Origin of the sequence: Paenibacillus sp. FSL K6-1330 (assembly GCF_037976825.1) — a bacterium.
Classification (GTDB): domain Bacteria; phylum Bacillota; class Bacilli; order Paenibacillales; family Paenibacillaceae; genus Paenibacillus_AQ.
Genome location: NZ_CP150269.1, coordinates 4,073,674 through 4,131,344 on the forward strand (window position 1 = coordinate 4,073,674; position 57,671 = coordinate 4,131,344).

The following is a 57,671-nucleotide window of genomic DNA, read 5'->3' on the forward strand; positions in this document are numbered from 1 at the left end:
GGACGCAATGCTGTGCCCCGCTCCGAGAACAGCCTTTACCAGTTTAATCGGCAAATTGATGTTGACATTATCGTTCTCTTGGGAGGTTACCCGTATTTTCAACGTTTTGTCTAAATAACCGCCGGATGAAGGTGAGAATTTCTTCGAATAGTCGGGTTTCCCCAGCACCTGCACGGCATGTGATGGATGAGCCGTTTGCTTCTCCTTTAGCGCGTCGATCAACTCCGAAGCCTTGTCAGAATCAATTTTGCCTTCCTGCATCATGGACAGCACTTTACTGATTTCTTCTTTCATCGTTTCTTCCTCCTAAAAGTTTTTGTGAACGATGCTTCCTGAATCGGCTTCGTAAAAACTCGCTTCGGAAGCATAGGCTCATTCATCCTTCAACATTTTGACCGCTTCATCCGCGGTGATATCGCCATTCTCCAGCATGGAAATGACTTTCTTCTCATCAACTTCCGGCTTCTTCCGCGTATCATATCCGAGGGCTGTAATGATATCATTGAGCTTGCCCCGTACCGTCGGGTAAGATATGCCCAGCTCTTTCTCCACTTCCTTTATATTGCCTCTGTTTACTAGAAAGGTGATCACAAAATGGAGTTGTTCGGGCGAGAGTAGAGCCAGCTTTGATAATTCAAACGTGTTCTCAATCGTCGTCCGGCAATGTCCGCATTCCAGCTTAACGGCGTGCAGTTGGTGGTCACATACAGGACACTGTGTGATGATGGGATATTTCATGCTCTACTCCTTTCTTTTTTTGAATTATAAATCAATATATTCAATTTGTAAATGCATATAAAATTAATTTAATTAATTTTGTGATTAATTTTATTCATCACAAGAGCTGGAATCCCAAAAAATTTAAAATTCTTTATTAAAAAAGAAAGCCTCAACGAATCCATCGGGATGGAGCCCAGTTTCAACCCGGTTCAACCCTATCAACTCGATGTGACTCTTTTTCAAAACCTCCATCACTTAAGTGGAACTATTCTTTTACAAAAAAGCTGCGAGTTCGCGACTCCTAAAGCTACATGTTCTTATCCTCCGATAAAAAACGGATTGGTCTGCTGAATCATCTTTGATATGCTGATATCAAACATTGGATACGGGAGATGAACATGAGTGTATAAAATACTGATCGTGGACGATGAAGCGGATCTTCGAAAGCTGCTGACCGATTACTTTGAAATCAACGGGTATTTCGTCATGACGGCCAAGGACAGCCGGGAGGCCCTGCGTAAAGTGGAACAAGGACCCGATCTCGTTTTGCTGGATATCAACATGCCTGGGCAGAACGGTCTTGAAGTATGCGAAATCATCAGAGATTTTGTCTCGTGCCCAATCTTATTTTTAACCGCTCGAGTCGAAGATGCCGATAAAGTAGCCGGCTTTCGAGCAGGAGGCGATGACTATATCCTGAAACCCTTTAGTATTCGCGAGCTCGGCGCCAGGGTCGAAGCGCATTTGCGCAGGGAACAGCGAATTCAAACGAAAACCTCGGTGCGGTTTAACAATGATTTGATCCTTAACTATACGTCCCGGGAACTCTATTATCAGGATACACGCATTCCTATGGCTAAAAAAGAGTTCGAGATCATCGAATTGCTGTCCTTGAATCCCGGCACGGTGTTCGAGAAGGAGCGCATTCACGAAAAAATCTGGGGTCTTGACGATGAAGGCGATAGCAGCGTTATCGCGGAGCATATTCGGCGAATTCGCGCCAAATTAAAGGAATACAGCTGTGAAGATCGAATCGAGACGGTTTGGGGTGTAGGATACAAATGGTCGAGATCATGAATAGGCTACTGCTAAAACGACTTACCTTGCTGCAATCGTTTATCCTGTTATGCGTTCTCACGATCTTGGCCGTACTGGCCATCATCACTCTGGAGTTCGCCTGGGCAGAGAACCTGAGGCAACGTTTTGGTGAGACCGATTGGATTCTGCCCTGCCTCGTCGCGGCGGTGCTGCTCACCGTGGCAGCCGGAATTGTCACCATGGCTATTTTATTTTACAGATGGAAACTAAAACGTCCGCTGGAGATATTGAAGCAAGCATCCGAGAATATTTCGGCCAACGATCTAGACTTCAGCATATCCTATGACAGCCGGGACGAGATGGGCGAACTGATCTCCATTTTTGAAAACATGCGCTCACAATTGGAAAAAAATATTAGGACAATCTGGCGATCGGTTGAGGAGCGCAAACAGCTCAATGCGATTTTCGCCCATGATCTGAGGACGCCCCTATCTGTGCTGAAAGGGTATGCGGAGTTTCTCGCCACCTATTACCCCGAAAAGAAATTGTCAGAAGAAAAGGTGCTGGACCTGATCCATACCATGAACCTTCACATCGTTCGTCTGGAAAACTATGCGGAGGCCATGAACTCGATTCAGAAGCTGGAGGACGTCCCGGTGCATCGCCAACCGATGGATATGATCCCGTTGACGGTTTTACTGAACGACAGTGCCCAACAAATTGCTAGGCAGCTCGGCAAAGGCTTCGTCTCTTCCATCGAAAACGCAAATACCATAATAAACGTGGATGCCCATGTCGTCATGCAGGTTTTCGAGAATCTGGTAGCCAATGCGGCGCGATACGCAACCAGTCAGGTGAACGTTTGTTATGTCATCCAGGATGACTCAATCCATGTTACCGTCACAGACGACGGAACCGGTTTCTCGGACGATGCCCTGGACAAGGCTGCGCTTCCTTTTTACCGCGGGGAGGTGTGGGATGCAACCGAACATCGTGGGCTAGGACTTTATGTTTGCAAGGTGCTTTGCGAAATACATGATGGGAGCCTGCAGGTCGAAAATAGACCTCACGGCGGTGGGTGTGTGACGGCACGTTTTGGAATGGAGTTGATAAATAGTTGATAATTATCCGTTAGCATTTCCTTATCACGATTGAAGGAGTGCTATGATGCCGAGAACAAAACAAAGAATGCTTATCGCAATTACCTGCTTGCTTCTGTTATGGACCGTGTTGGCGAAGTCCGTATCCGCGTTGGAAGTCCGAGACCGTACCGAAATTTTGGGGGACATTGACGAATACATGATCCGGAGCATGAAGGCCAATCACATCGGAGGTGCGTCTGTAGCGATATCCCATAACGACGAGGTCTTCTATACAAAAGGCTACGGTACATTTGCTGATGGCCAAAGCATTACGAGCGAGACGCCCTTTCCCATTGCTTCCCTAAGCAAGTCCATTACCGCTTTAGCCGTGCTGCAGCTGGTAGATAAAGGTCGGATTGATCTGGATGAGGCTTACGTTTCCTATTTTCCCGAACTTTCGCCTCGGGATTCCCGAGTCCGTGACATTACGGTCCGACATTTATTGAATCAGACCAGCGGCCTTAATGACAGAACAAATCCCGATATGACAAGGACTCCGCAGTTCCACTCACTGATTGAGGCAAACCCGTTATTAAACGAGGTTGAGCTCGCACATGAACCTGGAACAACCTACAGCTACCATAATCCCAACTACATGCTGTTGGCGAACCTCGTGGAAAGCATAAGCGGAGAGCGTTTTTCGGATTACCTGGATCGTCATATTTTTAAACCTCTGGGTATGAACCATACCTTCAGTGTCAGCACTACGCAGCAAATCAATGGGAATGAAGCTATCCCACCGGGTCATTACTCGATTCTAGGTCGTTCCTTGAGTCGCTCGGAGCCGCTGTGGTTCATTGACGGTCCCGCAGGCATCGTTTCAACCGCGGAAGACATGTCCAAGTGGATGATTGCCCAGTATAGCGGCAACCTTCTTCCCCCGGCGCTGATGAATCAATTTCATTCAGCCGGAGACATTGCTCCGTATGGCATGGGTTGGCTCGCAGATCGAGATGAATCAGGCGGTCGAACGATATCCCACAGTGGCATTTTCTGGACGTACAAGTCGGAAGAAACGGTTTATTTGGACGAGCAGATGGGGATTTCAGTGATGTTTAATTCGGGATTGAACGCTTTTGTGAATTACTCGGCGTTTATCGATGGGATCGCTGATATTATGAGGGGAGAGCAGCCCGAAATCTCTTTTTTTAATGACCGAAACATGGAGACCATCATGATTGTGCTGATCCTCGCGACGCTTATATGGGGAGCGTATGACTATGTTCGTATCCGTCGGAGGAAGAAACGGCTAAGGACCATTCGTTTGATTCTGATCACGGTCGGAAAGCTAATTCCTATCTTAATTCTGTTGTCCCTCTCCCCACTAGTAACGTTTATTGGCGGAGGACGCGTACTGCCTTGGTTCGGCCTCTGGACTACCCTGTCGTCACCCATCATATGGCTTGTTGTATGGTCACTTGTCAATCTTGTGCATTTGGCTTCTTATATAGCATCTATGTTCAAGCACACAAAGAGTGGCCAATTGAAGGCTGACAATCGATAAAGCGACATCCAAGCCGACAACAGGTTCCATCTCCCCACTCCTCGTCTTGGGTTTCGCCGGCCTTTCCACACGCTGGTTCCAAATCCATAGCGTCGCTTGTGATATGGGGTCTACTGCTCTAGTTAGGCTTTGTGTTAAAATGCGCTGTCAAACGTACGCTCCATTGAGTCAGCCTCTGTAGAAACCGCGAAAAAGACAAATGGCCCCTTCGTCTTTAACACATGATGATCGACCAGAAAATATTCATCTGGTCGATAATCCTTGAATTTCATTTTCTGTGCTTCGATTCGTTGCTCAATATTCTCTTTGACGCTTTCTGCCTGACGCTCATCCTTTAGCTTGATGACGGCCAATTCATCAGCTTTTACATTCGATGTAGACGTATAAAAAATAAAATCATCCACGTTGTCTGTATCCATCTTATACAATTTCTGCAGCTTATTCAGATCCTGCTTTTTCATTTCTTTTAGGCTCACTGCCTGTTCGATACTTTTTCCGATTTCGGTAGCCGATAGATGTTCTGAAGTCTTGTCATCCTTGCCTGCGCATCCGGACAAAACGCCAATCACGACGACGAATGCAAGCATAACCGAGTAAAAACTTCTTTTTTCTGTACATTGTTTTTTCATTTTGATCACTCCGTTAAATTTGTTATGGATGGGTCCTCGAAAAACGTATTCGCATTATAAAGCAATAGCATGTCCTGGATCCCCTGTTCGTTCGCAAGCGACGCCAAATCCTCCTCATAATACCGAAGGTCTACCACATGTATTTCGCTATAATGCTTTAATAAGAAAGGAATCAGGCTGTTAGCATACGAATCTTTAACCACCAGCAGCTTTCTACCGCTCGGATTAGCCGTTTTAATATGGATTCGTGCATGATTACCGTTAAGAAACACCGCATATTTATCCTTCCTCTGCAGCTGCTCCATCGCATACAATGAATCCGTGGTCTTCTCTTCATCGACATACGTTACGGTATATTTCTCTTGATCCTTTGGCAAATAAAGCTGCAAGCTATCGGGCTGTATATGTCTGAAACCGCTTTTTGAATAAAGTGAGCCGTAAAATTCATCGGTTACTTGCTGGATGTTAAACTCTGCCTCTTTCTGTGGTGTCAACCCCATTTGTCTGCAAAGTTCCAGGTAAGCTATATAAGCTCCTTTCGTCGTCCAATGATGATCGGTTTTATAATATATAGCTTGATCACGCTCAGCATATAAACTTGGAAAAACATCAATAAAACGAATATTGGGATGCAGGAAGCGCCGGACCTTTTCCAGGTACGCTTCTTCATCGCCGACCATGGCATATTTCGGGAGCTTGTCTTTATACAGAGCCGCTGCCGTTGGCGCCAGCATCACATGTTTGTTCAACCCGGGCGTGGCATGGTCAAACGCATGAATGGCATCAACCTTCCCCTTCCAATCCTCTTCTGCAGGGGGAATAAAATTCTGAATCAGATACCCGTCTTTGCCGATGTAAATTCCGTTGTTCTCCTTTTTCCCCATCATGCGGTCCGTATCGGTTTTTGTCCCGATCCAAAAGTCTCTAAAAACAAATTGGTCGGACACATATTTTTCGAAATCAAGAGTGAAATCACCAGACACCAATGCTTTCAGCGAGAAATGCGGCGGCTGCTCCAGCATCCGATTCTCAGATTCCGATAATGTACGATCCGGCGCCACAAGATTGAGAGCGGTGATCGCTCCTATAAATATCAGCAGTAATAAGGCCAGCAACTTCCGGTTGATTTTGTCATATTTGTTCATAGCTGTCCCCTTTTAAAATCGAAAATATAAAAACGGATTGTAGGTTGCATTGACCAAATAAGCCGTCGACAGAACCATGAATAGAAAATAGATAACCGGTACGGCAATCATGCTGGCAATTCTCCATTTTTCCTTTATGAAGGATAACATCTTTCCCGGAAGCGGAGTCGCACAGAATGCCAATACGACTAGTAATACAACATTCGTAGACAAATCATAGAGCGCCTGCTGATCCGCAAAAACATGCCCGCCGAAACCGAACATCGCGCCAATGAAACGCCAAGCGGAAGAGAGTGTCTCCATTTCGAACAAAACCCAGCCGATGATGACGACCAGAAGCGTATAGACATGGCCGACAAAAGCAGATCTGCGTTCCAACCATTGCAGAAGCAATAGTTTCTCGATGATCACAAAGAATCCGAAATACAAGCCCCACACGATAAAGTTCCAGCTGGAGCCATGCCATAATCCGGTTAAAAACCATACAATCAGTAAATTCCGGAGCTGCTTCTTAAGCCCAGATCGATTACCGCCAAGCGGTATATAAACGTACTCCCGAAACCAGCTCCCAAGCGATATATGCCATCTGCGCCAAAATTCGGTTACACTTTTAGAGATGTAGGGATAACGGAAATTTTCCATGAAATCAAATCCGAACATTTTCCCCAGTCCCCGTGCCATATCAGAATAACCGCTGAAGTCAAAATAGATTTGCAGTGTAAATGCGGTAATGCCAAGCCAGGCGGAGAGTACGCTCAGTTCCTCGATCGGCGTCGCTTTAACACTCGCCCACAATAATCCGATATTGTTGGCCAACAGCACTTTTTTGGCAAGTCCCCTAATGAACAGTTCCGCCCCTTCGCCAAAACGGTCCAGCGACACCTTACGGGAAACAAGCTGTTCCGCAATATCGCCGTATTTGACGATGGGACCCGCTACAAGCTGCGGGAACATGGTCACATATGCCCCAAAAGAGATGAAATTTCTCTGCACCGATACTTTATCCAAGTAAACGTCAACGACATAAGACATCGTTTGAAAGGTATAGAAAGATATGCCCACAGGCAGCGGCAAATCGGCCGCTTGGATATTCATGTGAAACAACTGATTGATGTTGTCCACGACAAAATCCGCATATTTGAAAAATCCGAGAATCCCCAGACTGCCGACCATCGAGCCGATAAAAATCGATCTGGCAATCAGCTTCCGATGTCTATATTTATCGATCAGCAGCCCGTTGATATAATCGAAGACCGTGGAGAAGATCATAATAAAAATGTATAAAGGCTCTCCCCATGCATAAAAGATCAGGCTGACAACAAGGAGGACAGCATTTCGAAATTTCATCGGAGATACGTAATAGATCAGAATGGTGACCGGCAGAAAGAGGAACAGGAATATTAGGCTGCTAAAGACCAATACTCACACCCCCATGTTGATTGATCCATTGCATGCTATTCCACTTGATCTTTTAGCAGATCCAGCATTCTAGTGTAAAACTCTGGTTTGAAATGAATGCCGTCCGAGTCGTACAGATCATTTGAGCCGTTTGAAAATATTGGGGACAAGTCAACATATCCAATGTTCTCTTTCTCCGCCAACTCTTTTAAGCCTTGGTTATAATCATTGATATTTTTGTATCTTGGTTCCAGTTCTTCCGCTTTCGCCGTCACCGGAGTTACTGATAAAAGGGTTACTTTCGCTTGTGGAAGTTTTTCCTTGATCGTACCGATCAGCTTCGCATAGTTATTCATGGAATAGGCTTTGGGGTTATCCGCTGGCCATAAAATGTCATCCGAACCCAAGAGGATAAAGATTCGTTCCGGGTCCCGCTTGATCAACTCATCCATATCTTGAAGTGCAAACTCCGCCGTTTTACCTGCGCCTCCCAGAACATTCTCCTCTTTCAGCACATCATGGAAAGATAAACCCTCCGTAATGGAATCCCCAAAAAATACGCTGTTCTGGAAGAACACTTGATACGCGGTTTCTACTGAGCCTTTTGATTCCGTTGCCTGTTCTTGGCTTTGAGTGGTCGATTGCTGCGGACTCGAGCTTATGGATTCGTTTCCGCATGCTGCCAAAGCAAGTGTAATACTCCCAATTACTAGGGTTGCTACTGTTTTTTTCATGTTCATGTTCCTCTCTTTAATTTAATTTTAGAGCTTCTTTAATTCCGTCTAGAATGGAGCTTGCCATCCGGTATTGGAAATCTTCCGTCAGCATTTCATTCTCTTCTTGCGGATTCGTTAAATAACCCATTTCGATTAGAGCCGCCGGCATGTTCGATTCCTTCAAGACGAAGAAATCCTCTTTTTTTACTCCCCGGTCCCGAAATCCGCTGGTTTGGACCATATGCTTTTGCAAAATTTCCGCCAAAAACAGGGAATCTTCATGGTAATAGTAGGTTTCAGTACCAGAAACGCTAGCGTCTTCGTACGTATTCCCGTGAATGGATATAAACAAATCTGCACCCAGTTGATTGCCGATTTCCGGGCGTTCCCGGTCAATCGAAGATATAAAGCGATCTTCTGATCGAGTGAGAACCACCTCAATTTGCGGCTCCTGTTTCGCCAGTTCTTCTACCTTAAGCGCTACCTGCAGCGTAAAATCCTTCTCAAAATTTCCACTGGCTCCCGTTGCACCGTTATCCTTACCGCCATGTCCTGAATCGATCACGACCTTATAAGGGGTTTCTGGCTGGTGTTCTAGCATTCTTATCTTATCCGAGCGGACATCCATGCCGGTTTTACGGTCGCTTGCTGTCCCTTCCCCGGAAACAAGTTGATATAGCAGAACGATCACCAGCACAGACAAAAGGGTAATTATAATCGAGCTGCCTTTTTTCATACGTTCTCTCCTCCTCCTGAAAAAAGTGTAATCTTCAGAGATAAAGATAAGGTGCAGATAATATCAAACTTTCATAGAGTATTAGGCTTAGGTTGCGGCAAACAAAAGGAAGCTGTTCCTGACAGGTCCATAAGAGACCTTCAAGAACAGCTCCCTGTTCCAAAGGATGCTATTGCTGCGTCTACAAGCGATGATCCTTTTGAAAATTCAAGTGAAAATGCTCGTTATCGTCGTAAACACCAAATTGGTAGCCTTCTTCTTCGTAGAATTCGATGATCTCCGGAAGAACCTGCAGGGTTTGCGGCTTTTCGTGCATCAATACGACTTCCAAATCGACTTTTGTTGCTTGTTTGATATTCTCGACAATTTGATCCGGGTGATCCTTCAGTTGCCAATCATTCGATTCAATGGTCCAATCCCAAATCTTGATTCCTTCTTGGGCAATTTGGTCGCGCAGCATCTTATCGTCCAGTCCAGGCGCTGAACCGTATGGCGGACGCACCAAATTCGGCCGTTCACCTGTAATTTCATGGATCAACGCCAAGTTGTCTTTCATCTCAGATACGAATTGCCTCTCTTCGTACAGTTTGTTGTATTCGTGAGTCATGCTGTGACCGCCAATATAATGTCCCTCGTCTGCTGCACGCTTCACGACACTTTGCAGATCCTTGCGCTGCAGGTTGCTTCCTTGCATAAAAAAAGTCGCCTTTACGCCATATTGCTGCAAAACGTCAAGAAACTCCTCCGTCCATTCGCTCGGACCGTCGTCAAACGTTAAATAAACGATCTTCCCTTCCGGTTTAGGTTGGCTAACATTCCTTGCAATCAGTTGGTTCACAGACTGTTCTCCATGCTGACCCAAAACGGGAGCCTTATCCCATGGCAACCACTTCATCAGACAAAAACAAAGCAAACCAATCGCTGCAAGCGAAATAAGTCGCCGTCTGCGTTTTTTTGTTTTAAGCTTTCTTTTCCTCAGAAATAAACATAAGAAAAACATCGATCGACGTACTTTCTCAGTAGACATAAATTAAAAAAGCGCAGAACCGGGTTCTACGCTTTCTTATTCAAATAAAAATAGAATAGGACTCCATTGGGAGTGTTGGTTACACCATATGGGACACCATGCATTTCCAGAATCTTTTTGGAGATGGAAAGGCCAAGTCCGGTCCCTCCAGTCGACCGTTTTCGGGAAGGCTCGCCGCGATAAAACCGGTCCCAGATCTTCTCAAGCTGTTCGCCTTGAATGTGGGCTCCTTTATTTTCGATGCAAACTTTAACGGTCTCCCCATCTTCTATAATGCTGACGAGAATGGACTCCTGCTCCGGCGTATAGCGAATCGCGTTACTGAGGAAATTGACAACGACTTGCTCAATTCGCCGCTCATTTGCCAGCACTTCGACAGGTTTCAGAGACATATCAAGATGTAATTTCTTTGCCTCTAAGTCCGTAGCCAATTTTGCGCATACCCGCTCGATGACGGCGTCGATATAAAAGGAATCCTTGTTCATTTTATACGTTCCCGATTCATATTTTGCCAATTCTAGCATGTCCACGATCAGCAGATCCATCCTCTTGACTTCGTCTTCCATGGCCTCAAAATAATAATCCCGCTTATGGCTTGCAACCCCGTCCTTCAAAATCGCAAGACAGCTTTGTATGACGCTTAACGGCGTTTTCAACTCATGAGATACGCCGGATATAAATTCTTTTCTCGTATTCTCCAGCTGCTTCTCTTTCTCGATGTCCTGCTCAAGCTGGAGAATATGGGAGTGCAGCCGCTCGGAGAGCTCATTAATGTTGCGCGACAAGTCTCCGATTTCATCCTTTGTTGTGATCGGGATTTTCTCCGAGAAATCGAGGTCTGCCATTTGCCGGGTGGTGCGGTTGATGCGCAGCAGCGGCCTGGCGATCTGGCGGGAATAATAGAACGATGCCAGCATCACGAGGAGAAGCGTCGCGATAATGATGTAAGCATAATAATTTTGGATCATTCCCGCGGCTTCGTTGACCGGCTGAAGCGACGTCATCGCAAACAAGTATGCCGGATTACCGTCACCATCTTGAATGCGGTCCACGAAAATTTTATAGTCCACGCGGTATTCCTCGACATCCATAGTCCGATTCGAATTCACGGCAGGATCATAGTCGCCGTACAGCAGATCCGCTTGGAAAGCTTTGATACGGTCCAGAAACAAGTGATTCGTATAACGAGAAACTTCTGCGCCTTTCGGTATCCGGACTTTCGCAATGGTTCCTTTGACCAGAAATCCGGGATATTTTTCACGATATTGGATCACGTTCGTTCGATTGAGGACCTCGCCCTCTTTGTTCACCATCTGCCGATTTTCCAGCTGGTTTTCCTCTCTCAGATTGTATGCGTGCCTCGCCATCCGCTGGATCACCGGCTTATTGTTCATGATCAAGCCTTCGATCGCAATCGGTTCCCCTTCTTTGATCCAAGGAGTGAGGAACGGATTATTGCTGCTGAAGTCCTCTACGTTGATAAAACTGTATAGAGGTACGTTCAACGTTTTATTGGAGAACATGGCATCATCCGAATGTTCCAGCTTGATTTCCATGATGTAATCTTCGGTATATTTCAGATTCCCCCGGGCGTCCAGCGTCGCGATCCATGTGTTGTTCTTTTGATAGAAGTCTTGCTCGAGCTTGACCATCTCTTGGGCGTTCGCGGCACGATTCAAGTCGCTTTGTTCATAAGCCTGCAGCGCCTTGTTAACGCTCTTCACTTTCTGGTGAACATAATACTGTTTGAAAAATACGGTTTGCCCTATAAAAATCACGGCAAGAATGAACAAGCATAATCCCGTCGTAAATAGGAACAGCTTAAGAACAATGCCTTGTTTCATAACTTGTCCTCGAACTTATAACCTGATCGAACGATCGTGGAAATATGTTTGGCAGGCTCCCCTAACTTGGAACGCAAATTACGGATATGGCTGTTGACGGTCCGATCGTCGCCGACAAAATCATACCCCCAGATTTTTGTAATCAGCTGTTCTCTGGTGATAATAATTCCTTTGTTTTTCATCAGATAAGCCAAAATTTCAAATTCCGTATGCGTCAAACTGCAGTTTACCCCATCCACCGTAACCGTTCGGGATGGAAAGTGGATGGAAATACCGTTGCTGGACAATGCATCGTCTTCCTGGTCCCGGGTCTGTCTGCTCTCCAAAAGCCGCTTCGCCCGGGCCAACAGGATGGCAGGGCTGTACGGTTTGGTTACGTAGTCGTCGGCTCCCAGTTCAAACCCCATCAAGGTATCATCCTCATCCGAACGGGCCGTCAGCATGATAATTGGAACGTTTGATACTTTTCGAATGCGTTTGCATACGGACCATCCGTCCAACTCAGGGAGCATGATATCCAGAATGATCAGATCCAGCTCATGTTCCTGGAATAACGCCAGAGCTTTTTTTCCATCGTCCGCTTCAAGCACTTCATAACCTTCTTCAAGCAAATAATCTTTTATGATTTCTCGTAAAATCTGCTCATCTTCTACAATCATTATTGTTTTAGACATGTGACAACCTCTCAAGTTTTAATGAGCATGACATTAGCCCTTAGACTCACCAGTATGTGCATCATTTGGATATTAGCACTTTTTCACATGCTAGACAAACGTTGTTATCTAAATACAACTCTAATCTATTTTGGGACCAAAATCGCATATCTGGCGGCACTCCTAAACCTGCCACTTCCCTACATTACGAATTCCATCAAGTAATCCAGAAGCAGCGGATAGAAATCCGGCTTGAAGTGAACGCCGTTGTCCGCGTAACGGATTTTGTTGGCGGCAAAGAGGGTTGACAAGTCCACGTAATCGACTTTCATTTCATCGGCCAACTGATCAAGTGCTTGGTTGTAGTCCGTAATGCTCGCATCCCGAGGCTCTTGCTTCACGGCTTCCTCGTCGACTGGCGGGATCGACAGTACGTACACGCGCGCCGTCGGCAATAGTTCCCTTATACGATCAACCAGATGGGTGTATTGCTGTATGAACGTCTTCTTCGCTTCCTCTCTCGGTTCCCCTAGATCGTTCTGCCCCAATGACAGGAACACATACGACGGTTTGCGGCTGGTGATCTCTTCGACGTTGCCCAGCGTAGATTGGACCGTTGCGCCCAATCCCCCCATAACGTTTGCCCCAGGCAGCAGGTCCTCGTTCGTCAGTCCTCCGATAATAGAGTCGCCTAGGAACAAGCTGCTGCCGAACAATTCCTGGACGCCGTTCACAGGCTCTTGCGTCGTACCGAGCTTAGACTGACCCGTGTCGTCAGCCGCACTACAGGCGACGAGGGTCGATAGTATCACTGTTGACAAAAAAATGCTTACCCAGCGTTGTATCATTTTCACACACAATAACTCCTTTCTTGCAAGGCATCCATATCATAGGATAGAGAAATCAATTTCAGGTGCAGAAAGGATCAATTCGTCTTCAATTTATTATTCGATACCATTCTAGGAAGAAAGGTAATACCGAGGGGAAAGACAACGGGTGTAAATTGGAGTGAATAATGCGGGAGGGGTGGGCCATGAATAACAAAATGAATGAATTTATGAATTGGGCTAAAGAAAGCGGCTGGACGATAAACAAAAATCCGGCTAACAATGTATATTTAAGTGGCAGCTTTATAGCTAGATATAAAGAAATTCCTAATGAATATTTAGATTTTTTAGTGTTGTAAAACAATGCATCACACTTAGGGCGTGTATGCAAACTATGAACTCAGGCATAAATTGGGTAATCTTAACCTATGAGAAGACGATACGAGATACGAGACGACCAATGGGAATTCATTAAATACTTACTGCCACAGGAGAGAAAACCGCAAGGCGGACGCCCTGCTATCGATAACCGAAAAATGTTCAACGTCATGCTCTGGGTGCTTCGCTCAGGTGCCCCGTGGTGAGACTTGCCTGAATACTACGGGGCATGGAGCACGGTCTACAGTCGTTTCCGTCGTTGGGGGAAATCCGGCATTTTCGATCGCATGCTTGCCGTGTTGGCGGCTGATCCCGATGACAAATATGTCATACTTGATTCCTCCATTGTGTGTGTTCATCAACACGGCACGGGGGCAAAAGGGGGCAGCAATTCCAAGCGATCGGTCGATCAAGAAAAATCGTCTTGGCGGATCGCGGATATGATACTGATAAAACCGTCATTCCAAGTAAGAAGAAATCGAACCACACGGACAACAGACTGGTGGTTATAAAAACAGGGTTATCTGGTGGAACCCTCCCGGTGGACGATGCGGCAATATTAAGTGTACAGCTAGCAGGATGACAAGCGTCCCGTTCCGATAAATTGGCATCTGATTCAGCCAACTATGATGTCCGAAACAGTGGCATCCTTTCGCGCCTGTTATCTTTCGTTTTCTCCAATACAGGATGGTGAATACGCCAAGCAACAAAATCGCCAAATCAATTCCCCACTACACTACCCCATAGGATAAGATTTCATAGCGAAAATTCGTTACGTTAGTTACCTTGCTACGTAGTGCCAGCAAGAAGATCGCTGAAAACAGGACATCAAGCGCATAACTAAACACGATCATGGCTCTTCACTCGCCTGTTCCTTCTACCTTGTCGCTCTCAACAGAATCAGTTAGTTTTCCGTCTTTCATACGGATTACACGATCTGTTGCTGATGCAACTATCGGGTCATGCGTGACGATAACGATGGTCACTTGCTTGTCTGTATTTATCTTGCGTAGCAAAGTTATTATCGCCTCGGATGTCACAGTATCCAGAGCTCCAGTAGGCTCATCAGCCCAGATGGCGCGAGGATTATGGACAATAGCGCGGGCAATTGCAACCCGCTGGGCTTGTCCTCCGGACAGTTCATGCGGCATGGCCTTCAACTTATCCGTTAGCATGACATCTTCAAGTGCCGCCTTTGCAGCTTTGTGGGCAACTGACCTCTGAGCGCCCTGACTGATAAGCGGCAACGCCACATTATCAATGACATTCAACACAGGAATCAAATTGTATTGCTGATAGACAAAACCCATCGACGTCAATCTGAGCGCGGAGACATCTTTTTCTCTCATTTGGTGTATTGCTTGCTTGTCGAACCAAATTTCGCCACTGTCAGCTGGCTCGATACCTGACAGCGTATAAAGCAGCGTAGACTTACCACAACCGGATGGCCCCATAATGCTCACCATCTCGCCCCTATGAATGCGTAAATCCACCCCTGATAATGCGACTGTTTGTGGAGTCGCTACCATGCCGTAGCTCTTACGAACATCTTTGGCTACAATCATGATCGAGAAACCTCCTCTACCACGGGCATAAGACCTAATTGGGCAATCGTTCCCTTCGTCGTCGTCACCTCTCCCACATGCCCCATGTAGGCAATCGTACGGTCAGCGTTAAGTACATAGGCATAGGGGGTAAATTCCGGGCGGTACACGTTATGGAATTCCTCAGCGGAAGCGGACAGTACGTCAAAGGAAAAGTCAAAGTGCTGCTGGATTGCTTGGGCTTCATTCACGTCACCATCGGTTACAAGAACAATCTCCCCATCGAATACATCGGCAACACTTTCGAGTTTTGGCAGCAACTCAACACATACTGCACAATACAAAGAGATAATGACAATTAACGTGGAGTTGCGATGTTGTATTCGTCCAGCAAACATCGGCACTTCACCCAAGTGATATTTTTCAGGCGCTTTACTACTCGGTTCTCGCAATGAATCGAACAACCGGCTGATCTTAGTCATCATGGCGAATCATCTCCTTATCAATAAAGTCTAGTACCGGTATCAGTGTCGGCAAAGACCTGAATGGAGCCGCTTGCAATATGACCCCGTTTCTGTCCAGTGCTGCCGCCCATGGAACGCCAGCAAAGTGTTTTTTCCAATTCTCCGTCTCCATATGAAACACTTCCGCATACGCAGCAAACGCTTCATAGAATAAGGGCATATTGTCCTCCAGTGTGTCCACTAGCATGACCGTATTAACCGAATGCATCTGATAGTAATCGGATAACACAGCAAGGGCATCTTGGCAAGCCGCACACCGAGTAGAAACGACAATCACTAACAGTCCGTTTCCTAAAAAATCATATAGATTTTTCGTCCCTACGGGGAAGTTAGGAAGCAACTCCCCAATCTCGGGTACAACACGTTGCTGCGCCTTTTTCAAGAATTTCCTGTAACCATTATGTTCCATCAGTCATCCTCCCCCCATGTTACTCTGTCCGACTGATCTGTTTACGTCTTAATCCGGCTGTGCTGAATCGGTTGAACAACCAGATGAAGATCAGCAATCCAAAGATGAGACCTGTCACTTCCAGATAAGGGAACGAAAACTTAACCCCCATCCACGCCAAACGCATCAGCATCTCCGAACCGAGCCTTCCGACCACAATACCGCTAATCAGCCCAATGATACCAATCAGACAACCCTCTACGATAAAAACCTGTTTCAACGACTTTTGACTTACCCCCATCTGCCATAACATGACCATATGGGGAGCCCGCTCCTGTACAGATCGAATCTGAATCACATACATGCCGAGTAAGGCCATAAGCATCATGAATGACATAATGTAAGAAAACAGCGTGAATTCAGCTTTAACAATCGTCGTAATGATTGCCTGGTCCTCACCAGGCGTTCTGACCGTAACACCAGCTGTTTTTGTAAAATGGTATTTCAGTGTCTTTATGGAATCTACCGCCGTCACACCTGTATCAGTCAACTGCAAAAGCGCATAGCCTTTGGGATCCCCAGGGTGCTTATAAGCGCCGTTTGTGCTATATTTATTGTAGAGTTCGTCAGCCACTAAAAATACGTTGCCATTGAAGCGGTTATCTTTACCAATGGCGAACGTTCCCGCTATCGTGACCACTTCCTCTCCAATCAGGTTCTCCTCTTTGCCCCCACCTTTCAGTAAACGAAGCGGAATCTGATCGCCTACTTGGTACGTGCCTTCCAATGAATCATCCACCAGAACGACAGACGCCTGATCGCTCATGGCCTGAAATACTTCTGCATCGCTCTGAAATTGCGGCGCACGGGAGGTGAGCGGTAATTGGTAACCTTCCCCTAGCCACTTTCCCCACACAACTTGCGAATATGCCCATTTGTTACCATTCGTAGGGGGTGTTAGTTCTGTAAGATCAAGTGCATTGTCAGGAGATGAAACCAATAGTCTGTACGTATCCATGTAGGCAGCACCATGCACGATTTCTTGTACTTCATTCATATTGTCTGTCAGCTTATCTTTTTCCCGCTCATCGGCATAAGACATATAAGCGTCGGTAGCCATAAAAGAATCTCTCTTGTTTGCAGCGGCATAATCTTCAACATTGGAAGCGAAACTGATCATCACAATCAAACAGCAGGATAATACCGTGAACAATAAAACGATGCCAAATGAACGATTAAACCGCATATGCGGGTACTGCGTGCCTAACGTAACAGCCAAACGATCCAACCACCGATGCGGCAAAACGGAGGATGCCCGTTTCATCCAAGGTACAATGAGAAACATAAGATAGGCAGTCGTTATAATTCCAATAAGCCAACTTATAATCGAACCGAATACTTTTGCATCAAGCCTATCGCCATCTGAAAGCCCCTCTGTGGCGACATAATTAAAATAAATGAATGCCACTGTGACAAGGAGACAACCTAAGATTTTGAGCAGACGCTTCTGTGCCGGATTCACACGATTGTCCTCCTTGCCCATAAGGTGCAGAATGGATGTGCGCTTAATGAAACGCCCGACAAAACAAGCGAGGAGTAAGAAAACGATAAACATGGCCAACGCAATCCAGCATGTTGCCACCACATCCACGTGGGGTTGGATTGGATAGGCGTAAGCGGCATACCGTTCCAGTAATTGTTCGATATAAAATACATTAACAGACAGCAATCCGAAACCGAGTACATTCCCGAGAACAACTCCCGAGATGGTAATGACCGCACACAGTAACGTACACTCACTCACATAGATGACAAAGCAGTTGCGGTTACTGAGTCCAAGCGATCGGAGCACGCCAAGATAATATTTGCGCCTTTCTTTCAGAATATTAAACAACTGCGCCAACAGCAGAATTCCAGCGAACAAAGAAACAGCGACAAAAAACAAAAATGGAGGCGTGAAAATACTCTGCACCATCGACATATGAGATAGCGCTTCTTTTTTGATTGCTCTCTCCGTGAGATCCGTAAAAAAGGAAGTGCCTGGTAATGATGAATACATCATGTCCGTCGCCAGTAAAATACTTTGTGCGCTTGCTTCTGGAACGCCGAATAGCTGATGCGCAAGCCTATCCGAAAGAATAACTGTCCCTTGTGCGCGCATTGTTCCGCGAAAACCTGTTAATCCGCGTTCCTCTGCTACATCACGGATCGTTACAGGCACTTCTTGCCCGGCAAACGAGATCACCATTGTTTCACCGGCACTAAGTCCCAACCGCCGTGCCAGCGGAACGGATACAATCGCTTCTTCTGCTGTCAGGAGATCCGTAGACCACAGCGGTTGCTTCGGTTCTAATTCCCGAGCCTTTTGAAAATCAAACCCTAATGCAACGATGCTATCTTCCCTGGCTTTCTCATTATTCCCGCTGTGCACGGAAACTACCTGAGACACGTAGGGGAGACTGGTAATATTCCTGGTTTGAAGCTTCGTTTGAACATTCTTAATCTGAGCCTCGGTCAAATCAAGTCCGACACGCGAATAAATCTCTGTACCAATGACACCAAAGTGTTTTTCTTCCCATTGTGATTTGCTGTGTGTAATAGAAGAAATGACAAAATAACAAGAAAAAATCAGAACGACACCGATAGACCCTATGCATACGGTGAGTAGCGTTTGCCGTATCTGGGCCAAAAAATTTCTGGCTCCCATTTTCCAAAATATGCCCATAACATCACCAACTTTCCCTTACGGGCGCTTATAATCTTCGTCCCCTTAATACAGACACAAATAGTAAATCTAAAGATGCTCTTATGTATTCCGTAGGACTACTTGATACCTTTTCGTGAACCGATCTTTCCCTGCATAAATAGACGCTCGAATTAGTCCAACCCCTTCACTTTTTTAAATTATTTATTTTTTTCGTAATTGCCTAAAAAACGGAGTTAACAATTAATTGTATTCTATTTGAAGTACGACTGTATGGAGTTCAACTTGAGGGTTAAACCGAGGCTCATCTAACAAGTTCATTCGTGTTCCAGCACATCCTGCTTTCGGGTCAGTTGCGCCATAGACAACTCTTAGTGTTCAAGCTAGAATGATCGCCCCTCCACACATGGAAGCAAGGTTCTAATGTGACATACAATGTACAGTCAAGAAATCTCCATGCTTGAATATGAGAAGCCTCAAACCAGCCGTTGACCGGCTTTTCCACAAAATCGAGGGGGTGGATTTCTTTTTGTGCGAGTGATCCACTTGTAGATTGCTCTTTTTTCCGTTACGCACTGGATACCAGGCTTCTCATCTTATCAGCCTGATTTTCCTGGATCTGCCCCAGCGCCAGCCCGCATCGCATCTTCATCTTGACCATGCCACGAATGGTGTACAGTTTAAATCCAAACGATACATCCTACCGGCTGTTCACGTGTTCCACCGCTGTACTCTTGTTGTATTCCTTTTCCCCACTTGTAGCTGGCGCGATCAATCGGCGTAACGATGTGCCGGTCTTCCGAAAGCGGAATGCAAATGCCCTGCGCTACCGGGCATGTTGCGGCATCGGCTCAGGTGATCCCCATTATTTGGCAGACACAGCTTCTTGAGGGTGTCACGCTCCTTCTCGAAACCGGCATTACACATCTCCCGCTGTTTCCCCGTAGACATCGTGCCTTTGTAGTCTTAGACGACGTTCTCTCTGCCGCTCAGAAGCCGCATCGGCTCCCTGTCCCGCCACCTAGTGAGAAAGACGTGGTTCCTTTGTGAGAATGAATATAATCATAGCTCTGATACTGCATTTAAGTGGAATGAATTTGAAGAAGTTGGAAAAGCAGCAAATCATCTTGAGGAATTTTTTGATTTCATAATGTCGAATACAATAGAGTTCCCATGATAAAAATAGGTAAGGCACACAACCTTAGTTCGGTACTCAACCGGACTAAGGTTGTGTGCCTTCAACCCAGAAATATCAATAGTCTAGTAGACGGCCATTATCGTTCCATTGACCGTACATTTTATTCTCTCTCGTGTTGTTTATGAACTTGTCTAATCTGCTCTTAAATAATTCTGGCTGATTCTTATTGCTTTGTATCGTGTCGATCCGAACTCTTTTATAAAGACCTGGAAATGCCATGAAATTCTCATATACTTGCTTTTCCTCTTTTAGTCTTTGCTCAATAACTCCATCGAGTCTGAAAGAATCGTGATCCATCTCAGGAAGAACCATTCTGCCTTCGTCTCTCATGAACCCCAGCTTTTCAAGTCGGCGGACGCGTTCTTTATTTAATTCAGTCCATGAACTTTTCTTACTTCTAGGTGATAGTCTCTGAGCCAGCTCTCTTTCAGAAATTTTCTTCTTGACGCTATCAATCCATCCAAAGCATAATGCTTCCTCAACGACGTCTAAATATAACAATTTATCAGGGGTTGGCGTCATACTAACCAAGACCCAGCAAGACTCCTCAGTCTTGCCATGGTTCTGCAGCCAAATCCTTAAATCCTCTCTTGATGTTACTGGAATTACATGTTCGATTTCCATAGCTAATCCCCATCCTCCTCCTTTCTAATGAGAATATCAAAACATGGCCCTTTCATTGGAAGGCCATGTTTTGAATGAGTTACTGTTTGTTTGAACTAACTTTATCAAGGAAGCGATCTGCGTCACTATTAAATTTCCAGGCAACTCCGAACTGATCAACCAGCATTCCAAAACACGAAGACCAAGGAGTATTAGATAACGGCATCACAACATGGCCACCAACAGATAATTGATTAAAGTATTCTTGCAAAGTTTGTTTATCGTCCATGACTAGACTAATAAGTACGTTGTTTCCTTTAACCAGCTCACCTGTCACCGCCTTCATGGAAGGCAAAATATCCGACATCATAATTTTCCCGCCTGCAAACTCTACCGAAGACTCCATGATCATATCGAGTTCATTTTCTGGCAACGGATAGTTTGGATCCTGAGGAAAATCCCTAAATTTCACTTTTTTTACCTCGTTCGCATTTAGAGCCTCCGAATAAAATTCAATTGCTCTTTCTGCGATTCCATCAAAGTTTAAATATGCAATTGCTGACATAAAGTTGTACCTCCTTCTTTTGATAAATGAAGTATAATTTATTAGTGGTGACAGACGCATGTCACCATTTAAAAATTTGCACCAAAAGAGGGGCAGCTATGGAGAAGGTTGAGAGATTAATATCTATCATCATGATATTGCTGAAAAAAGATATCGTTTCAACAAAAGAATTCGCACAATTATTTAACGTTTCCAAAAGAACGATTCTTCGCGATATGGAAACACTGAGCTTATCCAACATTCCCATCTATTCTGTTCATGGAGTTCATGGCGGATACGGTATTATGGATGAATACAAGGTGGATAAGCGTCTCTTAAGCAGCTCCGACTTAGAAAATATATTGACTGCGCTCGGCGGATTGGAACAAATTCTAATTAGCGAGGAAGTTGAAATCACGATTAAAAAAATGGAAGCCATGGTTCACCCCATGTCACTGAAAAGTTCAGTCCGACTTTCATTTTATGATTGGGAGGGTCGGTCCGAGATTCTTCAAACCTTGAAGACATGCCAGGAATCGATAATAGGGAGAAAGTTACTTTCATTCGATTATATAGATAAAAATGGCATGATAACGAATCGAATTGTTGAGCCGTATCAGCTTCATTTTAGCGAAACGAGTTGGTATTTAAAGGGATTCTGTTTACATCGTCAGAGCTATAGAACATTTAAATTATCCAGGATCGATAATCTCATTATGGATGAAGAAACCTTTATCCCTAGAGATTATGTATTTGAACAAAATGAAGCCGGTTATCAACCTCAACTTGTTGCTATCAAGGCGTTGATTGCGCCCAGTGTAAAAGATCAATTCATTGAAAGATACGGTCGCAAGAGCATTGAAAACTTTAACTCTGAATATTTCTTAGCCACTATCCATATTCCTCAGAACAGTATTGGATTTCAATTTTTAGCAAGTTTCGGGACGAATCTAGAAATCGTAGAGCCCCAATCCTATGTTCAAGAATTCCGTAATTATTTGCTCAAAATGGTAAATAAATATTCCTGAAGGCTTTAAAAACGCCATGGATCTGCACAAACCCGATGTGGATATTCTGGTAGGGACGGATGTATCCCCCGTTTCTGTTCCAATCTTGGTGATCCAACAACGACGATCTCGGATTCCTTGGCAATCAAATCCGTGTGGTTCAATGGTGCGCTTCAGTTAGGTTAATATGGTCAAGGCGAATGATGAGTGAACCAACGACCCTTTTAAAGCTTATCGTCCCCTCAATGTGTGAGGACTGTAGTTCCGCTATTTCTTTTTTTTTGCCCATTAGCGAATGTATGAGGACATGAGATCCGCTATTGTAGGTTATCGCAGGCTAAATTTGTGGTTATGGGTAGATTAACGGAACATATGTCCGGATTGACTCCCAAATGGACCGATTTTCGGTAAATAGCGGATCGTGTGTCCGCATGGGCCCCAAAATCATTCGCTAAAGTAGCTAATATAGCTAACTATAATAGCTAAAGAGTTTTATTCTCCTCCTCTATAGCAATAACTTCCCTTGCTGCTTCTATGAAAGATAATATGATGGGTGAAAGCCACTTATCTTTATGCCATAACATCTGTGTATACACGTGCAAGTCCGGAATTTGCCATGGAAGAGCAACAAGTTCGCCCCGTTCAACTTCGGCTTTCGTTACGATTTCAGGAAGAAAGGCAATACCGATTCCCGAAATTGCACATTGTTTAATGGCTTCGGCACTTTGAAACTCTAAATAAGTAATCGTATCAATGCCCTCTTTCTCAAATTGCCGGTCAAACATGGTTCGATAGGGACACCCCTTTTCATTCGTAAGAAATACTTGTCCATGAAAGTCTTCCAGTTGCAGTACCGTTGGTTTCACAAGTGGATGGTCAGGAGCAGCGAATAAGCGGAAAGTTTCTTCCACCATCGGCTCCACTTCAAGTCCGCTCGAGCGAATGGGTTCGTCCAACATAAATACGACATCCGCGGCTCCCTCAAAGAGCGCTTGCTTGAGTTCTTGATTGGGAACGGAGCGGAAGATGAGGCGCACTCCAGGATAGCGTGAACGAAATAGTTGAAAGACAGCTGGAAGCCGATAGGCGCAAATAACCTCATTGGCACTGATCGTTAGAGTGCCGATAAGATTTTCATTATCATGAACGACGCTGCGGGCTTCATCCAATTTGTCTAAAACACTTTGGATCTGAATTAAAAAGCGTTTACCTGCAGTTGTGAGAACGAGCTGCTTGCCCAAGCGGTCAAAGAGACGAACACCAAGCTCATCCTCCAAGGCTTTCATTTGCATCGTGACGTTGGAGGGGACGTAGTTCAGCACTTCCGCAGCCCGAGAGAAATTTAATGTTGATGCAACCGTGCGGAACGTATTCAATTGGCGCAATTCCATCATATGATCCCCATTCTTACTTTCAATAATATTGAATACAACTTTGAATTTCATTCACTTTTATTGAGAGTACCACGGATCTATACTTAGTACAAGAAATACACGCTACATGTGTGGTTTCATTTTGAAGGGAGAGAAAAAACGATGGATTATGAGATTTTTGATTTGGGTGACGTAACCTTGCAATCAGGTGTGACGTTACCGAGCGCTTTTCTTGCTTATAAAACTTATGGAAGATTAAATGAAAAGAAAGATAATGTCATCGTCTATCCAACTGCTTTTGGCGATCAGCATGTTCAGAATGAATGGTTGATTGGAAACGGCATGGCCCTAGATCCGCGAGAATATTTCATTATCGTTCCAAATCTATTGGGCAACGGGTTATCCTCGTCTCCCAGTAACACGCCTCCCCCATTTGACCGAGCTCATTTTCCGGGGGTAACCATCTATGACAACGTTAAATTCCAGCATCGGCTGGTGACCGAAAAATTCGGTATTGAAAAGATCGCTCTCGTCGTTGGATGGTCAATGGGAGGCATTCAAGCATTCCAATGGGGGGCAAGTTATCCCGACATGGTGGAACGAATTGCACCTTTCGCCGGAGTTGCAAAGACCTGGCCCCAGACGTATGTGGTCCTGGAAGGAATGAGAGCTCCGCTCATGGCTGCAGTCCGCTTCGATTCAAGTGAACTAAATCAGTTGACTTCTGCAGACATGCGCGCGGTTGGTCGTGTCTATGCCGGATGGGGCGTATCACACGCGTTTTACAGAGAAGAACTTTATCGTGAGCTGGGATTTGACTCATTGGCAGATTTTATGGTGGGCGTCTGGGAAGATAGTTTCATGAAGATGGATCCGCACAATGTCTTAGCCATGTTATGGACAGGACAAAATGCAGATATCAGCGCAAACTCTTCCTACAACGGAGATTTCGATAAGGCGCTCAAGAGCATTAAAGCACTTGCCTGCGTCATGCCAGGGAGCACGGATCTCTTCTGCTCTGCGGATGATAACGAATACGAGGCTAAGCTTATGCCTAATGCTGTTTTCAATCCGATCAAGTCGATCTGGGGACATTTTGCCGGTCGCGGAATCAACAGTGCCGATAACAAATTTATTGATGATAACCTAAAACGCTTGTTGACGCTTCGTACAGACGGATAGATCATAACTGAGGTCACCAGAACTTACTGGTTGACCTCCTTTTTGTGAAATCCTCATAAATGCAGAGTGTCTTGGATACACGTTAAATGACGCCTTTCTGTATTTAGTTCATCCACGCTTCATGAATGCACTGGATGATCAGACAGCTACTGATTTTACGATATTTGCAATCGGTTAGAGTCATTGAGTATTGTTGAGAAAACATCGTTTTGTGTTTCTTCACATTATTGTAGATAAGCAAAGCAAAAAAGGCCAACCTATGGGCGGCCTTTCATTACTTGTAGATCGTTAATTATCTGCTGATAGGTTGACCTGCAAAAGCTTGAACATGTAACGGGGCTGTCAAGTAGTTTGGAGCTTTAGCTACAAACGCCTGAAAATGGATGGTCGCATTGTGAGCCACCCCCTTAAATTCCTTTGATTTTTGTCAGATCCCCGCTGCATAGAGTTTCAAGATTATCAAATATCTTACGAACAGGCCAATCCCACCATTTAATGAGAAGGAGATAATCGATGAGTTCATCGTCAAATCTTTGCTTAATGACTTTGCAAGGATTCCCGCCTGCAATATGGTAAGGGGGAACATCCTTTACAACAACAGAATTTGCTGCAATAATTGCTCCATCTCCAATATGTACACCGGGCATTACGGTCACATTTTGACCGATCCATACATCGTTTCCAATTACAGTATCACCTTTAAGGGGTAAGTCGGCCAGGGTCGGAGTCGCTTTCTCCCAACCATGGCCCATAATGTTAAATGGATAGGTAGTAACGCTGTACATTCTATGGTTTGCACCATTCATTACAAATTCAATACCCTTTGCTATTGCGCAAAATTTTCCGATAATCAGCTTATCTCCAATAAATTCATAGTGATGTGTGACACGCTCTTCAAACTTTTCAGCCCCGTTGATATCGTCATAATATGTGTAGTCACCGACAACAATATTTGAGCGAGTTATAACGTTTTTAATATAACATATACTTTTAATTTCCTCATTTGGGTAGATTGCATTAGGATCAGGTCCATAGTGCATATAAAAATCCCTCCTTCGTGTTTTATAAATAACGAGAATATCGCGTTGTACTTGATTATTCAATTATTTTATTATACCTCTTTCTATATCAAAATATCTCGATGAGGGCCGATATCAAAGACAAACTTTATACGCCAAAATCCATTTATATTGCCGAATGGTTCATTGAACAAGTCATCATGTTTGATGGGTTATTCTATAATCATCGTAATGACCACGATGATAAGTAACCATAAATAAATTCTGAAAAACAAAGTATCTGGAATTTTCTGAGCCCACCTTCTCCCGATTGGTACTCCTATCAGCCCCCCAAGCGAAAATCCAATCAATGCAGGTATATAAATAAATCCAATGGTCGAATCTGGCATGCCAGCTACCCGTAATCCTGAAGCAAGATAAGTGGATGCACCGACAATAGCGACAGGCAGACCTAGTGGTGTAGCTAGAGCGACCGCATGCAGCATCCGCATCCCATATTTTCTAAGGTATGGGATCGTCATAACGCTACCGCCAATCCCTAGCAACGTAGAAATAATGCCAATGAACGATCCAATAACGAAACGGGACATGCGTCCTGGCAGAGGAGAGATCGGGAATTCATCGTTACTATTCGCTGTTTTCTTGTACAAATTAGATATAATGACATAACAAAGTAGCATAATAAATGCACATTTCAGCAATCCACCATCGATATAGCGGGCCAACAGCCCGCCGATTAGAGCGCCTGATGCGATAAAACCGGCTAATTGTCTAAATACCATCCAATTGATATTACCTTGCTTCGAATGATTATAGGTGGAATTCGTTGAATTTATAATCATGACAGCCAGTGATGTCCCCACAGCTGTATGCATAACATATTCCGCAGGAACAACGTGAGGAAGGAAAACATATAGAATTGGGACGACAACGAAGCCGCCACCTAGGCCGAAAAGGCTGGATAATACGCCGATAAACACCCCGATGAAAGTAAACACAATCAATGCCATGATACTATTTCCTCCTTTAATTCAGCCCGCACTCATCGCTGAATGACCCGCTCTCGCCTAGGTCCGACGGACATAATCGTAATCGGTACCCTATCTCCGACTCGATTCGTTCAACAAAATCCCTTGCAGCTTACAGTTATGACTCCTATTTGGATTTGCTTATAAAATAAATGGTAATGGAATAGGGCATATTATAATAATTGATATTTGTTATACTCGATATAAATAAAGGTAATGGTTATGCAAGCAAAATCTGGAGTAGTATCGTATCTTTTATGAGATTGCGAGACTTGAGTCAGCTGAACCAGCAAAAAGCAGCCGATCACATTAATCGGCTGCTCTCCTTTATTTTTGCAAAGTTCATCACTAATTCTCTTTTTAGAGTCCGCTTTGCTAATCAACTGTAGTCTTCAATTCATGATATTTTTCCTTCTTTAAATTCTGAATACTGACTTTCCTTTCAGTTGGATCTTATCTCCATAATCAATTATCACTTCTATTTCTGACGGCGACCAAAGAACCCGTTGAATTATATTGTAAACCCAGCAACCTCAAAACAAAAAATTCGAATATGGTTATCCCCGCTAAAAAATCAGAACAATAACTAAAGGAATAAACATTATTTTTATTTATTCTTACCACTCCTTACCGCCGGGTAGTTGGATGTTAGTCCAACTGCTTACATCGCGTTGGCCATATTCATTATCACCCACAGCAATCACCGTGCCGTCCGATTTAAGGCCGATGGTATGAGCGCAGCCCGCCGCAACTGCTACAATATCGCACCAGTCACTTACATTGCATTGACCATACTCATTCCAGCCCACAGCTGCCACCGTACCGTCCGATTTAAGCCCGATGGTATGATGACTACCCACCGCTATCGCGACAATACCGCGCCACCCGGTCACATCGCATTGACCTACCTTATTTTGACCCACAGCAACCGCCGTGCCATCCGATTTAAGCCCAACGGTATGAAGATAACCCGCCGCAACCGCCACGATGCCGCGCCAGTCGCTTACATTGCATTGGCGATACCTATTATTACCCACAGCCATCACCGTACCGTCCAATTTAAGACCGATGGTATGCCAGTCACCCACCGCGACCGCAACCATATCACACCAGCCACTTACATTGCATTGGCCTTCATTATTTCGACCCACAGCCACCACTGTGCCATCCGATTTAAGACCGACGGTACGACGCCAACCCGCCGCAACCGCCACCATATCACGCCAGCTGCTTACATCGCATTGGTCATACTTATTCCAACCCACAGCCGCCACTGTGCCGTCCGATTTAAGCCCGACGGTATGAGCATTACCCGTGTTCGTCGCCATATGAACATTACCAGCCGCAACCGCAACCATATCGCGCCAGCCACTTACATCACATTGGCCATATTTATTATCACCCACAGCCGTCACCGTGCCATCCGATTTAAGTCCAACCGTATGACGACGACCTGCTGCTATGGTATCTTTGGGAATTGCCCATATCTTGCTGAAAAGATTCCCCTTTTCCATAAGGTTCTCCCCCTTGTTTTTTCTTTCCAACTTAAATCATACAACATTCACGCAAGTGCTAAGGCAAAGCCTGCACACCTTTGATTTTTCGTAATCTCAAAACTAGAAAGCTTAGCTAGCGCATAGAGTTAAAAAAACTGCGCGACAGACGTTCCGACATCTCATTCCTATCAAAAAAACGACCGGGGTTCGACCGGTCGTTTTCCATTAAATGATATTGCAGTATAATAATACCGAATTATTTCCCGAAACAAATAGAACGGTAACCAAAGGTGGATTATCTAATATACCGGAAACCTCCTGAAATGCTTTGTATCCAATTCGCGGGTCACTTCCTTGAACTAAATAGATATTCCAGATTGGCGAAACTTGCATTTTCAGACGCTAAAATCGGAATAGCATTTTGTCCGCCGATATAAATTGTTTTTGCTCCATTTTGAAGTTAGGCCATGGTTTTCCTTCTTATGATTCGGTGTTTTATTTCACTGGTGTATAAAGACCGACTATACTCTCATCATTGGGAAATCGAGTCTTTCAAATAATCCGTAAAATTCACTGGGGATCTGCCAATCAGGTTTTCCAAAGTCGGATTGGTTTGCGAGAAATCTCCTTGTCGACTTGCCTGAAACATACCCGTAAGCATGCCGACCATCGCTTCCGGCAGTCCTCGGGACATCAAGTGGTTTCGATATTCATCATCCGACACGACAATTCGCCGAATCGGTCGATCCAAGACCTTGGAAGCAATCGATGCAATTCTACCCATGTCAATCGCTTCGGAAGCCGTAAGGTGAGGAGTCATACCGTCATATCTCTGCTCTGTCAAGATGACCGCTGTGGCTTCAGCCAGGTCGGAATGGCTGGTCCAGGCAACAGGACCATCTTCCGGAGCAATCAATTCCCCTGTTTTCAAGGCATCACCCATCCACATCATCGCTGATGCGGCATAAAAGCCGTTTCGCAGCGACGTGAAAGCCATTCCCGAAGATTTTAGCATCTCTTCTGTAGCAGCATGAACGTTCATGGGAGGAAAATGCGACGTTGCAGATGAAAACATTTGGCTAGTATACAGCAGTCGACCAACACCCGCTTTCTTGGCCGCGTCGATTGCGGTTTGATGCTGGCGAACAGCAACTTCTCCCAAGGAGTGGGACGAGATAATAAGAACTTGAGACGCTCCCTCAAAGGCGTGTAGAAGACTTTCGGAATCATCGAAATTTCCTTGCCGGACACGAACTCCTCGTTCTTTTAGATCCTGTGCCGTGTTCACATCACGGACACTTACACCAATATCCCCGGCAGGAACACGCTTGAGAAGTTCCTCTACGACCTTCCGGCCTAATTTTCCATTCGCTCCTGTAACAACAATCATTTCTATACTCATCCTTTCGTTTGCAAATCAGATAAAGAGTTTGCCATACGATTTTGTTTGTGCAATCATAATCCTATAAGTGCGTGTTAACAAAAGTCGCTGAATCAGACACAAACAGCTCAATGGATTTTAAGTGACTTTTTGAACAACCTCTTAAGTAAAAGATAAAAGGATTGAGTTATGCAAACAACCTGCAAAAAGCTGTTTTTGTTGTGTTCCCAACATTTTTGCCCTTTTGTCTGTTATTGAATTTGAGAGAAAGAGGGGGATAAAATGTCGGTAAATCCCGAGGATCCGCGTGTTAAAAGAACCCGTCAATTGTTCGTGCAGGCTTTTAACGATTTGGTTGGGAAAAAGAGAAACATCTATTCCATTTCTGTGCACGATATCACGAATCAAGCAACCGTAAATCGAACAACATTTTATGCTCATTTTCAGGATAAATATGACTTTCTTGAATATTGGATGACGGAAAAGTTCCAAAGGACTATAAGGGATAGACTGCCGGAACAAACAAGATGCAATGCGGACAATTTGCACATCCTTATTCAAACCATATTCGATTTTCTTTTGCGGTTTCGACAATGTAGTACGCCAGGAGACAAGCAGTTTGAAGCAATGTTTGAAAATGCCATGCGTCAGGATCTTCATCGACTTCTGCTTAAACGGGTAAATGAAATGGACACACAGGGCTTTTCGCAAGAAAAATTGGAAGCTGCGGCACTCGTTATCAGTTGGGGCATATTCGGATCCGCTTTGCAGTGGAGCCGGAACCCTCAAGATCGCTCAGTGGAAACGATGTTTGAAGAAGTCATTGAGGTTATATCGGTCAATTTGGCCCCTTTCTGGGAGCAAACAACCAGCTAAAGGTATGCTCTCGTTCAATAAAAAAAAAGCCGCGATTTACGCGGCATCATCACCATATCTCCGGAGCGATGTATCCTGACCGTCCAGCCGTTATCAGCCTATATACTTTTTGCGGCTTCCATTAGTCGCTCTTTTGTCATCGCAGGCGAATCGCTGCCTAACCGATATATGATCGCCTGCCCCTCTTTTTCGATCATCCAGCTGATTTCTTGGTAGATATGGCTATCGGTATATACATATGAATCGTTTATTAAATAATGGGCGTCGTGTCCATTCAGCTCCATTTCTTCATATTTAGCTGATGATGGGGCTAACGTCTGTATTTTCACTTTGGAATCGCGAGGTGTTTCCATGACCAAATACAGCGTCTCTTGATCTGAATTGCGATATACGGTGGTGTACGATAACAACGGAAACGAGGTTAGAATGGAAGTTTTTCTCCATATAAAATCTTTTCCCGACTCTTCGCTCTCGGCCTTCATCTCTTCAAGCAAAGCTGCGATATCCGTCTCGGAGCCCCCATAAGCGCCGAATGGAGACAGCTCCATTCCTCCCGTGAACCTATACGTTCCAAGCAAGGAGTCTGGAGGCAACACATCAAAATGTCGGTACGTTAATGCCTTTCTCCAAGTATCCAAGTCCTCGTTCACGTCCGGCTGCGAGACAGGAATGAACGGCAAGCTCTTGACGTTGCCCAAATCGGATAAATAGACGACGGCGGACTCTCCCGGGTTCAATGTCAAAGAAAAAACGCAGCTTTCCGGCTGCGTTTCATCTAATTATGCTAGGACCTTACAGTATGACGATTAAATAGAAGAGCGCTGCTAAGACAAAACGATACAGAGCAAACCATTCCAATCGAAGTCGCTTAATCAGTTTGATGAACGTCACTACTGCAATCATGGCCACAATAAAGGATGTCGTAAAGCCAATTAACATTAGAAAGAGATCGTCAGCATTCAGCAAATCGCGACTATCGTATAAATCTAACAAGCTTGCGCCAAACATAACAGGCACGGAAATAAGGAATGTGAAATCTGCGGCGGCTTTTTGACTAGTACCAAGCAAAAGTCCACCGGAAATCGTGGACCCCGATCTTGAAAATCCCGGCCACAAAGCCAAACATTGGAACAGGCCAATCCCGAAAGCTTGTTTGTAATTAATCCCATCCATCGTATCAGCGGTTTTAGTTCTCCTGCTCCGTGCTGCGACGATCATCAACAAGCCACCGGCAACTAGACCGATCAAGACAGGGGTTGGGCCGAATAATTGACTTTTTATTGTGTCTTTGAAGACAAGATACAGGATTAATGCTGGTAACATAGCCAAAATCATATGAATAACATTTAGTCCTTTACTTTGGGAAAAATCCATTTTAATCAGATTAGCCCCAATCTGCAAATACCTTTTCCAATAAAGGATTAGAACTGCCAAGACTGCACCCAACTGGATCACAATTTTAAAAGTTATTGCAGCGTCTCCCTCAAAGCTAAGTAGATGGCCTGCTAAAATCAGATGTCCAGTAGACGATACCGGTAAAAATTCAGTTAAGCCCTCTATTATGCCAAGTATTATTGCTTTAACTACATCAGTCATCAATGGATGTCCTCCTTCGGAAAAAACTCGTTCAAGCCTTTTCCAGTATAAGATAGACGTCTATATATTCCCATCGATTAACCTAACAATATTCCATTCCGTATGACATTCTTGTCACATTGCTCAAAAGGATAGAAGAACAACAGAAAGAAGCCGATATACCATAGCTTACGGCTCCTTATCCAAGTCTAAATATGAACAATTACGTTATCCAGTCACACGATTCACAATTTTTAGAACAGTATCCCGCGTTAATTTGCTTCCGCCCGCAGAAATGAGTTTGACGGTAGCATGAGCTAACGCTAGTGGAATCTTGCAAAATTTTAACGCTGGACCATCCTTTAGGTCTGCGACATAAGAATCGGCGATTTGTAAATTACGGCATGTGTACTGGTGCATTTCATTAAATCCCCATCCATCAGGAAAGAAGTCAACACCACGTTTAAGATCCTCATCTCTATTTCGGAGTATATTTACTGCTTGTAGTCCTCTTCCGAAGGCAATCGCCTTTGTTAGATCAGATTGCGTCCCGTCATGCCATAACCAAAGTTCTGATAACATCTCTCCAACCATACCAGCCACGCTATAGGTATATCTGTCCAGATCCTCTTCTGTATGAATATTCCACCCGTTCTGAACCCAATCAGACATATGTAACGACATCTTTGCGATGTAATGATTTACGATGCCGACTCCGGAAGACGGACAAAGAAGCACCCATTTATCTAGCTGCATCGTAACTTCCGGTAATACCGCCCGATAAGGTGATAGTAATCTTCGTGTTGCTTCCATAACTTCCATAACATCCTGGGATTTAAATATTTCAGAAATCCCAAAAAGTAATTCAACTTTCAATTCGTCAGTGAGTTCATGATGATCTTCGATTTCGTCTATTGCTCGCATACATAGATAGGCAGATGCAACTGCCCCCCTTATTCCTAATTCCAAATAGCTTATGGGTATATAAAAAGTACGGCTCGTCTTCTTTAACATGGACATTGCTTCATTCAGGTCGACGTTATTAATGAGTACTCCCTCCAAGTATTCGTTCAGTTTTAAAATTTTTAAAATTACTCATTGCTTTACTATGATAACACACGTTGATATGGTCAATCCAAATACAATAATCTAGACTTGTGTTTTGATCCGATTCGATGATCAATTTGACGAACTTATATACTTAAAGCAAAAAAAGCCGCAATTTATGCGACTTTCAAAATCTATTTAGTCATCACTTCTTAAAAGAGGATGAGTGCTACATCTGAAAGATCCACCGAAACTTCTTGATATTTTAAAATCTACATATTCTACTTTAACCCCTCTTTTTTCTAACTCATCTCCCAATACATTTACGATGGAAATGCAACTTCAGATTGAGCCATAACGCCTCTTTTTAAAGGTGCAAACTCACTTTTCACAAAAACATTACTCATACAAATTTCTCCTTTACAAAAAAACTCTAGGGAACGGTTGTAGTGTTCTTCCGCTGCTCCATTGAGCTTTTTGCCATTTTCTACAAAAAGCCTACTCGATGAGCTCCGGTTTCACATTGAGGACGATCCCCATCAAACCAGGGAATAGTTGTTCTAGATCCTCCATTCGTAACGAATAGAAATGTTGTTTCCCATCGAAAAGCATTTAGGATCTTAATTCTTGATTTCAATATGGGCAGAACACTCCAGCTTACTGGACGTTCAACAATCGTTTGGGATATTAGTGAGGAAGAAAAATTGAGGTTTCCCGGGGCACAGCGTTTGGTCGAATTCCGACACGATGGAGTCATCCAAACAGAACACGTCATCCCATTTGACTGGAACTTATTGGGCTACTCTCCTTACAACCCAAGGTGATGATTTTTTGAAGAAGCAACTCTGACGGTGGAAAAGGTTTAAGAGGCGGTTTACTCCAAGTAATACTACTGGGGATAAATCGCCTCTTACTTCACCTATTCAGTCATCACAATATTTCGATATACCCTTCTGTTCCATGCACGCGAATTCGTTGCCCATCTTTTATCAGCTTAGTGGCATTTTCCACCCCGACAACGGCGGGTAAGCCATATTCACGCGCGATAACGGCTCCATGGGTCATCAATCCACCCACTTCGGTGACCAGGCCTTTTATGGATACAAATAAAGGTGTCCAGCTGGGATCTGTAAAGGAGGTGACTAATATATCTCCATCATCCAGATCCGCATCTTCCATGTTTAAGATGACACGTGCTCGCCCTTCTATAACACCGGAAGAAACAGCTAGACCTACAATCGCTTCGGCTGGAAGATTTTCTCGTTTGTACTTACCTGCAATGATTTCACCATCCGACGTGATAACACGTGGAGGAGTTAGTTTTTCATACAATTTGTACTCGTCTTTTCGTTTGCTGATGATCTGTCTGGTCGCAAGATTCGCTTGCTGCTCGACCATGCAACCCGGGTCATCCAGTTTATTGGTGCATACGACTTCGTGAAGTTCTTCAAACGTGAGATCATATATATCTTCTCTTTCCTGAATAACGCCCGCTTGTACGAGTTGTTCGGCTTCTTTGAGTAAAGCCTGCTTATAAACGAAGTAGCGATTCACCATGCCGTATTTTGGATATTCCCGATAACCGATGAAATTCCGGATAAGGTCGATCATTCGTTTGGTTTCTTTGGCTTTTTGTTCACCATCTGGCAATTGCTTCAATCGCTCTAATAGTTCTTTTTCTTTTTTTAAAGCCTCCTGTTGCCCCTTCTCAAATTTCCGACCGCTTTCATTAGGTTCAAAGTTTTTGATGTTACCCAGAATCAACGGTGATGTACTCCAGAATGCCGATATCGAGCATCGAAGCCGTTAGTGTGCCATCATTTCATGGGCAATGCTATGGCCATCCATTGCGGACGGGTAATAGGTAGGCCAATTCGTAACCTCTTGAAGTAAAGCCCTGCGGTCGTCTCCCCAATATAAATGGAAATGATCAGACTTGCTTGGCGTGATGCGATGGTCGCTAAATTGAATGTAGCGAGGCAGTCCCTCGATGTCATCAACCGACTTAAATATGTAACGGACCCCGCGGTTACCTGCTTCGTAAGTCAGTATTTCGTATCCATCGGCTTGGTATTCGACCGACTGCTCCTGACCGTTCGTGAAAAACGTGACGGTGTCACCTTCGATGACAATACGTTCCGTATCGGTCTTGTAGCCGACTTCATAATATTCCTTGTACGCTGCCGCCGTCATTTTTCCGGTATCCTCCGCTTTGTGCACAAACACCTCATCCAGTGTTCCATCCAGCAAGTATGGATAAACCGATTGCCAGTCTCCTTCCCAATCTGACAGTGTACGATGCTGGATTTGGGTGTCATCAAAGAACCCCTTGTAGATCGCTTCTGCTTCCTCATCATGATTGTGGTTGTGGTTATGGTTGTGGTCGTCCTCATCATCATGACTATGATTGTTGCTGCTTTCATGAGTACCGCTGTCTGCCTCAGTCTCATTGATAGGACGATTCTCATTCGGATCAGTGCTTTGACACCCTGCAAACAATAACCCCAATGCTACTAAAATTACTCCCATCCCAAGTTTAAGTTTCATACTTTATCCCTCCATTTAATAGTAATCATTACGATTAAGGATTATACGGTGGGGATTTACCTTTGTCAATATAAATCGTAATGATTACGAAATAGAAGCAACTCAAAAAAAGGACCATCCCACACAGAATGGCCCTTCTGGTTATAAACGATGCTTAGCATCTTGCTGCTTATTTACCTCCCTACGATTTTCAAACTATCTGAATCCAAACCATAGTTGCTTTGCTGCTCTGCTTCTTTAAGCCGGTGGAATGCTCTGCGGATTGTTAAATACATTTTTCGGATCGTATTTGGCTTTTACTTTTCTTAATCTGGCAAAGTTCTTTCCATAATAAACCGGCCCTGAACATTTTATGCCTTGGTCCGGAACGTTAATATAGGACCCTACAATATAAGGCTGCAGTTTCTTCCTGGTGTTTCTGGCTAAGGCAATATTTCTAGCCGCATGAGATGGCTTCACCCATGAGCTGTTCCATTCGACATAGAATTTAGCTTTTCGCCAATAGAATGCTGTAGCTTTAGGTGCGATACGGCTTACAGCCCCACCCCAGTTAAGGAAGTAGAAACCGGCTGGGGTTCCTCCCTCTGCTTTTTCTAAAAACTCACGCATGACTTTAAAGGCTTTATCCGGGAATGGGCGTCTTCCGAAGCCGCTCGAGAACTGGTTGCTAAACCTTTGGGTAAGAATCGGATCGGGAGCCAGCAAAAACTTCGTGGCTTCTATATATGGTAGCAACCGGATGGTTTTTTGAGTAGGCGTCCCCACGCTAAGAATAGGTTCTAACTGGCGGATGGCCTCGCTTTTTGATCCCAGGTACACCCCCAACATACTGACATTCCCGCCTTTTTTGGGACCGATGCTTAATTCGCTGCCCAACTTGGTGCTGGCGTTAGGTGCCCATACTTGCCACTTTTTTACGACTTTTTCGAACTGCTCCCATGGCCAGGTGATGCGGAATACGGTAGCTTGGGCTGGAGCGCGCAGTGCTTTTAATTTATATTTGGTATATATGCCGAAGTTACCGCCACCGCCGCCGCGGGTAGCCCACAGGAGGTCGGAGTTTTGTTTTTTGTTCGCCCGTATGACTCTCCCTTTAGCATCAACCATTTCGAGTTCGACCAGATTATCGCAGATGAGGCCTGTCGTTCTTTGCAGCGGCCCAATTCCCCCGCCAGGTGTGATTCCGCCGATACCAACCGTTGGACTGTCACCAAATGGAGCCATATAGCCTTGCCGCGCCAACGTATCTACAATTCTTCCTACCCGATTACCTGTCTCAATTACAGCAGTGCCACTTTTTTTATTCAACTTAATGTTCTTCATTTGGCTAACGTCGATGACAATGCCTCCATTAACCTGTGAAAGGTTGGTCTCTAGAGCATGCCTTCCGCTTCTCGGACGAATAGGGACATTATTTTTACGTGCCCATCTTATGGCATTGGCAACATCCTGTGTTTTTTGAGCGAAGACAAAAACTTTAGGGAATCTGTCCGTATGTGGATCCCAATTCTTACGAGCGGCTTCATAACCAGGATCACCCTTAAAAATCACTCGCCCTGTAAGCTTAATTTCTGATTTCACGATCTATCCAACTCCTTATTAATACATGATCATACTTTTCATCCACCAATTAGGCAGGTTACATATAACGTATGAAGGAGTTCGATGTCGCGTATGGGCTGAAGCTAATAAGGTTTTATATTGTTTTGGGTATAAAACAAAAAAAGCCGCGGATTCCGCGACTTCTTTATGTGTATTACTTTTGCACAATCTGAATAAGGTTGCCACATGTATCGTCGAATACAGCTATTGCGAGTTCGCCCATTCTTGTCGGCTCCATCGTAAACTTCACGCCTTTTTCCACTAATCGTTTATACTCTTGTTGAATATCCGCCACACCAAACATTGTCGCTGGGATCCCATCGGCAAATATCTTCTTTTGATAATCCTTGGCAGCAGGATGGTCATTCGGTTCGAGTAAAAGCTCGGTACCGCCTTGCTCATCGGTAGAAACAAGCGTTATCCACCTGAATTCTCCGACGGGAACGTCCTCCTTTTTTAGAAACCCCAGCTTTTCTGTATAAAACTCCAGTGCCTTGTCTTGATCTTGTACGAATATACTGGTAACAATGATCTTCATTTACTCTATCCATCCTTTCAGCAAATTTTTAAGTGGTTCGTTGTTGAATATAACTACTCGATATTTTCCCTTTCGTTTTGATTTTACGAGCCCTGCATCTTCTAATGTAGAAAGATGTTTGGCTATCGCTTGTCGCGAAATGGACAGGTCGTGCTTCATAATGAGACGTACCGTTAGTTCATACAACGTAAGCTCGTTGCGTTCGGATAGTTCGTCTAAAATAAGCCGCCGAGTCGAGTCACCTAGTGCTTTGAATATAGCGTCTTTGTCCCAATTCATATATCCATTATAAGCAACCCTACGGTTGCCTGTCAATAATAAGCAACTGTAGGGTTGCTTAAACAGCGATCGCGAGGTCGGACTATGCACATCATGAGCGATTGGATGAAATGCTGCAAAAAGCAAAAAACACGCCGCAAGGCGTGTTTGCTTTTCGAGTTACTACTGATGAAGACTTTAATATTCTCCCTTAATGACGAAAAAAGAGCCTCGAATCGTTCCAGCTAATTTAGACTTCTGCCTGGCAAACTTAAACTTTCCTTCTAACTCCGGTGGTACCTCCATCCCCTCAGAAAGCTTAAAACCAACGGCCCGCTTCTTAGGGTCATCAATCGTATACATGACGTTGAGTCCAAGACCATCCTCATAAAAGACGTAGGCAAATTGGATGTTCTCCACTTGAAAACGCGACGTTTCTAATGGTTTGGCCGCAAACTCAATATCACGTTCTTCTTTTAAAATTCGGTTTACATAATCCAGGGTCTCCTGGCTTTCGCTTGCTGGTACAACCGTAAATTCATGCTTGTATTTGTTCATAAAGTAACGGGCTTCATTCGCTCGTAAACCAGCAAGCGCTTCTGCTGCGGAGGAAGATTCTAAACCAACCGTAGACACATTTTTAAAATCAACGATATAGGACATATTCATCCCTCCTAAAAAATTTTGTGAGCGTTACTACTTAGAACCTGCTTCGAGCAAAGCTTGCATCGGAAGTGTTCACTTATTTCCTAACAACGGGAATCCATACTTCACCAAATACTAGCCCGTTTCGCTGCCCCATCTCAACCGTTGCATTTGGCCCACCAACATAGGCAAAATTCTGTGCTTCCGGCAAAACTTGTCCGAAGGCAATGCCAGTAAGTGTATTACTCAACTCTTCAACCGTCTTCCCTTCCCCTTTAACAACAAGGTATTCCCCCTTAGGAAACTGAATAACCCTGGTTGCTTCGGGTAGAGATGCCTCTGTCATAACACCAGCATAATACATCATCTTATTATTAACCGCTTCGTTCACGGCAAAAATGTAGTCATTTGCGGCGATGGTCTTCAGAGTATCAAGCCTACCATCTTGTTTCACAGCCTCCCAAAAGTCTGCTTTCTCTTGGTTTATGCCAGCATAGTCTGTGTAATCGCTCTGCAGCTCAGTTCCAATTCCTAAAACGATAAAGCTGTCTTTTTCCTCAAGCGTAAAATTTGTCATATTCAAAACCTTCCTCTTTTTATAAATTTATCAAATGATTTGTCTTTTCACTTGATGGGTTTATAATAACCTTAAATCGTGTCAAAAAATGATACTGTTTAGGGGAGGCCCTATGAAAAAAGTTGAACGAATTAATATCATCATGCGCTATATCAATAATCGTGCCCACTTTACCATATCTGAAATCATGCAGGAATTTAATATCTCTCGCTCGACAGCGATTCGAGATATCAGAGAAATTGAAGCGATGGGGATGCCACTTGTCGCTGAAGTTGGGAGGGATGGGGGTTATTTTGTCATGAACAACTCTGTCCTGCCTACAGTCCGCTTTACCGATAATGAAATTAAAGCTTTGTTTATTGCCTTTATGGCGACAAGAAATCAACAACTCCCTTATCTAAAGAGTCGTCAATCTTTAGCTGAAAAATTACTAGGGCTCATCTCGGAAAACCAGCAAGATGACCTTGTTCTGTTAAATCAGATATTGCTTTTTGAAGGAACCAACCCTCATAACCCCGACCTTCTTGATCTGTCTGACCTGCCCCATCCGATGTTAGATAAACTCATTCAGGTCCTGCTTCTGGACAGATGTTTATGGCTTTCCATCAAAGAAGAGAAGGTAATAAAGTCTTATCCCATGTATCTCTTGCATCTTTATCGTGAAAAAAGCTTATGGCTAATTGAAGGTTTTGACTTGGAGGAAGAAAAGAGGCGGATTGTACCTGTCGACAATCTCACCCATGTAGAACCATACCCTACGAAAAAAAGAGTAAGTAAGAAAAAGATATTAGAACAACTAAGTAAGCAGGAAGAAGAAATCAACCTTGTCCTTGATCTCGGTCCAAAGGCGATTGCCCAGTTCAAAAAATACCATCCTTTAAAGTTTTCAGTTTCATATACGAATCCTTACCAAACCACAGCCACCTTAAAGACTTTTATCAATGTTCATCATTCAGAAGAATTAACCGAAATAACCAATTGGCTGCTTTTCCTAGGTGGAGATATCAAGGTCAGGGAGATACCGGAAGAAGTCTTAGTAGGTTTACAAGAGAGATTAAACTTATACTGCCCATAAGCAGTACCAGTTAAACCCATATGATTATGAGCTTGGCCAGTTCCAGCTCCCCCTTATTTTCGCATATCCAGACAAGCATAGATTCAACTTTCAAATTAAAACATCCCATTTCTCTTTTGGTGAGAATGGGATGTTTATTAGTATCTTCAAATGGAAGTCTTCCAATTCATTTGTTGCTATTTTCATGATTGGTTTGATCGTGTATTGGAGCTGCCTTGCCAACCCCAAAAGCGTAATAACTCATCACAACAATACCTAAGAAAATAATGCCGGAAATCAGGGAAATGCGAGTTTCATCGTTCATCCACATACCGACCAGTACCATAAGCAAAAAGGCAATGGTCACATAGTTTGTCACCGGGGCGAAAGGCATTTTGAACGGATGATGCTGCAAGGCATCCCCCTTGATTTTTCTGAAATTGATTTGACTGATTAGAATGACAAACCACGGTACCATACCGGGAAGTACGCTGGCGCTGTACACGTGCACAAACAGGTTTTCGGGTGAAATATAACTTAAGATCACGCCAATGCCCAATCCCACGAGTACGCCAATCGTTCCAAGCAAGGGCACGCCGTTTCGGGACAGTTTCGTGAATATTTTCGGTGCCTGTCCATTGACTCCCAATGTATAAAGCATGCGTCCTGCGCTAAAAATCCCGCTATTACAACCTGACATGGCAGCTGTGATGACAACAAAATTGATCAGCCCCGCCGCTGCAGTAATGCCGATTTTCGCAAATGTAGCAACGAACGGGCTGCCGATGGCTTGCAATTGATTCCAAGGGTAGACCGTAACAATCACAAAAATCGCGCCAATATAGAAGATCAAAATCCGCCAGATAATACTTTGCGTCGCGCGCATTAACGTTTTTTGCGGGTTTTTTGCCTCACCTGCTGTAATCCCGATCAGTTCGACTCCTTGATAGGCCCCGATCACTAACGAGAGAGCAAAGAAAAACCCCGACCACCCGCCAGTAAAAAAGCCCCCATGCTGCCACAAGTTCGAAAATCCAATCGCATGCCCACCGTTGCCTATTCCGAACAAAATCAGACCAAACCCTGCAACAATCATCAGGACGATGGTAACGATTTTAATCATCGCAAACCAAAACTCAAATTCACCAAATGATTTCACAGAGAATAGGTTGGCTGCACCGAGAATCAGGATTGCGACGAGCCCTGGTATCCAGGCTGGTAAATCCGGAAACCAGTACTTCATATACGTCCCAACAGCAATGATCTCCGCCATCCCGACAATAACCCATTGGAACCAGTTGCTCCAAGCCGTCACATACCCTGCCAAAGGATGAATGTACTTATGTCCAAAGGTCGCAAATGACCCCGTGTTCGGTTCTACATACTGCATTTCCCCCATTGCGCGCATGATGAAAAATATAAATACCCCTACAATTGCATACGCAAGCATCACCGAAGGACCTGTCCATTTGATCGTGCTTGCAGAGCCCATAAATAATCCGACACCGATTGTGCCGCCTAAAGCAATCATCTGAATATGACGAGCTTCGAGCCCTCTCTTTAATTCATTGTTTTTCATTGCAGTTTCCCCCTCTGCTGCTCTCTTTGCTGTTCATTTGGACAAGTTGCAAAATCTCATAAGAAGTAGACGCCAATTTTGTTTTATACACGCTAATCCAATTGTAGTAGCTTGTTCCTATGAAAACAATTATATTCATTTGGTAAACCTACAAGGGGCCCTACTATTCTAGAATGACATCAATCTCATTTAAATGTATCGTCGAAGACAGCTATTGTGAGTTCGCCCATTTTTGTCGGCTCCATCGTAAACTTCACGCCGTTTTCCAACAATCGATGATACTCTTTATTAATATCTGCAACCCCAAACATCGTTGCTGGGATGCCATCGGCAAGTATCTTCTTCTGATATTCTTTGGCGGCAGGATGGTCATTCGGTTCGAGTAAAAGCTTGGTACCCTCTTCCTCATCGGGAGAAACAAGCGTTATCCACCTAAATTCTCCGACGAGAACGTCCTCCTTTTTGACAAACCCCAGCTTTTCTGAATAAAACTCAAGTGCCTTGTCTTGATCTTGAACAAATATACTGGTCACAATGATTTTCATAATGTTTTTAAGGGAAACCGCAATGAACTGTCAACACCCATCATTGTGAACTTACGATTCCATCGATCAAGCCAGACACCAATCAACGGGCAAATATCAGATCACTGAAAACTGGACCATAGAAGACGTTAAAAATACAACGCCGCTAAATACCGCAAGCTCTTTGCGAACATCCTGATGCGTGAACCCCATGGACCCAAGTGTTCTTTGAAGGAAAACAAATGGTAAAACAAAATGGTAACCATACTTTTTCTGAATGAAGAGTTAAAAACCTACCCATAATACGATAGTTCGAAGCCCGAACAAATATCCCAGAAAAAGGAGTGAAATGGTATGCAGCGGATGATCCCTTTCAAAATCAATAATCAGAAAACCGTCATGTCTTTATTAGCTGTAGGTGTCGGTGCCACACTCATTGGAATGGCATATAGACGTAGGTCGAATAGAAATGCATGGGGTCGAATGATGAGGTCTATTCAATAATTTTCTTGAACAGTAAAAAGAATAAAGCAGTCGGATTCAAAGCTCCGGCTGCTTTGTTTATACAAACGGTTTGCTTTTCTTAAAACGAAGGAAACCGGTTATGTTTTCTAAGTATATCGAATGCCATAATGAGTTAAATTAACTTTTGAGTTACATAAAATAAGGTGGTGACTTGTTTACACTATGCCTCTATCCCCGCGCCTGTATCACTGGTTTGTCCGTCCCCAATGGATTACAAAAAAATACATCCATGACCATATCCAAAACCATTTCCAATTGGAGAATAAGTTCATTCTTGATTTTGGGTCGGGTACTGGAGCCAATTGCTCTCTTTGTCATTCAGATCGGTATCTTGGCATTGAACCCAATATGGATCGGGTTCGTCTCGCCAAAAGGCTGTACCCCAACCATAAATTTGAAATATTTGATGAATACCAGATCCCTGTAGAGAAAAATACCATTGACTATATCTTTGTCGTTGCCGTTCTTCATCATATATCAGATGATCAGATTCGTTCATATTTGATCGAGTTTGAGCGAGTTTTGAAACCAGGTGGGAAGGTTATTGTCATGGAGCCGTATTTTTGTATGAACAGAACATTTAACAATCGATTTATGAACTGGTACGATGATGGGAAATACATCCGCAGCGAGATTAGTTACCTAAATTTATTTCAAAAAGGGCAATACGAATGTGAGGTCATAAAGAAGTTTACAAAGTGCATGTTATATAACGAAATTTACTTTACGGCGGAGCCAACCAAGCAGCTAAATTAGTAAGCTCCTGTGAATTTAATTCTCCATCCCATTTAGTTTCTGACTTAATATCAGATTCAATCGTCACCCGCATATTATCAAAGGCTGCTAAAAGACTAAATCTTTCGTTCCTCATACTCAAAGGGTTCTTCACTCGAGTAAATCTCATGAAAAAATCCTTCATACGGGATATCGTCTTCCATGCATTTTATAAGATACGACAGTCCTTCGTCACACTCCGGCTCCTCACCGTTGTTCTGCATTACCTCGAATGCATCAACAATATTTTCCATGACACCCACCTGAATAAATAAAGACAACTGATCCAACATCGAATCTTCGATCGTGGTCTCGGACCTGTATCCCGCGAGGACGGTTTCAAAATAATCATCCATAAACTTTTTACGTTTACCGGCGTCCCACTCCGTTTCCCCAGACACTGGCCAAGTCAAACATATACCAACCGAAACATGAATTATCGAAATCATATACGCTGATTTGCCCTGTATCAAAATCTATTGAATAATTCCCATCGTTGTAATCAAAATGGATCATACCAAAAGTCTCTTGGTTCCTGTCCAATCCTTGTAGAGTATTAAGGAGCTCTACCAGCTTCTCCTTAAGCTGAGGTAAGGACTCAGGAATCAGTTTATCGATATATTCGGCATTGAATTTGTCAAAAAAATGATGCCGGCGATGGACAGGTGTATACCCTTTTGATATGTGGTGCAGTTTCCCCAGGACTTTACCGCAGTTATAAAAATATTCGGTAATTGGAGCTCCATCCCGGTACCGATAATGATTTTCTACCAGCATTTTTCCCGTAGCCTTTTCAAACAGGCAGATAAAGAAGGTATGATTATTATAGGTAATCTCCTCTAGCAGCTTCTTCTTCCGGGAGCTGATTACATTGGAGACACTGCCTCCATGCTCGAACAGATACCGAACATATTCTACTTCACCCAGAAAATCCTCCCGGCTTCTGTCAGGTAAAAAAGCGATTCGGAGTATTTTTGCGTTGGCTCCTTCTTTCTCACATGTATATACGACATTCCGCCCTCCATCATGGGGTGGAATCAGCTGGATTTCATAACCCTCCAACCCGTACAATTCTGATATTAACGGAAGCAAATATGTATCACCGATTGAAACAACCTCATTAAAATTCATAGCATCTCTCCTTTAACTATTTCATACATTCGATTTGGGAAACATAACCGGATTATTCAATTTATTTACATGCTATCTTACCGAATTATATCATCTGTAATACATAATTGAAGGTAGATTACAGTTATAGTTAATCCTTCCCATTCGCTTAACAAGTTTTTGACGCAACAAGACATTAATCGATAAAAACTAAAGATGAGGTGTCTTCGGCTCGGTGCAAAACTTAAATGGTCCTATTTTACCTTAACACCTTATCTCATCCGTTTTACCCATCAAGCAAAGACAGCAGTCCCGGAGCGTCATGTCTACAATATTATATTTTGAATATGTTATTTGTTAGCACTGAAGCATCAGGTTCCTCTAGTTGACACTCTCAAACTAGTACTATATAGTACTAGTATGGAAAAACAAAGAAAAAGAAAATCGAATCGTGATATCGTACTACAAGTTGCCGCACATTTGTTCCTAACAAAAGGCTATCAGCTAACAAGCATGGATGATATCGTTGACCATTGTAAAGTTTCAAAAACTAACATTTATTATCACTTCAAAAGTAAGGAGGATTTGTTGCTACAAATTATGAGCCAGTTTATCATTCATTATCAAGAGCGGATCGACACCGTTCTAGGCCGATCGGACTTGTCCGTAACTGAAAAGTTAGAAAGTCTCTTGAAAGCTATAACTGAAGATAATGCTGGAACTGATTACTTAGGAGGATGCCCGTTTATTACCTTCTTTACTCAAGTTTCTAATGACTTGATCAAAGTCCAAGAAATGGTTAAGGATTTCTTCGAGCATCAAACCAATCTACTCGAAAAACTGTTATCGGAAGCCATTCGAAATAAAGAATTACCGGAACAAACACCTATTAAACAAACAGCAGCACTGATTATCTCTTCAATAGAAGGCGGACTGTTCCTCACCAAAGCCACAAACAACCCCTTATTATTAAATAATATCCTTACTTCTATAGCATTTTTGCTAAAGAAGTAATTTTTTGTCCATTATTAGTACTGAACAGTACTAGATCGAAGGAGTAAATTTCAACTATGAATATTTTTTTGACAGGCGGGACTGGTTTTATCGGCAAACAGATCATAAAGCTTATGCCAAAACATCATCGCACCATTGTCTTGGTTCGTTCCATGAACAAATTCAACAACATGGTAAACTCATTAGTGCCTTCTGGACATCAAAATGTGGTTCCCGTCCTGGGCGACCTAACCCAGCCAAATCTGGGGTTAAAGGGGAATGACCTACGGCTAGTCATGGATTCCGATATCATTATTCATGCAGGTGGCCCTATGAACATAGAACTGGATCAAAGCGCAGCAGAACGGGTCTTTCTTCAAGCCTCCAAGGAAATTGCCTCAATTGCTCGATCGGTTCATCAAAAGAAAGCTTTGAAGCAATTCATTCACGTAGTCGGATTTATGAGTCCATATAACGAGGAGAATTTCTCAGATGATCAGACGGGCTTCCATCTAGAGAAAGCCCCGCCCTATGAACAAATGAAATTTAAAGCGGATATGTATATTCGACAAACCATGCATGATCTAGGCATACCTTTGTCTGTCGTTAACCCCAGCGTCGTAATTGGAGATTCCATAACTGGAAAGACAGAGCAGCTCGGTGGTTTAAGTATTTTGGTCGATTCCACTAGGAGAAAACTAATGCCTTTTGTCCCTGGAGGAAAAGAACACTGGATTCCTATGGTTCATGTGGATCATGTTGCCTCTTTGGTATCTGCCTTAGTTGAGGAGGAGCAACCGCTAAACAACACATATTTTTTGCTGGATGAGAAATATAATACTCCTAACATGAAGGAGCTCGTTACAGCAATCGCAAAAGAAGTTCGTGTAAAAGCTCCTGTAGGCACAGTTTCGCTAAAATTAATGAAAAGTTTACTTCGTATGGGAGTAGGAAAATTAGTAAAAATCCCTGAAGCCTCTATGGAATTTATTGTGAAGCCTGATTTCCCTACAACATCAATAAAAGAAATGGGATATAAACACAATTTGAATATATCGCTTCAACAAACTACCTTGCCTTTTGTTATTACTGACTTGGACTATCGTTTGTCCCATAAGGATTCAATCTATTCCGATAATTTTCACAATAGCCGGGTTGGGAACTTGACTGCACTGGTTAGGGAAGGAAACGGAATACCGATCATCATGCTCCATGGTACATTTGCTGGTGCGGATTGCTTTATTCCATTGGCAAACTCCTTGCCTCACCAACCGATTTGGCTTGTAGATCTGCCTGGTTTCGGACGGTCACCTTATCATCACAATCCCCAAACGATGGCTGGATACATCAATTCCGTTGTTGATTTGATCCTTAGCTTTCAATCACCGGTTATCTTAATAGGACATTCTTTTGGAGGATTGGTCGCAGCGCACGCAGCAGAACAACTTCAAGAGCGAATTAAAAAGTTAATTTTATTGCAACCTGTTTTACATCCCGCACATTACAAATATCGCTCTTCCCATGTAACAAAGTTCTTTTTATCACTGATGAATAAATCGATGTTCAAAAGAAGGCTCTTGGCAAACGGAAGCTTTTTGAATGAGAAGGAGATCCCTGATTCCTATTTAGATTACGTGATGGAAGATTTGCAGTCGCCTCGAGTTAGAACATCTAATTCGGAAGTAATGTCAGCTATTTCTAACCCCCATTCGATTCAAGCGAATCCTGACGGGATTGATTTGAACAAGCTAAACATCCTTTGGGGAGATAAAGATTTGGAGTATTCTGTTCCGAATGAATGGAGCCGCAATCCAATCACTTACTTACCGTTAGGACATCAGTTCCCCATTTCCCATCCGGAAATAACTGCACAATGGATTCAAAAGTGGATCCAATAACCTGCTACTAACTATCAAGAAAATGAGATAACCTTTGATAGCCTTGGGGATGAACCCATACATCTTATTCTTAACTCTATGCGAAACTGGACTTTAGTCGAGGTACGCTACCTTCCGCGGCCTGTTCCGAATCAAGGAAATATTCGTTACAATATAGCCAAGACTTTTGGAGGAGCGATTGATCATGGATTACAAACATAAAATACAGAGGGAAATTGCCGACTGGGAACAAAAAATGTTCAAACCGCCGGGATGGCTGGAAAAAACATCGAAAACCATCGGCAATCGGATCAATCATTTGATTCCCCCGAAGGTGCACAGCATCATTACGACCACCATTCGATCAATCGTTCGCACGGCATTGTTCGGTGCGGAATATACGCCAAGTCGCGCGGTGGAGCGTACACTGGAATTGGAGGCTGCCGATCAAGAAGCGAAAGAGTTGTTTGCCCTGTACCAAAAAATCGCTGTTGCCGAGGGCGCTGGAACAGGGGCTGGCGGCATTATGCTTAGCATGGTGGACTTTCCAGCTTTAATTGCGATCAAGATGAAATATTTGTTTGAGCTGGCCCATGTTTACGGTTATGATACGAAACACTTCTCCGAGCGGGTATTCATTCTCAAGGTATTTCAAATGACATTTTCCGGGCCAGAAAACCGTGCAAGGTTGCTCGATTCCATCAAGCATTGGCATATAGAAAAGGAACAATGGCGCTCCGATGCCGATTACGCCAAGAATATGGACTGGGAGACATTTCAGATCGAGTATCGCGACGCCATGGACTTTCGGAAAATGCTGCAGATGGTGCCTGGGATCGGCGCTATTGCAGGCGCATGGGCAAATTACAGCATCCTTGAGGAATTGCGTGAATTCGCTATGAACGCTTACCGCCTCCGCAGATTGCATGATGATTTCGTGGTTGTGGATTGATCCCTCTCTGTCGTCAAATACATCCAAGGAACATCATTGCTTGGGAAACAACAAAGACAGCTAATCCATATGATTAGCTGTCTTTTGGTTTGCCTTCAATTGTCATTACTTCGCGATGAATGTGCCTACATCCGAAATTGCGAACCCCAGACCGAAATTCCAATACTACTATATTTTGGTAAAACAAATTATAATCCTTTTTGTGATCACATTAATTCTAAGTCAGACAACCATATTCCACCGCCATACAAAGGAGGGATGCCGTTTCAAACCCAATTGCGAAGTTGATTTTATGCCCATACTAAAGGAGGAACTCTGATGATGCGAAAGAGAATGCCTTACCTGCTGATCCTGTCGTTGCTGCTGACCTCTTGTTTCATCTTCGGTACGAAAGCCGAAGCTGCAGACTATACGCAGGGCGTCGATTTATCCGGAAGTACAGCTACCGTATGGTTCAAATCCGCCGTCAATACGAGTTGGGTCGATGTGCATTATAAAGTGAACAGCGGAGAACAGCAAAATTTCAGAATGGCTTACAACGCTAGCAAATCCCGATATGAACAGGCCATCTCAGGCATGGCCACCGGCCACGTGATTGCGTATTCTTTTACTTACAATAACGGAACTCCAGCCTACGACACCGGTGTCTTTACTTACACCGCCGGATCCATTCCACCTCCCTCTACTTCCGGCTCCATTTATGACATTCATCCGTCCTCAATTCCCATGCCTCCAAACGGCTCCGTCTCGGTGAAGATCATGAACGGGACCAATGGCGCTTATACCGATTCGCAAATATACTGGGGCGTTCTCGGCATCAATCCCGTTAACAATCAGTGGAGCTATCTGGACCTCAATGGCAATCTGATCCCCATCTCCAGCGCCTTGAATGATGCACCAGAACATCTAACCAAGAACGGCATCAACTACGCCAACATTTATCACAAGGTCAGCGATGCTTCCTGGGTCACCTTGCCCCGGATCACGTCAGGTCGAATGTTCCTTAGCGTTGGCACTCCAATGTACCTGAAGACCTATAACGATGGATTCGCCGGCCCCGATCTGAACAATCCGACCGATCCAAACCGCGATATCTATTTCGATTTCGTCGAATTCACGATTGACGCGGCTGGCTATCACGGCAATACGACACGTGTAGACGGATTCGGTTTTCCAATCCAGCATCGACTGATCAACAAATCCGGTTCCTTCGATCAAACCGTAGGTGAGTTCGAAAACGAAACCCGAAACGGAATCTTCGCCAAATTCCAGGCCGAAGTTCCTGCCGCCTTCAAATCGCTGGCCACGATTCATGCGCCTTATCGCATCGTCGCGCCGATTCATGGTTCTTTCGCACAAGGTGGCGCAAATGCCAACTATTTCGGCGGGTACGCTCCATACAGTACACAGGATATTTTCCGATGCGACGGCGCTTTAACGGATGCGGCAACCTGTGCAGCCATCAATCGCCATGTATATACGACTAATGACTGGAATAACGTGTCGAATTACTATCAGGCTGCGCCTGCCAATTATTACGCTAAATTCTGGCACGACCACAGCATTAACCGTTTGGCCTACGGGTTTCCATATGACGATGTCAACGGCCAGGCCGCTTACCTTGAAGTGGGCGATCCGAAAGGTCTGATCATCCGCATAGGCTGGTAAATCTTCAGTGAACGCTAAAGCGTTGGAAATCGCCGATAGGAAAAAGAAACGCCGTCTTGGTATGAATGAAGTTTCCTTTTTCCTGTCTAGCAGACCAATGTTGATCAACATCAGGCATCCATCTAATCGGCAAATGTATATGTTTTTGTCTACCGACAGTTGATAAATTCAATCATCAATTATAAACAAAAACGATGCCACAAAGTCATCGTTTTTGTTTTTTAACTATCAATAGATTGCATGAATCCTACTGTTTACGTTTTAGTTGCAAAACAGCAGTCATTACTCTGGTTAGCCATCCCTTCAGTTTTGTTGCACAACGATTACATCGCTTTCGGAACGTTTGATGAATCTGTCGGTTTAGGAGAACGAATAAACATCAAGGCTAATATCGCACCCGCAAAAGCAACGATTCCAGACCAAAGGAAAGCTTGCTGAAAACCATGATTAAGAGCTGCCACAGGATTAGAATCTGATATGGAAGCCGTAGTTGATGCAGCGATCGCTACCATGATAGCAAGGCTTATAGCTGATCCTATCTGATAGCTTGTATTAGCGAGTCCAGATGCAAGCCCCGCTTCTTCAGGCTTGGCTCCCGACATAGCAGCCATCATAGAAGGAATATAGGCTAAAGACATTCCGAGAGCACCTAAAAGTGAAGCTGGAAGTACATTGATAAGGAAACTGCCATCCACAGGCGTATTGGTTGAGAATAAGAGCATTGAGCCTCCAAGGGCAATCAATCCAATCACAATGTTTGCTTTTATACCGAATTTACCGATCAATTTGCCCGTAATAACGATCATGAAGATAGCAATCAAAATCGTCATCGGGAGCAGACCAATCCCTCCAGCGAAAGCTGAGAACTTTAGTACCTGCTGCATATAAAGGTTCAGGAAGTACCATAATGGTATCCAACCACCAGATAACATGATAAGCGCGATATTGCCGGCAGCCAGGTTAGGCGCCTTAAAGATTCGAAGGGGTACAAGCGGTTCCTTTTTGATTAGCTGAATGATGAGGAAAAGAATAAACAATATCACTCCTGCGATAAGTGTCCACACGGTGATCGGTGCTCCCCATCCATTATGTTCTGCAGTCACGATGCCGTAAACGATTAAAACCAATGATGCTGTGACCGATATGGATCCTGCTATATCGATGCTTCCTTTTCTGCGTATACCTTTTGCTAAAAGACCAGGAGATAAGAGTAAGGCGACAATCCCAACAGGTACATTAATTAAGAAGGTCCATTGCCAACTTAGCCACTCCGTTATAACACCACCCAGAAATACCCCTGCTGATCCTCCCGCAGCTGCCGAAGCACCCCAGAACCCCAGCGCTTTACCCAATTCTTTAGGATTACCGCTGAACAACATCATCACGATGGTTAGAGCTGAAGGTGCTATTAAAGCGGAACCGAATCCTTGCAGTGCACGACCGATGTTTAGTGACTCTTCGTTCCATGCAAAACCAGCGAGTAAAGATGCTACTGTGAGAATCATGAAACCCCACATGAACATGCGCCGTTGTCCAAAGAGGTCTGATAATCGGCCACCGAGTAGTAAGAGCCCCCCGAAGAAAATCACATAAGCGTTAAAGACCCATTGTAAACTTTCCTGAGTATATCCAAGCGCTTCTTTGATTGCTGGCAATGCAACTCCGATAATCGATGTATCCATAATCACCATAAAATTCGCAAGACATAACAATGCTAGTGCCATCCATCGTTTTGGATCTGCTTGTAAAAGAACCTGCTCTTGTTTTGACATTATAAATCCAACCTCCTTTAGCTACTTATCACCAGGTTCTTTTGATTCAATAAATTAACGCTCGCGGCGGCCGCCTTAGAAAGTGAGTTAATTTCAAACCATTATTTACCGGTGAGATTTGTAATTATAGTATACCCCCCTATCCTATAATGTCAATAAATTTTTTATTCAATAATAAAATTTTAGGCAGCCCTCAACAGAGTTCTCCCCTTCCTTCTGCTGCTAATGTAAATACTTAAATGGAACAAAATTCGCCTATATTTTTCACACAAAAAGATACAGAAATAATAAAAAGCGCAGAACATGAAGTTCTACGCTTACAAATTGAAGAGGAGCAATAGCGTCGTCGAGTGGAATTCGAAATTCTCAACCTTGTCTAAAAATGAGCGTGGTTCCATGAAGTGAGGCACCCGGTACAAAAACATCACCTCTCGCTGTCTCGAGCACAGAAAAGCCATTCGATTCAAGGTACAGCCTCGTGACAGAAAGATCGCGCACTTTTACCACGTATCCAACGAATCCAGGTAAAGAAGGGAGCGCTTCTCCAGGAAGAAAATCGGTTAAATGGGACTTGGAAATGATCATAATGCGTCCACCACCGAGATCAAATATAAATTCCCTCCCTTCTGTTTGCGGCTCGACTCCCAAATAAAGTTGATAACGCTCCACACATGCTATAAGCTCCGGATCCTCGACACACAAAATCGTTTCGACTAACTCGATTGCCCCATTCGGATGATCCGTATGAATCTTTGTCTTCAATATGTTCGAAGGTGGATTTTCGGCAAATGCCAACCGTCCTTCGGACACTTGGTCGTCATCGACTTCCAATAAACGTACAGGTACCATTTGAGTACCAGTCTTCGTCTCCACGGGACGTTGTACGGTACTTACACCTCCATGTCCGACTTTTCCCTGTTCCAGACGAGCTGCAGAAGTGATTGCATCAAAAGTAGAGAAGACCAATATATGCGTCCCCTCAAAGCGGGCAAGACATCCAGAGATCGTCGCAACCGTACGTTTGATCGAAGCAATGATTCGAGATCTTACAGCTGGAGGAGCCGAAAGTGGAATAAGATGGGCATCGTCGGGAATTCTCCCCCCTTCCTTCACGATCGTTACGATTTCAATAAAATTTTCGACGAAGTCGATGTGAGCATTAGCTGCTCCCAACGGTTTAGGGGTCTCCCCCTCTTGTTCCGCCATCGTCGGATACGCCGGCGGCGTGGATACGAAGCCTAGCTTACGATACAGCTCCAATGCCGTCTCCATATCTTGGACAACATGCCCGACATGATGAATTTTGTCAATTTCAGTACCCATCGTACAACCTCCTCATTATCTAACCATATTAATAGCTGAAAGCCATTTCAGTGCTCTATGAATGTTTTGGTCATGATAAAGTCTTTCTGTTCTTCATCCCCCATATAGAAAGAATGGGTTCCTGTTTGAACAAACCCCTTTTTCTTATAAAAAGCAATAGCATTTTCATTTCGTTCCCATACGCCTAGCCAAACGCTCTTTTTATTACGTTCCATCGCGATTTCCATAGCTTTATTCAGCAGAAACTTGCCTAGCCCATGTTTTTGATATTGGCCCTTAATATAAATCCTCTCGATTTCAAGCGAATCAATGCCCATCCATTCAGTTTGAGCATCATGGCTGTTGACCTTTAAATACCCGGCGATTTCTCCATTAGAATAAACAAAATAGAACTCCGAAGAGTTATTGCATATCTCTTTTTCTAATTGGTTTAAGTTAAATGCTCTTTCTAAATAGGCATTCATATTTTCAGGTGAATTTTGATCTTTAAATGTCTCATAAAACGTCTCAACACTGATGTCTTGAAGTAAGCCTAGGTCCTCTAACGTGCACTTTCTTATTTTTAGAGTCAATTGGTTTCTCCTCCATTTAGTAATTCAATACAATCTCTTGTTGCCCTTTTTTACAAACTCCCAGTCTTTTTCAACGTTTTTTCTGACTCTTTGCAGCAGATTAAACATGACTTCTACTTCACTTTCGGAAAGTCCCTCTAATGCAACCGTATTGGAGTAATCATGTTCTCTTTTTATAAAAGGATATACATGTTTCCCTTTCACTGTTGGAAAGAGTTTTTTGATTTTTCTATTATGTTGATCTTCTTTCTTTTCAATAAAGCCATGAAGTTCAAGCTTTTTGATAGCACGGGCTGCAGTTGTTCGATCTACTTTTATCATCTCAGCTAACTTCTCTTGAATGATTCCTGGGTTTTCACATACTCGAACAAGGTACAGATACTGTCCTTTCGTCAGGTCATATTCTTTAAATTCTATATTGCTTATCGAATCTAATGCCCTTGCGATCATTCCAATTTCACGAAGAATTCCTTTCATACTTTGACTCCCTCGTTTTCATTCATGTTGTAAATGCAATAAAAATATAGATGTAGTTTAATCTATTTATGTTGCATTTGCAACAAATAAGATGATAAATAGATCGCGTGCGTAAAATGACCAGTATAAATTGATTCACTCGACTTATAATGCGTATTAACCTCGGATTGGGAAGGACACGGCACTTTCAGGCGGCGTTCCATGAACAAAGACCACTTCAATGAATTGTCCTTATTCATCGAAATGGTCATTAGATTCAAGCTGCACTCGTATTCTTGACGGCACCGTACCAGAAGAAGAAATCCATGAACTGATCAAACAGAACTATGTTTTAACTATGGCGTCTTCTCAAGGTTAACATGGTTCACTTCATTCCCATCCGAATGATAGATGAGCTGTACAACCCCAGTGGAGAACGTTTTTGCATTTACCAGCTTTAAATTCAACCTTTGCTTGATATCCATAAACAACGGTTTTCCTTCTCCCAAAATGACAGGGTGAACCGATAATCTGAATTCATCAACCAGCCCTAACTGGATAAAGGTTGTAATAAGGCTTGCTCCCCCATATAACCAGATGTCTTTACCTGGCTTATTCTTTAATGCATGTACTTCCTCAAGGATATGATTGTTGATGTAAGTTGCTTTATGGTCGCTCCCTTTTTGCGTCCTTGAAAACACATATTTTTCTTTACTGTGAACGATTGACCATAATTCTTGTTCAGTTTCCGGATGATCCGTTTCAGGTGTAAATTGCCCCCATAAATCATAACTTTTTCTGCCATACAAAATCGTATCGATTTGATTTAAGAAATCCATAAACCCCATCTCCGGGTCCATAATGCACCAATCTACTTCCCCATTTTTCCCTTCAATAAAACCATCTAACGTAACTGCTAAATCTAAAATGATTCTTCGGCTCATGATTTATTACTCCTTTCGGGATTTACCACTCAGTGTATCCCATCATTATGTCATCTAATGTCTTATTTAATAAGAACGGGAAGACTTTTCATTCTTGTGTCCATTGACCCAGTGCAAGTATAGACCTATTTCCTAAAAAATTGATTGCAAGCCGTGAACCTCGGCATATATGATAAGATCACGAATCCGTTAAGGATTCCATAATCCGGCATTGATTCTGCCATTTCATGAGGGGGATTTTATCTGAAACGCAAACTCATCGTCAAAGCAATGACCACAGCCGCGCTGCTGAGCGCATGCGCGTATCCCGTCCACGCGAATTCCATTTCGCTGAGCGATATCAATCAATCCTATGCCAAGGATGCGATTCTGGAATTAGTGGAACAGGGCATTATCAATGGAAAGGGCAACGGCAAGTTCGATCCGACCGGCAAAATCGAGCGCCAGGACTTTGCCATTATCTTGGCGAAGGCATTAAACCTTGATGTGTCGCCGAAGCCGGCGGATTCAACGTTCAGCGACGTCCCGCAGGACCACTACTCCTACTCATTCGTAGAGGCTGCGGTTAAAGCCGGCTTAATCAAAGGCCAGGGCAATGGGGAGTTTGGCATGGGACAGAACCTAACTCGACAAGACATGGCGGTGTTGTTTGTTCGAGCATTGGGCGTTGAGGTTGAGGGCATGGGCAGCCAGCTGAAACTCTCCGATGCGGCGAGCATCTCCTACTATGCCAAGGATGCCGTTGCAGCCGCCATTGAGCTTGGGCTTATGAACGGCATGAATGGAAAGGAGTTCAACCCAGTCGGTCAAGCGGACAGGCAATCGGTCGCCTTAGTCGCCAATCGATTCCTGAAAGTGAAAGAGCAGCTAGATACCCCGTCAGAACAGCCAGTCCAGACGCCCAAACCCGACGAGGTAACACCTCCTCCTGCTGAGAAGCCGACGCAGAATCCAACGCCGTCTACCGGAGGCAGCAGCGGCGGATCAACCGTGCCAAGCTATCCGAATCCGGGCAACCCAAGCTCGCCAGATAGCGCTGCTCCGATTGTAAGGCTTTTGTCTGCCTCCTCCGTTCTCATAGGGGAGAACGTGGCGGTCACTAGCAATGAAACCGGTTTCGTTTACTTAGTCCCCTATTCCCTAAACACCAACACGAAAGCGCAGCTTGAAACCTCTGTCGCCGAAAAGCTTGCCAGTAAATCCGTCGTTGCAGCGGCTCAAGCGGAAACACTCATTGCAACGGCGAATCTGTCAGCGGGCGACTACAAAGCGTATGCGGTCGACGCTGCAGGCAATGTGTCCGCGCCAACCGGCAAAATTACGCTTTCAGCGCTGCAGTTGGAACAGCCGGCCTTGCATTTTTCCGATGCACGGACGCTCGTCATCACATACAATGAGACCCTTAACCCCCTCTTCGTTCCAACTGCCCATGAATTATCGGTATATACCAAGGATGGTGAGGTACAATTACCGAAAGAGGTTGAACATATTAACATTACGGGCCGAACCGTTGTTGTTGCCCTAGCGGAATCACTGCCGATGGCAAGGCCGGTGGAGGTCGTATATGATCCGTCTTCAGCCGCCACCGCGATCCGCAGTGCAACAGGAACGATCTCACCTGCATTCGGGCCGATCATGGTTCAGTATTTGCCGGACAACGTAAGGGAATTGTTTGAAGCGCTGATCACCGAAGCCGAGGCGCTGCGCGACACCTCAATTCCAGGGAACACAGCCGGCACTTACCCGTCGTTCGCGTTTGAGCAATTAAACCAGGCGATCTTGAACGCCTACTCCATCACAGACAACCCGAATTCGCCTGCTGCAAGTTTGGCAATCGGTTATAACGATCTGATCCAACAAATGAAAGCCTTCAAAAACAGCCGAATAGAGTCCCTAAGGGTCTCTCTTGCCGAGGAAAATGCATCGTTTGTATTAAATAGCAACATGTTGCGCGTGAATGGCATGTCAGCCCAAATTACGGACTCCTCGCTAGACGAAGATCGATATGATATAAGGAATATTAGAAACCTTATCGAGGTAACGAGAGGCGATGCTTTCATAGAATTGGACATTCGTTATGACTCTGTCACTAATAGGTACGAGATTCAATCAGAAGGCCAAACGATAGGACATAT

Annotated in this window: 55 protein-coding genes and 2 pseudogenes (2 of these 57 only partly in view); 15 read left to right on the forward strand and 42 right to left on the reverse strand. The window is 44.0% G+C overall.

The genetic code is table 11. From position 1 onward, the window contains the following. Nucleotides 1–294: the 5' portion of a hypothetical protein gene (locus NYE54_RS18245; protein ID WP_076321496.1), read on the reverse strand. 138 nt of this gene lie to the left of the window's left edge; 294 of the gene's 432 nt are visible here — the first part of the coding sequence; the start codon lies at nucleotides 292–294; its stop codon lies off the left edge, out of view. 78 nt (nucleotides 295–372) lie between these two features. Continuing rightward, the gene (locus NYE54_RS18250; protein ID WP_076321497.1) at nucleotides 373–738 is read right to left on the reverse strand and encodes a DUF2089 domain-containing protein; all 366 of its coding nucleotides are present in this window, start codon (nucleotides 736–738) and stop codon (nucleotides 373–375) included. Between the two features lie 384 nt (nucleotides 739–1,122). Between NYE54_RS18250 and NYE54_RS18255 the strand changes: the two genes are divergently transcribed. The 3 genes from NYE54_RS18255 to NYE54_RS18265 are packed head-to-tail and all read left to right on the forward strand — an operon-like array spanning nucleotide 1,123 to nucleotide 4,404. Then, entirely contained in the window at nucleotides 1,123–1,797 is a 675-nt protein-coding gene (locus NYE54_RS18255) for a response regulator transcription factor (protein ID WP_339265124.1), read from the forward strand. Further along, nucleotides 1,782–2,879: an ATP-binding protein gene (locus NYE54_RS18260; protein ID WP_339265125.1), complete on the forward strand. Its 1,098-nt coding sequence runs from the start codon at nucleotides 1,782–1,784 to the stop codon at nucleotides 2,877–2,879. The genes NYE54_RS18255 and NYE54_RS18260 overlap by 16 nt, the downstream gene beginning before the upstream one ends. A 46-nt stretch (nucleotides 2,880–2,925) precedes the next feature. Beyond that, nucleotides 2,926–4,404 (forward strand): serine hydrolase domain-containing protein, encoded by a 1,479-nt coding sequence (locus tag NYE54_RS18265; protein ID WP_339265127.1) that lies wholly within the window; start codon nucleotides 2,926–2,928, stop codon nucleotides 4,402–4,404. A gap of 134 nt (nucleotides 4,405–4,538) precedes the next feature. Here the strand turns inward: NYE54_RS18265 and NYE54_RS18270 are convergent, their stop codons facing one another. From NYE54_RS18270 to NYE54_RS18310, 9 genes are all read right to left on the reverse strand, one after another. Further along, nucleotides 4,539–5,033: a DUF4358 domain-containing protein gene (locus NYE54_RS18270; RefSeq protein WP_339265129.1), complete on the reverse strand. Its 495-nt coding sequence runs from the start codon at nucleotides 5,031–5,033 to the stop codon at nucleotides 4,539–4,541. Nucleotides 5,034–5,038: 5 nt separating this feature from the next. Continuing rightward, entirely contained in the window at nucleotides 5,039–6,178 is a 1,140-nt protein-coding gene (locus NYE54_RS18275) for a DHHW family protein (RefSeq protein WP_339265131.1), read from the reverse strand. Nucleotides 6,179–6,190: 12 nt separating this feature from the next. Next, nucleotides 6,191–7,597 (reverse strand): MBOAT family protein, encoded by a 1,407-nt coding sequence (locus NYE54_RS18280; RefSeq protein ID WP_339265132.1) that lies wholly within the window; start codon nucleotides 7,595–7,597, stop codon nucleotides 6,191–6,193. 35 nt (nucleotides 7,598–7,632) lie between these two features. Then, entirely contained in the window at nucleotides 7,633–8,316 is a 684-nt protein-coding gene (locus tag NYE54_RS18285; RefSeq protein ID WP_339265133.1) for a GDSL-type esterase/lipase family protein, read from the reverse strand. 10 nt (nucleotides 8,317–8,326) lie between these two features. Then, nucleotides 8,327–9,028, reverse strand: coding sequence for an N-acetylmuramoyl-L-alanine amidase (locus NYE54_RS18290; protein ID WP_339265135.1), 702 nt, complete (start codon nucleotides 9,026–9,028; stop codon nucleotides 8,327–8,329). A 181-nt stretch (nucleotides 9,029–9,209) separates the two neighbouring features. Then, nucleotides 9,210–10,028, reverse strand: coding sequence for a polysaccharide deacetylase family protein (locus tag NYE54_RS18295; protein ID WP_339265136.1), 819 nt, complete (start codon nucleotides 10,026–10,028; stop codon nucleotides 9,210–9,212). A 53-nt stretch (nucleotides 10,029–10,081) separates the two neighbouring features. Continuing rightward, nucleotides 10,082–11,899 carry a HAMP domain-containing sensor histidine kinase gene (locus tag NYE54_RS18300; RefSeq protein WP_339265138.1) on the reverse strand — a complete coding sequence of 606 codons (1,818 nt, stop codon included), beginning with the start codon at nucleotides 11,897–11,899 and terminating at the stop codon, nucleotides 10,082–10,084. Continuing rightward, entirely contained in the window at nucleotides 11,896–12,573 is a 678-nt protein-coding gene (locus NYE54_RS18305) for a response regulator transcription factor (protein WP_339265140.1), read from the reverse strand. Before NYE54_RS18305 ends, NYE54_RS18300 begins: the two co-directional genes overlap by 4 nt. 179 nt (nucleotides 12,574–12,752) lie before the next feature. Continuing rightward, nucleotides 12,753–13,400: a GDSL-type esterase/lipase family protein gene (locus NYE54_RS18310; RefSeq protein ID WP_339273553.1), complete on the reverse strand. Its 648-nt coding sequence runs from the start codon at nucleotides 13,398–13,400 to the stop codon at nucleotides 12,753–12,755. 185 nt (nucleotides 13,401–13,585) lie between these two features. Between NYE54_RS18310 and NYE54_RS18315 the strand changes: the two genes are divergently transcribed. Together NYE54_RS18315 and NYE54_RS18320 are read left to right on the forward strand one after the other, a co-directional pair. Beyond that, complete coding sequence (locus NYE54_RS18315; RefSeq protein ID WP_339265142.1) at nucleotides 13,586–13,738, forward strand: hypothetical protein; 153 nt, start codon at nucleotides 13,586–13,588, stop codon at nucleotides 13,736–13,738. A 228-nt stretch (nucleotides 13,739–13,966) separates the two neighbouring features. Next, on the forward strand, nucleotides 13,967–14,269 hold the full coding sequence (locus NYE54_RS18320) for a hypothetical protein (RefSeq protein ID WP_339265144.1): 303 nt from the start codon (nucleotides 13,967–13,969) through the stop codon (nucleotides 14,267–14,269). A gap of 348 nt (nucleotides 14,270–14,617) precedes the next feature. On the opposite strand, the gene NYE54_RS18325 is transcribed toward NYE54_RS18320, so the two are convergent. The 7 genes and pseudogenes from NYE54_RS18325 to NYE54_RS18355 all read right to left on the reverse strand — a co-directional run bounded on the left by NYE54_RS18325 (nucleotide 14,618) and on the right by NYE54_RS18355 (nucleotide 21,283). Continuing rightward, the gene (locus NYE54_RS18325; protein ID WP_339265145.1) at nucleotides 14,618–15,322 is read right to left on the reverse strand and encodes an ABC transporter ATP-binding protein; all 705 of its coding nucleotides are present in this window, start codon (nucleotides 15,320–15,322) and stop codon (nucleotides 14,618–14,620) included. Continuing rightward, nucleotides 15,319–15,786: a hypothetical protein gene (locus NYE54_RS18330; RefSeq protein ID WP_339265147.1), complete on the reverse strand. Its 468-nt coding sequence runs from the start codon at nucleotides 15,784–15,786 to the stop codon at nucleotides 15,319–15,321. Before NYE54_RS18330 ends, NYE54_RS18325 begins: the two co-directional genes overlap by 4 nt. Then, nucleotides 15,776–16,234, reverse strand: coding sequence for a hypothetical protein (locus NYE54_RS18335; RefSeq protein WP_339265148.1), 459 nt, complete (start codon nucleotides 16,232–16,234; stop codon nucleotides 15,776–15,778). Before NYE54_RS18335 ends, NYE54_RS18330 begins: the two co-directional genes overlap by 11 nt. Before the next feature lie 19 nt (nucleotides 16,235–16,253). After that, a complete protein-coding gene (locus NYE54_RS18340) occupies nucleotides 16,254–18,902 on the reverse strand; it encodes an FtsX-like permease family protein (protein WP_339265150.1) in 2,649 nt (882 codons plus the stop codon). Between the two features lie 258 nt (nucleotides 18,903–19,160). Next, nucleotides 19,161–19,392: pseudogene (locus NYE54_RS18345) on the reverse strand (nucleoside deaminase); the annotation flags it as partial. Between the two features lie 777 nt (nucleotides 19,393–20,169). Next, a complete protein-coding gene (locus NYE54_RS18350) occupies nucleotides 20,170–20,739 on the reverse strand; it encodes a YdeI/OmpD-associated family protein (protein WP_339265152.1) in 570 nt (189 codons plus the stop codon). A 79-nt stretch (nucleotides 20,740–20,818) separates the two neighbouring features. Beyond that, nucleotides 20,819–21,283 carry a VOC family protein gene (locus tag NYE54_RS18355; RefSeq protein WP_339265153.1) on the reverse strand — a complete coding sequence of 155 codons (465 nt, stop codon included), beginning with the start codon at nucleotides 21,281–21,283 and terminating at the stop codon, nucleotides 20,819–20,821. Nucleotides 21,284–21,381: 98 nt separating this feature from the next. On the opposite strand from NYE54_RS18355, the gene NYE54_RS18360 reads away from it, so the two are divergent. Continuing rightward, on the forward strand, nucleotides 21,382–22,290 hold the full coding sequence (locus NYE54_RS18360; RefSeq protein WP_339265155.1) for a YafY family protein: 909 nt from the start codon (nucleotides 21,382–21,384) through the stop codon (nucleotides 22,288–22,290). Nucleotides 22,291–22,751: 461 nt separating this feature from the next. Here the strand turns inward: NYE54_RS18360 and NYE54_RS18365 are convergent, their stop codons facing one another. Next, nucleotides 22,752–23,660: a LysR family transcriptional regulator gene (locus NYE54_RS18365; protein ID WP_339273555.1), complete on the reverse strand. Its 909-nt coding sequence runs from the start codon at nucleotides 23,658–23,660 to the stop codon at nucleotides 22,752–22,754. A gap of 144 nt (nucleotides 23,661–23,804) precedes the next feature. On the opposite strand from NYE54_RS18365, the gene NYE54_RS18370 reads away from it, so the two are divergent. Beyond that, complete coding sequence (locus tag NYE54_RS18370; protein ID WP_339265156.1) at nucleotides 23,805–24,824, forward strand: alpha/beta fold hydrolase; 1,020 nt, start codon at nucleotides 23,805–23,807, stop codon at nucleotides 24,822–24,824. Between the two features lie 407 nt (nucleotides 24,825–25,231). Here NYE54_RS18370 and NYE54_RS18375 read toward each other — a convergent pair whose 3' ends face one another. From NYE54_RS18375 to NYE54_RS18390, 4 genes are all read right to left on the reverse strand, one after another. Next, entirely contained in the window at nucleotides 25,232–25,864 is a 633-nt protein-coding gene (locus NYE54_RS18375; protein WP_339265158.1) for a Vat family streptogramin A O-acetyltransferase, read from the reverse strand. Nucleotides 25,865–26,055: 191 nt separating this feature from the next. Next, nucleotides 26,056–26,853 carry a sulfite exporter TauE/SafE family protein gene (locus tag NYE54_RS18380; RefSeq protein WP_339265160.1) on the reverse strand — a complete coding sequence of 266 codons (798 nt, stop codon included), beginning with the start codon at nucleotides 26,851–26,853 and terminating at the stop codon, nucleotides 26,056–26,058. 635 nt (nucleotides 26,854–27,488) lie between these two features. Next, nucleotides 27,489–28,385, reverse strand: coding sequence for a chromosome condensation regulator (locus tag NYE54_RS18385; protein ID WP_339265162.1), 897 nt, complete (start codon nucleotides 28,383–28,385; stop codon nucleotides 27,489–27,491). A gap of 514 nt (nucleotides 28,386–28,899) precedes the next feature. Beyond that, the gene (locus NYE54_RS18390; RefSeq protein WP_339265164.1) at nucleotides 28,900–29,757 is read right to left on the reverse strand and encodes an SDR family oxidoreductase; all 858 of its coding nucleotides are present in this window, start codon (nucleotides 29,755–29,757) and stop codon (nucleotides 28,900–28,902) included. Between the two features lie 618 nt (nucleotides 29,758–30,375). Here NYE54_RS18390 and NYE54_RS18395 point away from each other — a divergent pair. Then, entirely contained in the window at nucleotides 30,376–30,624 is a 249-nt protein-coding gene (locus NYE54_RS18395) for a hypothetical protein (RefSeq protein ID WP_339265165.1), read from the forward strand. A 98-nt stretch (nucleotides 30,625–30,722) separates the two neighbouring features. Here NYE54_RS18395 and NYE54_RS18400 read toward each other — a convergent pair whose 3' ends face one another. The 10 genes and pseudogenes from NYE54_RS18400 to NYE54_RS18445 all read right to left on the reverse strand — a co-directional run bounded on the left by NYE54_RS18400 (nucleotide 30,723) and on the right by NYE54_RS18445 (nucleotide 39,413). Then, a complete protein-coding gene (locus tag NYE54_RS18400) occupies nucleotides 30,723–31,367 on the reverse strand; it encodes a hypothetical protein (protein ID WP_339265167.1) in 645 nt (214 codons plus the stop codon). A gap of 49 nt (nucleotides 31,368–31,416) precedes the next feature. Further along, nucleotides 31,417–32,220, reverse strand: a complete 804-nt coding sequence (locus NYE54_RS18405; protein WP_339265168.1) for an undecaprenyl-diphosphate phosphatase — start codon at nucleotides 32,218–32,220, stop codon at nucleotides 31,417–31,419. A gap of 207 nt (nucleotides 32,221–32,427) precedes the next feature. Beyond that, on the reverse strand, nucleotides 32,428–33,219 hold the full coding sequence (locus NYE54_RS18410; RefSeq protein WP_339265170.1) for a squalene/phytoene synthase family protein: 792 nt from the start codon (nucleotides 33,217–33,219) through the stop codon (nucleotides 32,428–32,430). 957 nt (nucleotides 33,220–34,176) lie between these two features. After that, nucleotides 34,177–35,013: pseudogene (locus NYE54_RS18415) on the reverse strand (PEP-utilizing enzyme); the annotation flags it as partial. A gap of 39 nt (nucleotides 35,014–35,052) precedes the next feature. After that, nucleotides 35,053–35,793, reverse strand: coding sequence for a metal-binding protein ZinT (locus tag NYE54_RS18420; RefSeq protein ID WP_339265172.1), 741 nt, complete (start codon nucleotides 35,791–35,793; stop codon nucleotides 35,053–35,055). 237 nt (nucleotides 35,794–36,030) lie between these two features. Beyond that, on the reverse strand, nucleotides 36,031–37,374 hold the full coding sequence (locus NYE54_RS18425; protein ID WP_339265174.1) for an FAD-binding oxidoreductase: 1,344 nt from the start codon (nucleotides 37,372–37,374) through the stop codon (nucleotides 36,031–36,033). 175 nt (nucleotides 37,375–37,549) lie between these two features. Next, nucleotides 37,550–37,933 carry a VOC family protein gene (locus NYE54_RS18430; RefSeq protein ID WP_339265176.1) on the reverse strand — a complete coding sequence of 128 codons (384 nt, stop codon included), beginning with the start codon at nucleotides 37,931–37,933 and terminating at the stop codon, nucleotides 37,550–37,552. Further along, a complete protein-coding gene (locus NYE54_RS18435; RefSeq protein ID WP_076321527.1) occupies nucleotides 37,934–38,212 on the reverse strand; it encodes a metalloregulator ArsR/SmtB family transcription factor in 279 nt (92 codons plus the stop codon). It lies immediately after the preceding gene. A 177-nt stretch (nucleotides 38,213–38,389) separates the two neighbouring features. Beyond that, nucleotides 38,390–38,854 carry a phage tail protein gene (locus NYE54_RS18440; RefSeq protein WP_339265178.1) on the reverse strand — a complete coding sequence of 155 codons (465 nt, stop codon included), beginning with the start codon at nucleotides 38,852–38,854 and terminating at the stop codon, nucleotides 38,390–38,392. Nucleotides 38,855–38,933: 79 nt separating this feature from the next. Beyond that, nucleotides 38,934–39,413 carry a GyrI-like domain-containing protein gene (locus NYE54_RS18445; RefSeq protein WP_339265180.1) on the reverse strand — a complete coding sequence of 160 codons (480 nt, stop codon included), beginning with the start codon at nucleotides 39,411–39,413 and terminating at the stop codon, nucleotides 38,934–38,936. A 112-nt stretch (nucleotides 39,414–39,525) separates the two neighbouring features. Here NYE54_RS18445 and NYE54_RS18450 point away from each other — a divergent pair, with 112 nt between their 5' ends. Further along, nucleotides 39,526–40,488, forward strand: coding sequence for an HTH domain-containing protein (locus NYE54_RS18450; RefSeq protein ID WP_339265182.1), 963 nt, complete (start codon nucleotides 39,526–39,528; stop codon nucleotides 40,486–40,488). A 166-nt stretch (nucleotides 40,489–40,654) separates the two neighbouring features. On the opposite strand, the gene NYE54_RS18455 is transcribed toward NYE54_RS18450, so the two are convergent. Together NYE54_RS18455 and NYE54_RS18460 are read right to left on the reverse strand one after the other, a co-directional pair. Beyond that, complete coding sequence (locus NYE54_RS18455) at nucleotides 40,655–42,046, reverse strand: amino acid permease (protein ID WP_339265184.1); 1,392 nt, start codon at nucleotides 42,044–42,046, stop codon at nucleotides 40,655–40,657. Nucleotides 42,047–42,231: 185 nt separating this feature from the next. Continuing rightward, nucleotides 42,232–42,591, reverse strand: coding sequence for a VOC family protein (locus tag NYE54_RS18460; protein ID WP_339265186.1), 360 nt, complete (start codon nucleotides 42,589–42,591; stop codon nucleotides 42,232–42,234). A 666-nt stretch (nucleotides 42,592–43,257) separates the two neighbouring features. Between NYE54_RS18460 and NYE54_RS18465 the strand changes: the two genes are divergently transcribed. Then, nucleotides 43,258–43,851 carry a class I SAM-dependent methyltransferase gene (locus tag NYE54_RS18465; protein WP_339265188.1) on the forward strand — a complete coding sequence of 198 codons (594 nt, stop codon included), beginning with the start codon at nucleotides 43,258–43,260 and terminating at the stop codon, nucleotides 43,849–43,851. Between the two features lie 95 nt (nucleotides 43,852–43,946). Here the strand turns inward: NYE54_RS18465 and NYE54_RS18470 are convergent, their stop codons facing one another. Next, entirely contained in the window at nucleotides 43,947–44,123 is a 177-nt protein-coding gene (locus NYE54_RS18470; RefSeq protein ID WP_339265190.1) for a hypothetical protein, read from the reverse strand. A gap of 115 nt (nucleotides 44,124–44,238) precedes the next feature. After that, nucleotides 44,239–45,000: a phosphotransferase gene (locus NYE54_RS18475; RefSeq protein ID WP_339265192.1), complete on the reverse strand. Its 762-nt coding sequence runs from the start codon at nucleotides 44,998–45,000 to the stop codon at nucleotides 44,239–44,241. 399 nt (nucleotides 45,001–45,399) lie between these two features. Here NYE54_RS18475 and NYE54_RS18480 point away from each other — a divergent pair, with 399 nt between their 5' ends. The 4 genes from NYE54_RS18480 to NYE54_RS18495 all read left to right on the forward strand — a co-directional run bounded on the left by NYE54_RS18480 (nucleotide 45,400) and on the right by NYE54_RS18495 (nucleotide 50,469). Beyond that, entirely contained in the window at nucleotides 45,400–45,993 is a 594-nt protein-coding gene (locus NYE54_RS18480) for a TetR/AcrR family transcriptional regulator (protein WP_339265194.1), read from the forward strand. A gap of 56 nt (nucleotides 45,994–46,049) precedes the next feature. Continuing rightward, on the forward strand, nucleotides 46,050–47,870 hold the full coding sequence (locus tag NYE54_RS18485; RefSeq protein ID WP_339265196.1) for an alpha/beta fold hydrolase: 1,821 nt from the start codon (nucleotides 46,050–46,052) through the stop codon (nucleotides 47,868–47,870). Nucleotides 47,871–48,054: 184 nt separating this feature from the next. After that, nucleotides 48,055–48,801 carry an EcsC family protein gene (locus NYE54_RS18490; RefSeq protein WP_339265198.1) on the forward strand — a complete coding sequence of 249 codons (747 nt, stop codon included), beginning with the start codon at nucleotides 48,055–48,057 and terminating at the stop codon, nucleotides 48,799–48,801. Between the two features lie 318 nt (nucleotides 48,802–49,119). Then, nucleotides 49,120–50,469: a glycoside hydrolase family 64 protein gene (locus tag NYE54_RS18495; RefSeq protein ID WP_339265200.1), complete on the forward strand. Its 1,350-nt coding sequence runs from the start codon at nucleotides 49,120–49,122 to the stop codon at nucleotides 50,467–50,469. Between the two features lie 323 nt (nucleotides 50,470–50,792). Here the strand turns inward: NYE54_RS18495 and NYE54_RS18500 are convergent, their stop codons facing one another. From NYE54_RS18500 to NYE54_RS18520, 5 genes are all read right to left on the reverse strand, one after another. After that, nucleotides 50,793–52,241, reverse strand: coding sequence for an MFS transporter (locus NYE54_RS18500; RefSeq protein ID WP_339265202.1), 1,449 nt, complete (start codon nucleotides 52,239–52,241; stop codon nucleotides 50,793–50,795). A 366-nt stretch (nucleotides 52,242–52,607) separates the two neighbouring features. Continuing rightward, nucleotides 52,608–53,564, reverse strand: coding sequence for a VOC family protein (locus NYE54_RS18505; protein WP_339265204.1), 957 nt, complete (start codon nucleotides 53,562–53,564; stop codon nucleotides 52,608–52,610). A gap of 47 nt (nucleotides 53,565–53,611) precedes the next feature. Further along, the gene (locus NYE54_RS18510) at nucleotides 53,612–54,136 is read right to left on the reverse strand and encodes a GNAT family N-acetyltransferase (RefSeq protein WP_339265206.1); all 525 of its coding nucleotides are present in this window, start codon (nucleotides 54,134–54,136) and stop codon (nucleotides 53,612–53,614) included. A gap of 24 nt (nucleotides 54,137–54,160) precedes the next feature. After that, on the reverse strand, nucleotides 54,161–54,613 hold the full coding sequence (locus NYE54_RS18515) for a MarR family winged helix-turn-helix transcriptional regulator (protein WP_339265207.1): 453 nt from the start codon (nucleotides 54,611–54,613) through the stop codon (nucleotides 54,161–54,163). A gap of 335 nt (nucleotides 54,614–54,948) precedes the next feature. Beyond that, nucleotides 54,949–55,536 (reverse strand): dihydrofolate reductase family protein, encoded by a 588-nt coding sequence (locus tag NYE54_RS18520; RefSeq protein WP_339265208.1) that lies wholly within the window; start codon nucleotides 55,534–55,536, stop codon nucleotides 54,949–54,951. Between the two features lie 270 nt (nucleotides 55,537–55,806). On the opposite strand from NYE54_RS18520, the gene NYE54_RS18525 reads away from it, so the two are divergent. Then, nucleotides 55,807–57,671: the 5' portion of an S-layer homology domain-containing protein gene (locus tag NYE54_RS18525; RefSeq protein ID WP_339265210.1), read on the forward strand. 538 nt of this gene lie beyond the right edge of the window; only the first 1,865 of its 2,403 coding nucleotides appear in the window; it begins with the start codon at nucleotides 55,807–55,809; its stop codon lies off the right edge, out of view.

Excerpts from the sequence above, each read along its gene's own strand:
- NYE54_RS18250 (WP_076321497.1), bottom strand. The coding sequence starts at position 738 with ATGAAATATCCCATCATCACACAGTGTCCTGTATGTGACCACCAACTG.
- NYE54_RS18260 (WP_339265125.1), top strand. The coding sequence starts at position 1,782 with ATGGTCGAGATCATGAATAGGCTACTGCTAAAACGACTTACCTTGCTG.
- NYE54_RS18265 (WP_339265127.1), top strand. The coding sequence starts at position 2,926 with ATGCCGAGAACAAAACAAAGAATGCTTATCGCAATTACCTGCTTGCTT.
- NYE54_RS18270 (WP_339265129.1), bottom strand. The coding sequence starts at position 5,033 with ATGAAAAAACAATGTACAGAAAAAAGAAGTTTTTACTCGGTTATGCTT.
- NYE54_RS18275 (WP_339265131.1), bottom strand. The coding sequence starts at position 6,178 with ATGAACAAATATGACAAAATCAACCGGAAGTTGCTGGCCTTATTACTG.
- NYE54_RS18285 (WP_339265133.1), bottom strand. The coding sequence starts at position 8,316 with ATGAACATGAAAAAAACAGTAGCAACCCTAGTAATTGGGAGTATTACA.
- NYE54_RS18290 (WP_339265135.1), bottom strand. The coding sequence starts at position 9,028 with ATGAAAAAAGGCAGCTCGATTATAATTACCCTTTTGTCTGTGCTGGTG.
- NYE54_RS18295 (WP_339265136.1), bottom strand. The coding sequence starts at position 10,028 with ATGTTTTTCTTATGTTTATTTCTGAGGAAAAGAAAGCTTAAAACAAAA.
- NYE54_RS18300 (WP_339265138.1), bottom strand. The coding sequence starts at position 11,899 with ATGAAACAAGGCATTGTTCTTAAGCTGTTCCTATTTACGACGGGATTA.
- NYE54_RS18305 (WP_339265140.1), bottom strand. The coding sequence starts at position 12,573 with ATGTCTAAAACAATAATGATTGTAGAAGATGAGCAGATTTTACGAGAA.
- NYE54_RS18310 (WP_339273553.1), bottom strand. The coding sequence starts at position 13,400 with ATGATACAACGCTGGGTAAGCATTTTTTTGTCAACAGTGATACTATCG.
- NYE54_RS18315 (WP_339265142.1), top strand. The coding sequence starts at position 13,586 with ATGAATAACAAAATGAATGAATTTATGAATTGGGCTAAAGAAAGCGGC.
- NYE54_RS18325 (WP_339265145.1), bottom strand. The coding sequence starts at position 15,322 with ATGATTGTAGCCAAAGATGTTCGTAAGAGCTACGGCATGGTAGCGACT.
- NYE54_RS18330 (WP_339265147.1), bottom strand. The coding sequence starts at position 15,786 with ATGATGACTAAGATCAGCCGGTTGTTCGATTCATTGCGAGAACCGAGT.
- NYE54_RS18335 (WP_339265148.1), bottom strand. The coding sequence starts at position 16,234 with ATGGAACATAATGGTTACAGGAAATTCTTGAAAAAGGCGCAGCAACGT.
- NYE54_RS18350 (WP_339265152.1), bottom strand. The coding sequence starts at position 20,739 with ATGGAAATCGAACATGTAATTCCAGTAACATCAAGAGAGGATTTAAGG.
- NYE54_RS18355 (WP_339265153.1), bottom strand. The coding sequence starts at position 21,283 with ATGTCAGCAATTGCATATTTAAACTTTGATGGAATCGCAGAAAGAGCA.
- NYE54_RS18360 (WP_339265155.1), top strand. The coding sequence starts at position 21,382 with ATGGAGAAGGTTGAGAGATTAATATCTATCATCATGATATTGCTGAAA.
- NYE54_RS18365 (WP_339273555.1), bottom strand. The coding sequence starts at position 23,660 with ATGGAATTGCGCCAATTGAATACGTTCCGCACGGTTGCATCAACATTA.
- NYE54_RS18370 (WP_339265156.1), top strand. The coding sequence starts at position 23,805 with ATGGATTATGAGATTTTTGATTTGGGTGACGTAACCTTGCAATCAGGT.
- NYE54_RS18375 (WP_339265158.1), bottom strand. The coding sequence starts at position 25,864 with ATGCACTATGGACCTGATCCTAATGCAATCTACCCAAATGAGGAAATT.
- NYE54_RS18380 (WP_339265160.1), bottom strand. The coding sequence starts at position 26,853 with ATGGCATTGATTGTGTTTACTTTCATCGGGGTGTTTATCGGCGTATTA.
- NYE54_RS18385 (WP_339265162.1), bottom strand. The coding sequence starts at position 28,385 with ATGGAAAAGGGGAATCTTTTCAGCAAGATATGGGCAATTCCCAAAGAT.
- NYE54_RS18390 (WP_339265164.1), bottom strand. The coding sequence starts at position 29,757 with ATGATTGTTGTTACAGGAGCGAATGGAAAATTAGGCCGGAAGGTCGTA.
- NYE54_RS18395 (WP_339265165.1), top strand. The coding sequence starts at position 30,376 with ATGTTTGAAAATGCCATGCGTCAGGATCTTCATCGACTTCTGCTTAAA.
- NYE54_RS18405 (WP_339265168.1), bottom strand. The coding sequence starts at position 32,220 with ATGACTGATGTAGTTAAAGCAATAATACTTGGCATAATAGAGGGCTTA.
- NYE54_RS18410 (WP_339265170.1), bottom strand. The coding sequence starts at position 33,219 with ATGTCCATGTTAAAGAAGACGAGCCGTACTTTTTATATACCCATAAGC.
- NYE54_RS18420 (WP_339265172.1), bottom strand. The coding sequence starts at position 35,793 with ATGAAACTTAAACTTGGGATGGGAGTAATTTTAGTAGCATTGGGGTTA.
- NYE54_RS18430 (WP_339265176.1), bottom strand. The coding sequence starts at position 37,933 with ATGAAGATCATTGTTACCAGTATATTCGTACAAGATCAAGACAAGGCA.
- NYE54_RS18435 (WP_076321527.1), bottom strand. The coding sequence starts at position 38,212 with ATGAATTGGGACAAAGACGCTATATTCAAAGCACTAGGTGACTCGACT.
- NYE54_RS18440 (WP_339265178.1), bottom strand. The coding sequence starts at position 38,854 with ATGTCCTATATCGTTGATTTTAAAAATGTGTCTACGGTTGGTTTAGAA.
- NYE54_RS18445 (WP_339265180.1), bottom strand. The coding sequence starts at position 39,413 with ATGACAAATTTTACGCTTGAGGAAAAAGACAGCTTTATCGTTTTAGGA.
- NYE54_RS18450 (WP_339265182.1), top strand. The coding sequence starts at position 39,526 with ATGAAAAAAGTTGAACGAATTAATATCATCATGCGCTATATCAATAAT.
- NYE54_RS18455 (WP_339265184.1), bottom strand. The coding sequence starts at position 42,046 with ATGAAAAACAATGAATTAAAGAGAGGGCTCGAAGCTCGTCATATTCAG.
- NYE54_RS18460 (WP_339265186.1), bottom strand. The coding sequence starts at position 42,591 with ATGAAAATCATTGTGACCAGTATATTTGTTCAAGATCAAGACAAGGCA.
- NYE54_RS18465 (WP_339265188.1), top strand. The coding sequence starts at position 43,258 with ATGCCTCTATCCCCGCGCCTGTATCACTGGTTTGTCCGTCCCCAATGG.
- NYE54_RS18470 (WP_339265190.1), bottom strand. The coding sequence starts at position 44,123 with ATGGAAAATATTGTTGATGCATTCGAGGTAATGCAGAACAACGGTGAG.
- NYE54_RS18475 (WP_339265192.1), bottom strand. The coding sequence starts at position 45,000 with ATGAATTTTAATGAGGTTGTTTCAATCGGTGATACATATTTGCTTCCG.
- NYE54_RS18480 (WP_339265194.1), top strand. The coding sequence starts at position 45,400 with ATGGAAAAACAAAGAAAAAGAAAATCGAATCGTGATATCGTACTACAA.
- NYE54_RS18485 (WP_339265196.1), top strand. The coding sequence starts at position 46,050 with ATGAATATTTTTTTGACAGGCGGGACTGGTTTTATCGGCAAACAGATC.
- NYE54_RS18490 (WP_339265198.1), top strand. The coding sequence starts at position 48,055 with ATGGATTACAAACATAAAATACAGAGGGAAATTGCCGACTGGGAACAA.
- NYE54_RS18495 (WP_339265200.1), top strand. The coding sequence starts at position 49,120 with ATGATGCGAAAGAGAATGCCTTACCTGCTGATCCTGTCGTTGCTGCTG.
- NYE54_RS18500 (WP_339265202.1), bottom strand. The coding sequence starts at position 52,241 with ATGTCAAAACAAGAGCAGGTTCTTTTACAAGCAGATCCAAAACGATGG.
- NYE54_RS18505 (WP_339265204.1), bottom strand. The coding sequence starts at position 53,564 with ATGGGTACTGAAATTGACAAAATTCATCATGTCGGGCATGTTGTCCAA.
- NYE54_RS18515 (WP_339265207.1), bottom strand. The coding sequence starts at position 54,613 with ATGAAAGGAATTCTTCGTGAAATTGGAATGATCGCAAGGGCATTAGAT.
- NYE54_RS18520 (WP_339265208.1), bottom strand. The coding sequence starts at position 55,536 with ATGAGCCGAAGAATCATTTTAGATTTAGCAGTTACGTTAGATGGTTTT.